The organism is Streptomyces sp. NPDC056480 (assembly GCF_042795405.1).
In the GTDB taxonomy this organism is placed as follows: domain Bacteria; phylum Actinomycetota; class Actinomycetes; order Streptomycetales; family Streptomycetaceae; genus Streptomyces.
Map to the genome: position 1 here is coordinate 1 of NZ_JBHTSA010000066.1, position 47,951 is coordinate 47,951.

Annotated in this window: 48 protein-coding genes and 1 pseudogene; 27 read left to right on the top strand and 22 right to left on the bottom strand. The window is 73.0% G+C overall.

What is annotated here, in order from left to right; genetic code table 11:
- Window positions 1-45: 45 nt before the first annotated feature.
- The gene (locus ACFQ79_RS25705; RefSeq protein WP_383587418.1) at window positions 46-969 is read right to left on the bottom strand and encodes a sirohydrochlorin chelatase; all 924 of its coding nucleotides are present in this window, start codon (window positions 967-969) and stop codon (window positions 46-48) included.
- Between the two features lie 80 nt (window positions 970-1,049).
- Window positions 1,050-2,123, bottom strand: coding sequence for an N-acetylglucosamine kinase (locus ACFQ79_RS25710; RefSeq protein ID WP_383587536.1), 1,074 nt, complete (start codon window positions 2,121-2,123; stop codon window positions 1,050-1,052).
- A 128-nt stretch (window positions 2,124-2,251) separates the two neighbouring features.
- On the opposite strand from ACFQ79_RS25710, the gene ACFQ79_RS25715 reads away from it, so the two are divergent.
- Complete coding sequence (locus tag ACFQ79_RS25715; RefSeq protein WP_383587420.1) at window positions 2,252-2,929, top strand: uracil-DNA glycosylase; 678 nt, start codon at window positions 2,252-2,254, stop codon at window positions 2,927-2,929.
- Window positions 2,930-3,048: 119 nt separating this feature from the next.
- On the opposite strand, the gene ACFQ79_RS25720 is transcribed toward ACFQ79_RS25715, so the two are convergent.
- Together ACFQ79_RS25720 and ACFQ79_RS25725 are read right to left on the bottom strand one after the other, a co-directional pair.
- Window positions 3,049-4,131, bottom strand: coding sequence for a WD40/YVTN/BNR-like repeat-containing protein (locus tag ACFQ79_RS25720; RefSeq protein ID WP_383587423.1), 1,083 nt, complete (start codon window positions 4,129-4,131; stop codon window positions 3,049-3,051).
- A gap of 143 nt (window positions 4,132-4,274) precedes the next feature.
- Window positions 4,275-5,360, bottom strand: a complete 1,086-nt coding sequence (locus ACFQ79_RS25725; protein ID WP_383587426.1) for an NADH:flavin oxidoreductase/NADH oxidase — start codon at window positions 5,358-5,360, stop codon at window positions 4,275-4,277.
- 124 nt (window positions 5,361-5,484) lie between these two features.
- Here ACFQ79_RS25725 and ACFQ79_RS25730 point away from each other — a divergent pair, with 124 nt between their 5' ends.
- Entirely contained in the window at window positions 5,485-5,850 is a 366-nt protein-coding gene (locus ACFQ79_RS25730; RefSeq protein WP_383587428.1) for an ArsR/SmtB family transcription factor, read from the top strand.
- A 168-nt stretch (window positions 5,851-6,018) separates the two neighbouring features.
- Here the strand turns inward: ACFQ79_RS25730 and ACFQ79_RS25735 are convergent, their stop codons facing one another.
- Window positions 6,019-6,669: a DUF305 domain-containing protein gene (locus ACFQ79_RS25735; protein ID WP_383587431.1), complete on the bottom strand. Its 651-nt coding sequence runs from the start codon at window positions 6,667-6,669 to the stop codon at window positions 6,019-6,021.
- A 272-nt stretch (window positions 6,670-6,941) separates the two neighbouring features.
- On the opposite strand from ACFQ79_RS25735, the gene ACFQ79_RS25740 reads away from it, so the two are divergent.
- Window positions 6,942-8,381: an LVIVD repeat-containing protein gene (locus ACFQ79_RS25740; RefSeq protein ID WP_383587539.1), complete on the top strand. Its 1,440-nt coding sequence runs from the start codon at window positions 6,942-6,944 to the stop codon at window positions 8,379-8,381.
- Window positions 8,382-8,408: 27 nt separating this feature from the next.
- Here the strand turns inward: ACFQ79_RS25740 and ACFQ79_RS25745 are convergent, their stop codons facing one another.
- From ACFQ79_RS25745 to ACFQ79_RS25760, 4 genes are all read right to left on the bottom strand, one after another.
- On the bottom strand, window positions 8,409-9,053 hold the full coding sequence (locus ACFQ79_RS25745; protein ID WP_383587434.1) for a TetR/AcrR family transcriptional regulator: 645 nt from the start codon (window positions 9,051-9,053) through the stop codon (window positions 8,409-8,411).
- A gap of 129 nt (window positions 9,054-9,182) precedes the next feature.
- Entirely contained in the window at window positions 9,183-9,866 is a 684-nt protein-coding gene (locus tag ACFQ79_RS25750; RefSeq protein WP_383587437.1) for a phosphatase PAP2 family protein, read from the bottom strand.
- An 89-nt stretch (window positions 9,867-9,955) separates the two neighbouring features.
- Window positions 9,956-10,897 carry a M56 family metallopeptidase gene (locus ACFQ79_RS25755; RefSeq protein ID WP_383587440.1) on the bottom strand — a complete coding sequence of 314 codons (942 nt, stop codon included), beginning with the start codon at window positions 10,895-10,897 and terminating at the stop codon, window positions 9,956-9,958.
- Window positions 10,898-11,016: 119 nt separating this feature from the next.
- On the bottom strand, window positions 11,017-11,604 hold the full coding sequence (locus ACFQ79_RS25760) for a DUF5134 domain-containing protein (RefSeq protein ID WP_383587443.1): 588 nt from the start codon (window positions 11,602-11,604) through the stop codon (window positions 11,017-11,019).
- A gap of 172 nt (window positions 11,605-11,776) precedes the next feature.
- Here ACFQ79_RS25760 and ACFQ79_RS25765 point away from each other — a divergent pair, with 172 nt between their 5' ends.
- The 6 genes from ACFQ79_RS25765 to ACFQ79_RS25790 all read left to right on the top strand — a co-directional run bounded on the left by ACFQ79_RS25765 (window position 11,777) and on the right by ACFQ79_RS25790 (window position 17,174).
- Window positions 11,777-12,328, top strand: coding sequence for a GNAT family N-acetyltransferase (locus ACFQ79_RS25765; protein ID WP_383587446.1), 552 nt, complete (start codon window positions 11,777-11,779; stop codon window positions 12,326-12,328).
- Window positions 12,329-12,485: 157 nt separating this feature from the next.
- A complete protein-coding gene (locus ACFQ79_RS25770; RefSeq protein WP_383587449.1) occupies window positions 12,486-13,901 on the top strand; it encodes a DUF6421 family protein in 1,416 nt (471 codons plus the stop codon).
- 35 nt (window positions 13,902-13,936) lie between these two features.
- On the top strand, window positions 13,937-14,698 hold the full coding sequence (locus ACFQ79_RS25775) for an SDR family NAD(P)-dependent oxidoreductase (RefSeq protein ID WP_383587452.1): 762 nt from the start codon (window positions 13,937-13,939) through the stop codon (window positions 14,696-14,698).
- On the top strand, window positions 14,695-15,774 hold the full coding sequence (locus tag ACFQ79_RS25780) for a threonine aldolase family protein (RefSeq protein ID WP_383587542.1): 1,080 nt from the start codon (window positions 14,695-14,697) through the stop codon (window positions 15,772-15,774). Before ACFQ79_RS25775 ends, ACFQ79_RS25780 begins: the two co-directional genes overlap by 4 nt.
- A 72-nt stretch (window positions 15,775-15,846) precedes the next feature.
- Window positions 15,847-16,455, top strand: a complete 609-nt coding sequence (locus ACFQ79_RS25785) for a transglutaminase family protein (RefSeq protein WP_383587454.1) — start codon at window positions 15,847-15,849, stop codon at window positions 16,453-16,455.
- Between the two features lie 26 nt (window positions 16,456-16,481).
- On the top strand, window positions 16,482-17,174 hold the full coding sequence (locus tag ACFQ79_RS25790) for a B3/4 domain-containing protein (RefSeq protein WP_383587457.1): 693 nt from the start codon (window positions 16,482-16,484) through the stop codon (window positions 17,172-17,174).
- A gap of 36 nt (window positions 17,175-17,210) precedes the next feature.
- Here ACFQ79_RS25790 and ACFQ79_RS25795 read toward each other — a convergent pair whose 3' ends face one another.
- Entirely contained in the window at window positions 17,211-17,933 is a 723-nt protein-coding gene (locus ACFQ79_RS25795) for a lysophospholipid acyltransferase family protein (RefSeq protein WP_383587460.1), read from the bottom strand.
- A gap of 194 nt (window positions 17,934-18,127) precedes the next feature.
- Here ACFQ79_RS25795 and ACFQ79_RS25800 point away from each other — a divergent pair, with 194 nt between their 5' ends.
- The 5 genes from ACFQ79_RS25800 to ACFQ79_RS25820 all read left to right on the top strand — a co-directional run bounded on the left by ACFQ79_RS25800 (window position 18,128) and on the right by ACFQ79_RS25820 (window position 22,665).
- Window positions 18,128-18,484, top strand: a complete 357-nt coding sequence (locus ACFQ79_RS25800; protein WP_383587463.1) for a TlpA family protein disulfide reductase — start codon at window positions 18,128-18,130, stop codon at window positions 18,482-18,484.
- A gap of 197 nt (window positions 18,485-18,681) precedes the next feature.
- A complete protein-coding gene (locus ACFQ79_RS25805; RefSeq protein ID WP_383587466.1) occupies window positions 18,682-19,212 on the top strand; it encodes a flavin reductase family protein in 531 nt (176 codons plus the stop codon).
- 189 nt (window positions 19,213-19,401) lie between these two features.
- Window positions 19,402-20,187, top strand: coding sequence for an electron transfer flavoprotein subunit beta/FixA family protein (locus ACFQ79_RS25810; protein WP_319311862.1), 786 nt, complete (start codon window positions 19,402-19,404; stop codon window positions 20,185-20,187).
- A gap of 54 nt (window positions 20,188-20,241) precedes the next feature.
- On the top strand, window positions 20,242-21,204 hold the full coding sequence (locus ACFQ79_RS25815) for an electron transfer flavoprotein subunit alpha/FixB family protein (RefSeq protein ID WP_383587469.1): 963 nt from the start codon (window positions 20,242-20,244) through the stop codon (window positions 21,202-21,204).
- A gap of 171 nt (window positions 21,205-21,375) precedes the next feature.
- A complete protein-coding gene (locus tag ACFQ79_RS25820) occupies window positions 21,376-22,665 on the top strand; it encodes a DUF6986 family protein (protein ID WP_383587472.1) in 1,290 nt (429 codons plus the stop codon).
- A 115-nt stretch (window positions 22,666-22,780) separates the two neighbouring features.
- Here ACFQ79_RS25820 and ACFQ79_RS25825 read toward each other — a convergent pair whose 3' ends face one another.
- Complete coding sequence (locus ACFQ79_RS25825) at window positions 22,781-23,815, bottom strand: LacI family DNA-binding transcriptional regulator (protein WP_383587475.1); 1,035 nt, start codon at window positions 23,813-23,815, stop codon at window positions 22,781-22,783.
- A 195-nt stretch (window positions 23,816-24,010) separates the two neighbouring features.
- Between ACFQ79_RS25825 and ACFQ79_RS25830 the strand changes: the two genes are divergently transcribed.
- Window positions 24,011-24,973 (top strand): ROK family protein, encoded by a 963-nt coding sequence (locus tag ACFQ79_RS25830; protein ID WP_383587479.1) that lies wholly within the window; start codon window positions 24,011-24,013, stop codon window positions 24,971-24,973.
- A gap of 30 nt (window positions 24,974-25,003) precedes the next feature.
- Here ACFQ79_RS25830 and ACFQ79_RS25835 read toward each other — a convergent pair whose 3' ends face one another.
- Window positions 25,004-25,186, bottom strand: coding sequence for a hypothetical protein (locus ACFQ79_RS25835; RefSeq protein WP_327160675.1), 183 nt, complete (start codon window positions 25,184-25,186; stop codon window positions 25,004-25,006).
- Between the two features lie 156 nt (window positions 25,187-25,342).
- On the opposite strand from ACFQ79_RS25835, the gene ACFQ79_RS25840 reads away from it, so the two are divergent.
- Window positions 25,343-26,377, top strand: coding sequence for an NUDIX domain-containing protein (locus ACFQ79_RS25840; RefSeq protein WP_383587484.1), 1,035 nt, complete (start codon window positions 25,343-25,345; stop codon window positions 26,375-26,377).
- A 98-nt stretch (window positions 26,378-26,475) separates the two neighbouring features.
- Here ACFQ79_RS25840 and ACFQ79_RS25845 read toward each other — a convergent pair whose 3' ends face one another.
- Entirely contained in the window at window positions 26,476-27,177 is a 702-nt protein-coding gene (locus ACFQ79_RS25845; protein WP_383587487.1) for an MBL fold metallo-hydrolase, read from the bottom strand.
- An 84-nt stretch (window positions 27,178-27,261) separates the two neighbouring features.
- Entirely contained in the window at window positions 27,262-28,626 is a 1,365-nt protein-coding gene (locus ACFQ79_RS25850) for a dipeptidase (protein WP_383587490.1), read from the bottom strand.
- A 354-nt stretch (window positions 28,627-28,980) separates the two neighbouring features.
- Here ACFQ79_RS25850 and ACFQ79_RS25855 point away from each other — a divergent pair, with 354 nt between their 5' ends.
- Window positions 28,981-30,378, top strand: coding sequence for a geranylgeranyl reductase family protein (locus ACFQ79_RS25855; protein WP_383587545.1), 1,398 nt, complete (start codon window positions 28,981-28,983; stop codon window positions 30,376-30,378).
- A 70-nt stretch (window positions 30,379-30,448) separates the two neighbouring features.
- Here the strand turns inward: ACFQ79_RS25855 and ACFQ79_RS25860 are convergent, their stop codons facing one another.
- Window positions 30,449-30,943 (bottom strand): nitroreductase family deazaflavin-dependent oxidoreductase, encoded by a 495-nt coding sequence (locus tag ACFQ79_RS25860; RefSeq protein ID WP_383587493.1) that lies wholly within the window; start codon window positions 30,941-30,943, stop codon window positions 30,449-30,451.
- Between the two features lie 164 nt (window positions 30,944-31,107).
- Here ACFQ79_RS25860 and ACFQ79_RS25865 point away from each other — a divergent pair, with 164 nt between their 5' ends.
- The 3 genes from ACFQ79_RS25865 to ACFQ79_RS25875 all read left to right on the top strand — a co-directional run bounded on the left by ACFQ79_RS25865 (window position 31,108) and on the right by ACFQ79_RS25875 (window position 33,977).
- Window positions 31,108-31,803 (top strand): TetR/AcrR family transcriptional regulator, encoded by a 696-nt coding sequence (locus tag ACFQ79_RS25865; RefSeq protein WP_383587496.1) that lies wholly within the window; start codon window positions 31,108-31,110, stop codon window positions 31,801-31,803.
- Window positions 31,804-31,914: 111 nt separating this feature from the next.
- Window positions 31,915-33,315 carry a sensor histidine kinase gene (locus ACFQ79_RS25870; RefSeq protein ID WP_383587499.1) on the top strand — a complete coding sequence of 467 codons (1,401 nt, stop codon included), beginning with the start codon at window positions 31,915-31,917 and terminating at the stop codon, window positions 33,313-33,315.
- Window positions 33,312-33,977 carry a response regulator transcription factor gene (locus ACFQ79_RS25875; RefSeq protein WP_266975174.1) on the top strand — a complete coding sequence of 222 codons (666 nt, stop codon included), beginning with the start codon at window positions 33,312-33,314 and terminating at the stop codon, window positions 33,975-33,977. Before ACFQ79_RS25870 ends, ACFQ79_RS25875 begins: the two co-directional genes overlap by 4 nt.
- Before the next feature lie 162 nt (window positions 33,978-34,139).
- Here ACFQ79_RS25875 and ACFQ79_RS25880 read toward each other — a convergent pair whose 3' ends face one another.
- Window positions 34,140-35,690, bottom strand: a complete 1,551-nt coding sequence (locus ACFQ79_RS25880) for an MFS transporter (RefSeq protein WP_383587502.1) — start codon at window positions 35,688-35,690, stop codon at window positions 34,140-34,142.
- Between the two features lie 87 nt (window positions 35,691-35,777).
- Here ACFQ79_RS25880 and ACFQ79_RS25885 point away from each other — a divergent pair, with 87 nt between their 5' ends.
- A complete protein-coding gene (locus ACFQ79_RS25885; protein ID WP_383587505.1) occupies window positions 35,778-36,176 on the top strand; it encodes a MarR family winged helix-turn-helix transcriptional regulator in 399 nt (132 codons plus the stop codon).
- A 12-nt stretch (window positions 36,177-36,188) separates the two neighbouring features.
- Here the strand turns inward: ACFQ79_RS25885 and ACFQ79_RS25890 are convergent, their stop codons facing one another.
- Entirely contained in the window at window positions 36,189-36,941 is a 753-nt protein-coding gene (locus ACFQ79_RS25890) for a maleylpyruvate isomerase family mycothiol-dependent enzyme (RefSeq protein WP_383587548.1), read from the bottom strand.
- A gap of 59 nt (window positions 36,942-37,000) precedes the next feature.
- Window positions 37,001-38,230 carry an MFS transporter gene (locus tag ACFQ79_RS25895; protein WP_383587508.1) on the bottom strand — a complete coding sequence of 410 codons (1,230 nt, stop codon included), beginning with the start codon at window positions 38,228-38,230 and terminating at the stop codon, window positions 37,001-37,003.
- 315 nt (window positions 38,231-38,545) lie between these two features.
- Between ACFQ79_RS25895 and ACFQ79_RS25900 the strand changes: the two genes are divergently transcribed.
- Together ACFQ79_RS25900 and ACFQ79_RS25905 are read left to right on the top strand one after the other, a co-directional pair.
- The gene (locus tag ACFQ79_RS25900) at window positions 38,546-38,779 is read left to right on the top strand and encodes a hypothetical protein (protein ID WP_383587510.1); all 234 of its coding nucleotides are present in this window, start codon (window positions 38,546-38,548) and stop codon (window positions 38,777-38,779) included.
- 238 nt (window positions 38,780-39,017) lie between these two features.
- On the top strand, window positions 39,018-40,244 hold the full coding sequence (locus ACFQ79_RS25905) for an ROK family protein (RefSeq protein ID WP_383587513.1): 1,227 nt from the start codon (window positions 39,018-39,020) through the stop codon (window positions 40,242-40,244).
- A gap of 64 nt (window positions 40,245-40,308) precedes the next feature.
- Here ACFQ79_RS25905 and ACFQ79_RS25910 read toward each other — a convergent pair whose 3' ends face one another.
- Window positions 40,309-40,782 (bottom strand): SRPBCC family protein, encoded by a 474-nt coding sequence (locus ACFQ79_RS25910; protein ID WP_383587516.1) that lies wholly within the window; start codon window positions 40,780-40,782, stop codon window positions 40,309-40,311.
- A gap of 9 nt (window positions 40,783-40,791) precedes the next feature.
- Entirely contained in the window at window positions 40,792-41,457 is a 666-nt protein-coding gene (locus ACFQ79_RS25915) for a DUF4232 domain-containing protein (RefSeq protein WP_383587519.1), read from the bottom strand.
- A 301-nt stretch (window positions 41,458-41,758) separates the two neighbouring features.
- On the opposite strand from ACFQ79_RS25915, the gene ACFQ79_RS25920 reads away from it, so the two are divergent.
- The gene (locus ACFQ79_RS25920) at window positions 41,759-42,529 is read left to right on the top strand and encodes an SAM-dependent methyltransferase (protein ID WP_383587522.1); all 771 of its coding nucleotides are present in this window, start codon (window positions 41,759-41,761) and stop codon (window positions 42,527-42,529) included.
- 147 nt (window positions 42,530-42,676) lie between these two features.
- Here the strand turns inward: ACFQ79_RS25920 and ACFQ79_RS25925 are convergent, their stop codons facing one another.
- On the bottom strand, window positions 42,677-43,261 hold the full coding sequence (locus tag ACFQ79_RS25925) for a DUF4865 family protein (protein WP_383587525.1): 585 nt from the start codon (window positions 43,259-43,261) through the stop codon (window positions 42,677-42,679).
- A gap of 34 nt (window positions 43,262-43,295) precedes the next feature.
- On the bottom strand, window positions 43,296-43,880 hold the full coding sequence (locus ACFQ79_RS25930; RefSeq protein ID WP_383587527.1) for a TetR/AcrR family transcriptional regulator: 585 nt from the start codon (window positions 43,878-43,880) through the stop codon (window positions 43,296-43,298).
- A gap of 199 nt (window positions 43,881-44,079) precedes the next feature.
- Between ACFQ79_RS25930 and ACFQ79_RS25935 the strand changes: the two genes are divergently transcribed.
- The 3 genes and pseudogenes from ACFQ79_RS25935 (at window position 44,080) to ACFQ79_RS25945 (ending at window position 47,890) form a co-directional block, all read left to right on the top strand.
- A complete protein-coding gene (locus ACFQ79_RS25935) occupies window positions 44,080-44,379 on the top strand; it encodes an SHOCT domain-containing protein (RefSeq protein WP_383587530.1) in 300 nt (99 codons plus the stop codon).
- Window positions 44,376-45,137: pseudogene (locus ACFQ79_RS25940) on the top strand (ABC transporter ATP-binding protein); the annotation flags it as partial. The gene ACFQ79_RS25935 and the pseudogene ACFQ79_RS25940, both read left to right, overlap by 4 nt.
- Window positions 45,138-45,322: 185 nt before the next feature.
- Window positions 45,323-47,890, top strand: a complete 2,568-nt coding sequence (locus tag ACFQ79_RS25945; RefSeq protein WP_383587533.1) for an FtsX-like permease family protein — start codon at window positions 45,323-45,325, stop codon at window positions 47,888-47,890.
- The last annotated feature ends 61 nt before the right edge of the window (window positions 47,891-47,951 follow it).

The following is a 47,951-nucleotide window of genomic DNA, read 5'->3' on the forward strand; positions in this document are numbered from 1 at the left end:
GACATCCGGTGCGGGCCCTTCGGCGTACGGGCGGGGTGGCGGGCCTCAGAGCGAGGGCGCGCCCTGCGGCTGCTGCGGCGGGATGCCGAGCGCCGCCGTGTACTGCGAGAGCACGAGCTTGCCGATCGCCGGGTAGGCGCCCAGCGGCTCGGCGGCGGCGCAGCCGGCCTCCTTCGAGGCCTCGTCGAGCAGGCCGTCGGCCAGCTCCGGGCCGATCAGGTACGGGGCGAGCGCGAGCTGCTCCGAACCGGAACCGCGCAGCTGCTCGGCGACGGAGGCGATCGAACCCTCCTGGTCGAGCGCGGCGGCGATGACGGGCACGGCGAGACGCGCGGCCAGCAGCATGCCGGTGATCCCCGCGGCCTGCACGGCCTCCTCGCCGCCGACCGTGGCGAGGATGATGCCGTCGGCGGCCGTCGCGACCGTGAACAGCCGGGCGCGGTCGGCGCGGGCCAGACCCGCCTCGGAGAGACGCACGTGCAGCGCCTCGGCGAGCAGCGGGTGCGGGCCGAGGACATCGGTGAGTTCGGCGGTGTTGCCGGCGTCCATGACGGCCTGGCGGACCTGGCGCGTCTGGGCGCTGTCCGGACCCGCGAGCAGCGGCACGACGACCGAGGCGGGGCCGGCGGGAGCGCTGACCTCGCGGCCGGCGGCCACGGCCAGCTCGTACCGCTCGGTGCGCAGCGTGGCGGCGACCGTCAGCACGGTCGCGAGCGAGGGGTACTCGCTGTCGTCGCCCTCGACGAAGCCGATCAGGGCGTCGAGGCCCGGCAGCTCGGAACGGGCGATGCTCACGACCTCTTCGGCCAGCGAGCGTATGGCGGCGGACGGCACGCCGGGCACAGCGAGAACCAGTGCGGGAGCGCCCTCGGGCGCCGCCGCGGGTTCGGGGCGACGGTGCCGCCCGGACTGACGGGGTCGAGGCATTCGTACAGGCAGGCCGGAAGCAGGCCCAGTGGGGGAGCTCATGGCGCCGCATGCTACTGGTTTCGCCTGGGGCGGCGTCGGCTGAGGTACGATCATGCGCCTTCTGCCCCCCTATGTCCCCCCTAGGGCGCGTCCGGAATGCGGTTCGCGCTCTCCCCGCGCGTCGACGCACCGCCTCCCACCTGGGCGGATGAGGCGGTGCGTGGGGCGTCCTCCCCGAACAGGCGCAGCAGCGCGGGGTCCTCCGGCAGTCGCAGCGTGCCGGTGGCGAGCGCCGCCGCGAGCGCGACGGCCCCGGCCTGCGGATCCCCCGCGGGGTCGACCGTCCGGGCCTGCGGGACGAGCTCCCCGAGCGCCGCGCGCAGCGGTACGAGCAGGGGGTCCCCCATCTTGAACAGGCCGCCCGTCAGCGCCACCAGCGCTCCCGGCCCGGCCGGGCAGGCCGCCTCGGCGGCCTCGGCGATGTGCCGGGCCGCCCGCGCCAGGATGTCCGCCGCCACCGGGTCCTCGGCGGCGCACAGTCCCACCTCGGGGGCGAAGGAGGCGAGCACCGCGGGCCGGTCGGTACGGGGGTAGAGGGCGCCCGGCAGGCCGGCCGCCGGACCGAACAGCTTCTCCGCCCGGGCCAGGAGCGCCGCCGAGCCGCCCCGCCGCCCGTCGTACGCGCGCATGGCCGCCTCCAGGCCCGCCCGGCCGATCCAGGCGCCGCTGCCGCAGTCGCCGAGGAGATGGCCCCAGCCGTCGGCCCGCCGCCAGGACGTCAGATCCGTGCCGAGCGCGATCATCCCCGTACCGCCGGCGACGACGGCCCCCGGCCGCTGTCCCAGCGCACCGGCGTACGCGGTGACGGCGTCGGCCGCCAGCGCGAGCCGCCGTACCCCCCAGGCCTCGGCGAAGGCACCCGGCAGTTCGGCCCGCAGCTCGTCCCCGAGGGTCGCCATCCCGGCGGCTCCCACGGCCACGGCGACGACGGGCCGTGCGCCGTGAGACTCCGTCAGGGCCCGTACGGCCGGCAGGACCTGGTCGAGGAAGTGCCGGGCGGAGATCCCGCCGGGGCCGGTCCGCACCGGTTCCCGCGACGCGCGGGTGTCGAGCACGGTGCCGCTCGCCGCCTCGGCCAGCGCGATCCGGAGTCCCGAACCCCCGGAGTCGACACCGACGACCAGTGCGCCGGAAGGGTCGTTCACGGAAGCCACGGAGGCGACAGAGGTCACGGTGCACCGTCCTCGCAACGAGTGGGGCGGGGGAGTGGGCGGAGTCTAGGGGGTGGCCCGTCGCGGCGCCCGAACCGGGGTGTCACAGTAGGCCGGTAGAGTGACGGACCGTGACAGCGCGACCTTTGAAGGAACTGGTGGAGCCCGGCTGGGCGGAGGCTCTGAGCCCCGTGGCAGGCCGCGTGGCGGAGATGGGTGACTTCCTGCGGGCGGAGATCGCCGCGGGCCGGACGTATCTGCCGGCCGGGGCGCACGTCCTGCGGGCGTTCCAGCAGCCCTTCGACGACGTGCGGGTTCTGATCGTGGGTCAGGACCCCTATCCGACACCGGGAATGGCCATCGGGCTCAGCTTCGCGGTCGCGCCCGAGGTCCGTCAGCTGCCGGGCAGCCTGGAGAACATCTTCCGGGAGCTGCACACCGACCTCGGGATGCCCCGGCCGTCGAACGGCGATCTGACCCCCTGGACCCGGCAGGGCGTCCTCCTCCTCAACAGGGCGCTGACCACCGCCCCGCGCAAGCCGGCCGCGCACCGCGGGAAGGGCTGGGAAGAGGTGACCGAGCAGGCGATCCGCGCGCTGGCCGCCCGGGGCAAGCCCCTGGTGTCGATCCTGTGGGGCCGCGACGCGCGCAACGCCCGGCCCCTCCTCGGCAATCTGCCGGCGATCGAGTCCGCGCACCCGTCCCCGATGTCGGCGGACCGCGGCTTCTTCGGCTCCCGTCCCTTCAGCCGCGCCAACGAACTCCTCCTGGAGCAGGGCGCCCAGCCGGTGGACTGGCGCCTGCCCTGACCCGCGGTGGCCTCCTCCCCGCGGAGGAGGCCACGGAAGCGCCCGGCCACGGAAGCGCCCGGGCGTCGACCGGAACCGCCCCCGACGCGGAACCGCCCCCGACGCGGAACCGCCCCGCCTCAGATCACGGCCGCCCGCACGCACAGCACGTCCGGCAGGTGTTCGGCGAGGAGTCGCCAGCTGTCGCCGTCGTCGGCGCTCCCGTACACCTCGCCGTTGCGGTTGCCGAAGTACACGCCCGCCGGGTCCGCGTCGTCGGTGCACAGCGCGTCCCGGAGCACCGTGCCGTAGTGGTCGCCCTCGGGCAGCCCCCGGCTCAGCGGCTCCCAGGTGGCTCCGGCGTCGGTCGTACGGTAGACCCGGCACCGGCGGCCGGCCGGGACCCGGTCGGAGTCCGCGGTGATGGGGAAGACATAGGCGGTGTCCGGGCGGTGCGGGTGCGCGGCGACGGCGAAGCCGAAGTCGGACGGCAGGCCGGAGCCGATGTCCGTCCAGCTGGCGCCCGCGTCGTCGCTGCGGAAGACGCCCCAGTGGTTCTGCAGATAGAGCCGGTCGAGATCGCCCGCGTCCTGGGCGATCTTGTGGACGCACTGCCCGAAGACCGGATGCGGATCCGGCAGGAACACCGCCGACACGCCCTTGTTGGAGGGCTCCCAGGCGGCCCCGCCGTCCTGGGAGCGGAACACCCCGGCGGTGGACACGGCGACGGTGACGGCCGCCGGGTCGCGCCGGTCGGTCACCACGGTGTGCACGGCCTCGCCGCCCCCGCCCGGCACCCACTGGGAGCGGGTCGGGTGCTCCCACAGCGGGCGGACGAGCTCGAAGGACTCCCCGCCGTCCCCGGACCGGAAGAGCGCGGCCGGCTCCGTCCCCGCGTACACGACGCCGGGGGAGTGCTCCGGTGCCGGGTGCAGCTGCCAGACGCGCTCCAGGGAGGCGCCGGTGTCCTCGGGGAACCTGACGGCCGGCCGCGCCGGTTCGGTCCAGGTCCGGCCGAGGTCGTCGGAGTGGAAGACCGAAGGCCCCCAGTGGGCGCTGTCCCCGCCCACGAGCAGCCGCGGGGTCGGTCCGCGGGTGTCGATGGCGACCGAGTAGACCGCCTGTGCGGGGAAGGCCGGATCGTCGAACTCCCATCGGCCGTCGTGCCTGCGGCCGATGAAGAGCCCCTTGCGGGTGCCTACGGTGAGGAGTACGTCGGGCATGGCTGCCAACCTCCAGGACGCCGTTGTCGCGGATACGGGCCAGTCTGCACCCGGCCACTGACAACGGCTCCCGGACACTCCAGGAGACGCCCGCGCCACGCCGTACCCGCGTGGTTCAGGGGCCGGCGGTCACCGCGCGGGCCTCAGATCGCCCAGGCGTACTGGGGCGGCGCCGCGTGCGTGGTCGCGCCCAGGTCGCGGGCGGCGCGGCGGGCCCAGGAGGCGTCGCGCAGCAGCTCGCGGCCGAGGAGGACCGCGTCGGCCTCGCCGTTGGCGACGATCTTCTCGGCCTGGTCGCTCTCGGTGATCAGGCCTACGGCGGCCACCGGCAGCCCGGTCTCCGCCTTGACGCGGGCCGCGAAGGGCACCTGGTAGCCGGGGCCGACCGGGATCTCGGCCGGTCCGCCGTTGCCACCGCTGGAGACGTCGAGGAGGTCGACGCCGTGCTCGCGGAGGAGCGCGGCGAACCGTACGGTCTCGTCGACCGTCCAGCCCTGTTCCTCCAGCCAGTCGGTGGCGGAGATGCGGAAGAAGACGGGCAGTTCCTCGGGCCACACGGACCGCACGGCGTCGACGACCTCCAGGGCGAGCCGGGTCCGGTTCTCGAAGGAACCGCCGTACGCGTCGGTGCGGTGGTTGCTGTGCGGGGAGAGGAACTCGCCGATCAGATAGCCGTGGGCGCCGTGCACCTCGATGACCTGGAAGCCGGCGTCGAGCGCCCGGCGGGCGGCGTCCGCGAACTGCCCGGTGATCTCCCGGATCCTGTCGACGGTCAGCTCGGTCGGCACCGGGTAGCCCTCGGCGAACCCGACGGGGCTCGGCGCGACGGGCTGCCAGCGGGGACCGCCTTCGGGGACGGGCCCGCGGCCCTCCCAGGGGCGCTTGGTCGAGGCCTTGCGCCCGGCGTGCCCGATCTGGATGCCGGGGACGGTGCCGTGGTCCTTGAGGAAGCCGGCGATGCGGCGGAGGGCCTCGGTCTGGGTGTCGTTCCAGAGGCCGAGGTCCGCCGGGCTGATCCGGCCCTCGGCGGCGACGGCGGTCGCCTCGACCAGGATCAGCCCCGTGCCGCCGGTGGCCCGGGAGGCGTAGTGGGCGAAGTGCCAGTCCGTGGCGACACCCGCGTTCGGTCCGGTCATCTCCGCCGAGTACTGGCACATGGGCGCCATCCAGACCCGGTTGGGGACGGTCAGGGACCGCAGGGTGTAGGGCTCGAACAGGGCGACGCTCATGACGGACTCCGTTTCGGGATGCCTCGAAGGACGCTAGTACGGTAACCATCGTAGTACGGCGTCTGTCAAACTACGAGGGTTCTCGTACAATGGCCCGTATCCCGGATGAAGTGGAGCCGCCGCCATGACGACCGCCACCAGCCCTCGCGCCCTCGAACACCCCACGCGTGACCAGATCCGACTGGAGGCGGTGCTGCACGCGCTCGCGGACCCGGTGCGGCTCCTGATCGTGCGGGACATGGCGCGCGAGCGCGCCGAACTGAGCTGCTCGCACTTCGACCTCCCGGTGACCAAGTCCACGACGACGCACCACTTCCGGGTGCTGCGCGAGGGCGGAGTCATCCGGCAGACGTACCGCGGTACGGCCAAACTCAACGCCCTGCGCGAGGACGACCTCGAAGCCCTCTTCCCGGGCCTCCTCGCCGCCGTTCTCGCGGCGGCGGGAGCCCAGGCCGTCCGCGAGAACACCCCCGAGCCCCCGGCCGCCTGAGAGGTGCGCCCGGAGCCGGGGCCGTCCGCGACCACGAACTCGGCGCTCGGCCCCCACGGGGAGGAGGGTCCACCACGCCGACAAGGGCGGAGGGTTCACCTCGGTGCTCAGCCCCCACGGGGAGGAGGCGACCGGCATCCGCCCGGACGGACCTGAGCGCACCTCGGGCTACAGGGACCGCATCCTTCCGATCTCCGCCGACTGCTGGGCGATCACGTCGTTCGCCATCTCCTCCACGAGGACGTTGTTGCCCTCGCTCAGCACCTCGGCGGCCATCGTCACCGCCCCCTCGTGGTGCGTGATCATCAGCTTCAGGAACAGCTCGTCGAAGGCCTTGCCCTTCGCGCTCCCGAGCTGCTTCAGCTGCGCCTCGCTCGCCATGCCCGGCATCGAGTGATGGTCGTGGCCCGTCTGTTCGCGCGGGCCACCGTTGTTTTTCAGCCAACCTTCCATCGCGGCGATCTCCGGCTTCTGTGCCGCCGCGATGCGCTCGGCGACCCCCTTCACCTGAGCCGAGGCCGCCCGCTGCGGGGCCAGCGCTGTCATGGTGAGGGCCTGCCGGTGGTGCACGATCATCATCTGCGCGTAGGTGAAGTCCGCGCTGTTCGGGCTCTGGTCCGGAAGCAGCTTCGCGGCCTCCTCGGGAGATATCCGCCTGGCCGCCTCACCGGGCTTGCCCGGCGCGACCACCGTCCCGGCCGATTCCCTCGCCGCCTCGGGCGCACCCTTCTCGGGCCCCGACTCGCAGGCGGTCAGGGCGAGTACGGCGACGGCGGACAGGGCCACGGCGACGACGGCACGCTGACAGCGGATCAACAACGCGACCTCCAGATGTTCTTGCGGGGACAGTGACCGTTCCTAGCACTTTTCTCGGGGCTACCGATCAAAAACCTTCATTACGTCTGTGTTGCCATCTGTTGAGATGTGCACGGCAAGGAAGATACTGCCGGGGTCCAACACCCGTTCAATGCTGAACGGACACCAGGGAGGACGGAGTGACTTCGTTGCGTACCCCGCGTACCACGTCCATCACGCGCGACCCGCGTGCCAGGCTCAGACGCCTTGGCGTGGCATCCGCCGCGGCCGGACTGATGGCCACACTGCTCGTGGCGGGCCCCGCCACCGCGACCCCCGACCCGGGAGACGTGCCCGCCCAGGGCAAGGTCTCCTCGGCACAGGCGGCCGAGGCGCGTGCCGCGATACAGAGCGGTGAGATACCCGGCGTGGACGAGATCGTCCACAGCTCGAACATCGAGCACCTTGCCAACATCCCCAAGGACGCCCTCCCGGGCACCAACTCGGACCTCGCCTTCCAGGGCAAGTACGCCTTCGCCGGCAACTACGACGGCTTCCGGATCTTCGACATCAGCAACCCGAAGTCCCCGAAGACCGTCGCCCAGGTCCTCTGCCCGGGCTCCCAGAACGACATCTCCGTCTCCGGGGACCTCCTGTTCCTCTCGACGGACTCCTCCCGGAGCGACAACTCCTGCGCCAGCACGACGCAGCCCGCCTCGGTCAAGGAATCCTGGGAGGGCATGAAGATCTTCGACATCAGCGACATCCGGAACCCGAGGTACGTCGCCGCCGTCGAGACCGCGTGCGGTTCGCACACCAACACGCTGGTTCCCAAGAAGCGGGACGTCTACATCTACGTCTCCTCGTACTCGCCCAACGCCGCGTTCCCCGACTGCCAGCCCCCGCACGACGGCATCTCGGTCATCAAGGTGCCCCGCAGGGCTCCCGAGAAGGCCGCGCTCGTCGGCTTCCCCGTCCTCTTCCCGGGCGAGGGCCCGGACGGCGGCGGCAACCCCGGTGGCCCGACCAACCCGGGCGTCTCCAAGACCACCGGCTGCCACGACATCACCGTGCTCCCGGAGAAGGACCTCGCGGCCGGCGCCTGCATGGGTGACGGCATCCTCTTCGACATCGAGGACCCCGAGCACCCGCGGGTGATCGACCGTGTCCAGGACAACGTCAACTTCGCGTTCTGGCACTCCGCGACCTTCAACCAGAAGGCGAACAAGGTCGTCTTCACCGACGAGCTCGGCGGCGGCGGCGCGGCCACCTGCAACGCCGAGGTCGGCCCGAACCGCGGTGCCGACGGCATCTACGACATCGTCGGCAAGGGCAAGAAGAGCAAGCTGGTCTTCCGCAGCTACTTCAAGATCCCGCGCCACCAGGCCGACACCGAGAACTGCGTCGCCCACAACGGCTCGCTGATCCCGGTCAAGGGCAAGGACATCATGGTCCAGGCCTGGTACCAGGGCGGCATCTCCGTCTGGGACTTCACCGACTCCCGCAAGCCCAAGGAGATCGCCTACTTCGAGCGCGGCCCGCTGTCCGCCACCACCATCGCCACCGGTGGCTCGTGGTCCGCGTACTACTACAACGGCTACATCTACTCGAACGACATCGCCAAGGGCTTCGACGTGCTGAAGCTCTCCGACCGCCGTACCGACCCCGCGAAGCGGATCCGGATGGACGAGCTCAACGTCCAGACCCAGCCGGACTACTTCGACTTCGACCACTGAGCGGAGCCGTGACCGCCGGCCGTCGGCTCACGACGGCCGGCTGACGGCCTGACCCGCCGGCGCGCCGTCGGGCGGACCCCCGTCCGGCGGCGCGCCCGCCTCCCAGTCCAGGCCGTAGCGGTGGAACAGCTCCGAGCGCAGCCGCGCCAGCGGCATCTGCGCCCCCGGCAGCAGCACCGCCACCACCGCGCCCATCAGCAGGGCGCGCAGCATCGGATAGTCCGTGTCCACGTCCTCGGAGCCGTACCGCGTCACCGTGTCCCGCAGCAGGAACGCGAGGCGCTGCTGCTCCGGGCACTGCACGAAGCCCTCGGCCTGCAGGATCCCCGCCATGTGCGTCCGCATCAGGGTCGGCCGGTCCGCGGCGAGCCCCAGGATCGCGTCGATCGCGCGGGCCATGCGCTCGCGGCCGTCCTCCGTGCGCGGCTCGCGCTCCAGCGCCTCCTCCAGGGTGAGGTGCATCAGCCGGTGCACCGCCGACTGGAGAAGCTGCCGCTTGCCCGGGAAGTAGTACGAGATCAGACCGCGTGCCGAACCGGCCCGTTCCGCGATGTCGCCGAGTGTCGTCGCCTCGTAACCACGCGTGTCGACGAGCTCCACCGTGGCCTGCAGAATGCGCTCCCGGGACCTGCGGCGGAGCTCTTCATTGACCGATGGGCTACGCGGGGACATGCTTGACTCCTGCGTTGACTGGCTGCCGGCCAATATACTCGGCGCATCCCGTCGGGCTGCCCTCGTGACAGACCGCCGGGGATGCCGTCTGTTCTGGGCGACACGGGGGATCGTCCAGAACAGGCGGCTTCATCCTGTTCCTCCCATTCTGCTCCCCTCGCCGTCGCTCCCGCCGGGGGCGACCCGGGGTGTACGACGCTCGCTCCTGCGGTACGTCAGGATCGCGGTGGCCACACAGCACCAGCCGAGCAGCCAGCCCGCGACCACGTCCGAGGGCCAGTGCACGCCCAGATAGACCCGCGTCCAGCCCACCCCGAGCACCGAGACGACCGCCAGGCTCGTGAGGGCGCCCCAGCCGCGCCACTCGCCGCGCCATCGCAGCGCGAGGACCCAGAGCAGCAGCCCGCAGGTGACCATGGCCGTCATCGCGTGCCCGGACGGGAAGGCGGCGAAGCGCGCCGAGTCGACCGGATCGCTCCACTGCGGCCGGTCCCGCCCCACGAGGGTCTTGAGGCCCTGCTGGAGCGCCACGGCCAGCAGGCTCGTCAGGGCCACCCACAGGGCGAGCCGCCGCTCCCGACCCCACCACAGCAGCACCACCGTCGCGGCGGCCAGCGCGCGCATCGTCCACGGGTCCCACACCCAGTCGCTGAGGAAGCGGTGCACCTGGGTGAGTCCCGGTTCGGCCACCGCGTCACGGTGCAGCGCCTCGGTCACCGACCGGTCGAAGGAGAGCAGCGGCGTCCATCCCACGGCGACGAGCACGAGCAGGAGAACGGCCAGGACTCCGGAGATCACGGCGGAGGAGCGCATGCGTCGATCCTGCCCGACGATCGGCCCCGACCGTTCCTCCCCGCCCCCCGCGCGCGCCGCCGCGCGCGACCGGACCGGCGATCCTGCCGTCACCCCTGTCCCAGCGCGCTGAGCGCCGGGACGAAGGCCACGAGCACCGGGACCACCGGCACCAGGGAGGCGGCCGCGGTCAGCCGGAGCCGGCGGCCGGCGGTGAGCCGGGGCGCCGCGGTCAGCAGCCGGTTCACCCGGCGCGGCAGATCGCCGTACGGGGCCTGGCCCGGCCCGAACACGCCCCGGTCCTCGTTCAGTTCGACCAGCGCGAGCGCGATCGTCAGCCGCCCGAACCGGCGCGAGGCCACATCGTCGGCGGCCAGCTCCACCAGCCGGTGCATCTCCTCGCGGAAGGCCGCGAAGACCGGGATCCCCGGGAATCCGGCGGCCAGCGCCGCCGAGGAGTGGAGCAGCCAGTCGTGCCGGGCGCGCGCGTGCCCCTGCTCGTGCGCGAGGACGGCGTCCAGCTGACGCCCCTTCAACCGCCGCAGCGCCGCCGTGGTGATGACCAGCCGGGGTGTGCTCCCCGACAGCCACCAGGCGTTCGCCCGCTCACCCTCCAGGACCACGAGGCGCTCGCTGCCCGGCTCCTCGCCGGGGAGCAGGGGCGCGCGGACGAGCAGATCGCAGCGGCGCTGCCTGCGCCGCGACCTGGCCTGGCTGAACTCGCGGCCCAGCATCGCTCCGGACCACACCCCGCCCGCGGCCAGGGCCACCGCGAGCACCGCGGACCAGGGCCCGGTCGTCCCCAGTTCGTACGCGTCGATCACCGCGCGCGGCGCGGGAGCGAAGATCTGCCCCCGTACGGCCTGCCAGGCGGTCGACGCGCTGAACGTCATGGAGAGCGCGAAGCTCAGCAGTACGGCGCCGACCACGCACTGCCACACCCAGAGGGCCACCACGGGTTCTCGCTCGACCCAGTCCGCCCGCGACAGCAGCCGGGGGGCCGCGAGGGCGGTCAGAACTCCGAGCAGGAACAGCGCGAGGGAGACCCACATGGCGCCAGCCTATGAGCGCGGTACTGGTCGGGGGTATGCCCCGGGACGGCAAGTGACGTACGCCACGGTTTGGTTGAGCCGGGCGGCCCGGCGAAGCCCGGTCGGACGCCGGGCGGAACTCACAGCGCGACCAGCATGGCCGGCATCGCGAGCGCCATCGACAGCCGGCAGGCGAGCGCAAGCTCCGGGCGGGCCGCCCAGGCCTGCCCCGGCCCGCGGCCCGGGACCGGGCCGCCGGCCGTCGCCGTCGCCGGTATCGCGACCGGCACGAGTCTCGTGCCCGCGTGCAGCACGTACACCGTGTAATAGAGGAGCAGCCCGCCCGTGAGGACGGGGACGCCGCCCGCCGTGCCCGCCGTGTGCCCCGCGTGCGCCCCCGCGCCGGGAGCCGCCATCGACACCGCCATGTAGACCATGGCGAGCGAGCCGACGAGGTGGTGCAGATGGTGTCCGCCGTGCCGGACCGCCGTGAGACCGTGCAGCGCCGCGCCGCCGAACACCGCCGCGTACACCGCCCAGCTCCACTCCGGCGGGGTGAGCGCCGCCGTGGGCAGCGCCATCGACGCCATCCCGAAGCCCATCACCGCCTCACCGCCGGCGGCCCGCCGCTCCTCCCCGGCGGACGCGCGCATCCGCAGCAGGCAGTACACGCCCGTCACCGCGCAGAGCACGACCATCAACCACCCGGACAGGGCCGGTCCGTGCACGGCACACCTCCCCCTCGACGCCGTCCCCTCCCCGGAGGATGCCCGCGTCCGGCCGGGCACACGCGGGCGCACGGGTGCGTACGGGCGTACGAGGGGGAGTGAAAGGTGCGGGCGTTAGGCTCGGGACGATCGCGTACGGCGATCGTCAGCACCCGAGGGGAGCCCCGTTCACATGGACACCGCCACGTCGCACGAGACAGGCCGGATCAGCTACCGCGAGGCGGTCCTGGACGACGTCCCGGCCCTCGTCCCGCTCGTCGAGTCGGCCTACCGGGGCGACGCCAGCCGGGGCGGCTGGACCACCGAGGCGGACATCCTCCAGGGGCAGCGCACCGACCCGGAGGGCGTCGCCGCCGTGATCACCACGCCGGACAGCCGGCTCCTGGTCGTCGAGCGCGACGGCGAGATCGTCGCCTGCTGCCAGCTGGAGCACCGCGGCGAGGCCGGCTACTTCGGGATGTTCGCGGTCCGCCCCGAGCTCCAGGGGGCCGGTCTCGGCAAGCAGATCATCGCGGAGGCCGAGCGCCGGGTGCGCGAGCTGTGGGACGTCCGCGAGATGCACATGACCGTGATCTCCGTACGGGAGGAGCTCATCGCCTGGTACGAGCGCCGCGGCTACCGGCGCACCGGACGGATGACTCCCTTCCCGTACGGCGACGAGCGCTTCGGCCTGCCCCAGCGCGACGACCTGGAGTTCGAGCTCCTGGTGAAGCCGCTGAGCTGACAAACGCGGCGGAAGGGTGGCTTCCCCCCTGGCTCGCAGGAAAAACTTCTGTGATCAGGGGGGTGGCACAGGATAATTTCTCTTGCCCCCTCTTGTGGCCGAGAACCGTCCACGGTTACGGTGTCTTAACGCGAGGTTCTCCTGTGGAGGAAGAGGCATGACGGAAATTCTTGTGCAGGACGTGACTGGTGGGGGGATATCCACCGCCGCCCGGGTGATCGACCACCCCGCCTGGCCCGAGCTCAAGAATGCCGTGGAGGAGATCCGCACCTGGCAGAGCGCGGACGGCTCCATCGACTTCGAGCGCGAGGACGCGCCCGCCAAGGACCTGGCCGAGCTGACCCTCGCCCGGGTCACCGCCGCGGTCGAGCAGCTCTCCCCGCTCGTCCCGCACGACGGCGCCTACCACCGCGCCCTCGTCTCGGACCTGCGCAAGTGGGCCGAGAGCGGCTTCGCCGTCCCGGACTTCCTGGACTCGCTGCTCGCCTTCCAGCCGGCCGCCGACCGCGAGGACGGGCTCCAGCACCTGGTGCTGTTCCCGATGTACACGCAGAACGGCAACCCCGACCGCAACCTCGAGGCCGTCGTGCTGCGCATGGTGTGGCCGGAGTGGCTCGCCGAGCTCGAGCGCACCCGCTACGACAACCCGCTGTTCTGCGGGATCACCTTCGAGGACTTCACCGCCGGGTACGACACCAACTCGGCCGTCCTCTTCCCGGAGACCATCGCCGTCCGCGAGGCCCCCGAGCGCTTCACCTGGGGCGGGATCTTCTGCGACCGCGAGGCCGCCCGCTTCCGCAAGGTCACCGAGGCCGCCGTCGACACGCTCGGCATCCGGCTGCCCGCCGACATCGCCGCGATGATCGACGACCAGGAGCGCTGCGAGAAGGCCTTCGTGCTCTGGGACATGGTCCACGACCGCACCCACAGCCACGGCGACCTGCCGTTCGACCCCTTCATGATCAAGCAGCGCCAGCCCTTCTGGATGTACGGCCTCGAGGAGCTCCGCTGCGACCTCACCGCCTTCAAGGAGGCCGTGAAGCTGGAGGCCGAGGGCAACACCCACGGCCGTGACGTGCAGTACGCGGTTCTCTTCGACCGGATGTTCCGCTTCCCGCTCTCCGGCGACCGCAACCGCAACTACGACGGTCTCGGCGGCCAGCTCCTCTTCGCGTACCTCCACAAGAACGACGTGGTGCGCTGGACGGACAACACCCTCAAGATCGACTGGGAGCGGGCCCCCGAGGTCACCAACCAGCTCTGCGCCGACATCGAGAAGCTCTACCGCGACGGCATCGACCGCCCCAAGCTCGTCCACTGGTTCAAGGCGTACGAGCTCGTCTCCACCTACCTCGCCCCGCACCCGGGCTCGAAGTGGGCCAAGGGTCCCGACGCCCTCGACCTCTCCCTCCCGCCCCGCAAGCTCGTCGACGACGTGCTTCCGGACGAGTTTCCGCTCAGCATGTTCTTTGAGGCCCTCGCCAAGAAGCTGAAGGGCGTGATCGCCGACACCAAGGGGATCACCGCCGCCGACGTCTCGCGGACCGAGCGGGCCGAGCGGGCTGCCGCGTGAGCGCTCGTACCGACGACACGGAGGAGGCGTCGCCCATGACCGCCAACGGAAACGGCGGGCCGCTCGACGGCGCCGTCATCGCGGTCGCCGGTGCGGCCGGCCCGGCCGGCCGTGCGGCGCTGCTGCGCCTCGCCGAAGCGGGCGCGACCGTCGTCGGCTCCGACGCCGACCCGGCGCGCCTCGCGGAGGCCGTCGACGCCGCCCGCTACGCCCACGGCGGCGCCAAGGTCGTCGGTGACACCGTCGACCTGCTCGACCTGGACGCCACGCGCGACTGGGCCGCGAAGACCGAGAAGGAGTTCGGCCGGATCGACGGCCTGGTCCACCTCGTCGGCGGCTGGCGCGGCAGCTCCTCCTTCACGGAGACCGACCTCGCGGACTGGGACTTCCTGGAGAAGCTCCTCATCCGCACGGTCCAGAACACCTCGCTCGCCTTCCACGACGGACTGCTGCGGGCCGGCGGCCGCGGCCGCTACGCCCTGATCAGCCAGGTCGGCGCGCACAAGCCGCTCGCCAACAACGCCGCGTACAACGCGGGCAAGGCGGCCGCGGAGGCCTGGACCCTCGCGATGGCCGACTCGTTCCGCAAGCTGGGGGGCGACGAAGGCCCGCAGGCGGCGGCTGCGATCCTGGTGATCAAGGCATTGGTGCACGACGCCATGCGCGCCGAACGCCCCAACGCGAAGTTCGCGGGCTTCACCGACGTCAAGGACCTGGCCGACGAGATCGCCGGGCTCTGGGACAAGCCCGCCCAGGAAGTGAATGGACAGCGTCTGTGGCTGACCCCCAAGCCGTGACCGCGGCCCTCGGCCCCAGGACCGACGCACGTCGTCACCACGACCCGTCGGTCCGGGGCTTCGCCAGCGACAACTACGCCGGCGCCCACCCCGAGGTCCTCGCGGCCCTCGCCCTCGCCAACGACGGCCACCAGGTCGCCTACGGCGAGGACCAGTACACCGAGCACCTCCAGCGGATCATGCACAGCCACTTCGGCCCCATGGCCGAGGCCTTCCCGGTCTTCAACGGGACCGGGGCGAACGTGACCGCCCTCCAGGCGCTCACCGACCGCTGGGGCGCCGTCATCTGCGCCGAGTCCGCGCACATCAACGTGGACGAGGGCGGGGCGCCGGAGCGCATGGGCGGCCTCAAGCTGCTCACCGTGCCGACCCCGGACGGCAAGCTCACCCCCGAGCTGATCGACCGGCAGGCCTGGGGCTGGGAGGACGAGCACCGGGCGATGCCGCAGGTCGTCTCGATCACCCAGAACACGGAGCTCGGCACCGTCTACACGGTGGACGAGATCCGCGCGATCGTCGAGCACTCCCACGCCAAGGGAATGAAGGTGCACCTCGACGGGGCCCGGATAGCCAACGCCGCCGCCTCGCTCGACGTGCCGATGCGCGCCTTCACCAACGCCGTGGGCGTCGACGTCATCTCGTACGGCGGCACGAAGAACGGCATGCTCTTCGGTGAGGCGATCGTCGTCCTCAACCCCGACGCGGTCAGTCACATGAAGCACCTGCGCAAGCTGTCCATGCAGCTCGCGTCGAAGATGCGCTTCGTGTCGGTGCAGCTGGAGGCCCTTCTCGCGAAGGACCTGTGGCTGCGCAACGCCCGCCACTCCAACGCGATGGCCCAGCGCCTCGCCACCGGCGTGCGTGAGCTCGACGGGGTGGAGATCCTCTACCCGGTGCAGGCCAACGCGGTCTTCGCCCGTCTGCCGCACGAGGTCACCCGGCGGCTCCAGGAGCGGTTCCGCTTCTACTTCTGGGACGAGACGGCCGGCGACGTGCGCTGGATGTGCGCCTTCGACACCACGGAGGACGACGTGGACGCCTTCCTCCAGGCCCTGAAGGAAGAGCTGGCACGCTAGTCGCTGTATGAGTATGCGGCCGGACGGAAAGTCATTGACTTCCGTCCGGCCGTTTCCGTACGCTCCACGCGCATGGAACCCAGGGACCTCATCCAGCAGAACCCCGACATCTCGGCCTATCTAGCCACCAGCGAAGCCGTCGACCACGACCATCCGGTGGTCCGGGCCGTCGTGGCGCGCCTCGCGGATGACCACCCCGACGCATACGCATACGCCGAAGCCGCCTATCGATACGTCCGCGACACCGTCCCGCACTCCGCCGACGCCGACGACCCCCGCGTCACCTGGCGCGCCTCCGACGTCCTGGAGCGGCGCACCGGCATCTGCTACGCCAAGTCGATCGCGTACGCCGCACTCCTGCGGGCCCGGGGCATCCCGGCCGCCCTCTGCTACCAGCGGCTCGCCGACGACGACGGCTCGAACCCGGTGATCCACGGTCTCGTCGCCGTGCTGCTGCCCGGGGAGCGGGACTGGGCCCGCCAGGACGTACGCGGGAACAAGCCCGGAGTCGACGCCCGGTTCTCCCTGAAGGGGGAGCGGCTGGCCTGGACCGTCCGGCCGGAGTGCAATGAAGTGGATTATCCAGTGCTCTACACTGAACCGCATGCGGCTGTATTGGACGCGCTGCGCGCCGCGCCCGACCGGCCCCACCTCTGGCGGACGCTCCCCACGGAGCTCTGACCCCGGACACAAGCGAACGGCGGACCATGACCCTCACGCTCACCGTCTCCGACGAGGTGCGCACCCTCGTACCCGGCTTCACCGCCCTGGTGATCGAGGCCCACGGCCTGGTCAACGGGCCCAGCGACGAGGCGAGTTCGGCCCTCCTCGACGACGCCGCACGCCGGCTCGCCGAGCGGCTCGACGGCCGGACCCCGGACCAGGACCCGCACATCGCCGCCTGGCGCGCCGCGTACACCGCGTTCGGCGCCAAGCCCTCCCGCACCCGCAACTCCGCGGAGGCGCTCGCCAGGCGGGCGCTCGCGGACGGCGGGCTGCCCCGCATCAACCGGCTCGTCGACGCCTACAACGCGGTGAGCGTCGCCCACCTCGTCCCCGTCGGCGGCGAGGACCTGGGCAGGATCCGGGGCGCCATGCGCCTGGTCCGCGCCACCGGCGGCGAGCCCTTCGTCACCATGGCGGGCGGCGCGGAGACGGTGGAGCACCCCGAGGCCGGGGAGATCGTCTGGTGCGACGAGGAGGGCGTGACCTGCCGCCGCTGGAACTGGCGCCAGGGCCCCCGTACCCGCATCGACGACGACACCGTCGACGCGTTCTTCCTGCTCGAATCGCTCGCCCCGATGACCCGGGACGAGCTCCTCGCGGCGGGCGCCGAACTGGCGGAGTCCCTGGAGAAGCTCAGCCCGGGAGCCCGGATCACGGTCCGCGACCCGGAGTGACGATTCAGCGGGGTGTCGTCGGACGGCGCCCCGTCGTCAGCCCGCGTCCTTGACCTCGGCCGGCGTCGGAGCCGTACCGCCGAGGTGCGCGGGCACCCACCAGGTGTCGTTCGCGTCCTTGGGGCGCACCGGATAGGCCCGCTGCGCCGCCTCCAGGAGCTCCTGGACCCGCTCGCGCAGCCGCCGTGTGATGGCGCCCGCGTACTGGTCGGCGGGAGCCTCCACGGGCTCGCCGACGCGGATCGTCACCGGGATGTGGCTGCGCTTGAAGTTGCGGGGGCGGCCCTTGGTCCAGACGCGCTGCGTACCCCAGAGCGCCATCGGGATCAGCGGGACACCGGCCTCCTGGGCGAGCCGCGCCGCACCCGTCTTGAAGGCCTTGAGGGTGAACGACTGGGAGATGGTCGCCTCGGGGAAGACGCCGATGATCTCGCCGGCCCGCAGCGACTCCAGCGCGTGCTTGTACGCGTGCTCGCCCGCCGAGCGGTCCACCGGGATGTGCTTCATGCCGCGCATCAGCGGCCCCGAGACCTTGTGCCGGAAGACCGAGTCCTTCGCCATGAAGCGCACGAGACGCTTCTGCGGGAGCGCGGCCAGGCCCGTGAAGATGAAGTCCAGATAGCTGATGTGATTGGAGACGAGCACCGCGCCACCCGTGCGCGGGATGTGCTCCGAACCCTGCGTGTCGATCTTCAGGTCGAGCGCCTTGAACAGGGTCAGAGCGGCGCCGACGACCGGCCGATACACGAGTTCTGCCATCTGAGAGGAACCCTTCTTCTGTGCCTGGGGAGGGTTCTCCCGGCGAAGTTACGCAGCCGTAGGTTTTCGGCTTTGGGCAGATCGTGCCCCATGTGGGCCGCCGTGACCAGTCCAGGCGGCTTCGTACAGGGAGATTCTCGTCACTCGCGGTGGTCGTGGCGGGAATCGAACCCTCGCGTGCGACGCTGCACCAGGTGAGACGGCCGACAGGGAAGGGAGCAGGGGTGACCGAGATACCCGGAACCGACACGCTGGGAGCCGAGGCGCTCGGCGTGCCGCTGGGGGAGCGCGCCACCCTCGTCCAGTTCTCCACCGCTTTCTGTCAGCCGTGCCGGGCCACCCGGCGCACCCTCGCGGAGGTCGCCGCGATGGTCCCGGGCGTCGGGCACGTGGAGATCGACGCCGAGGAACGGCTCGATCTCGTACGCGCCCTCGGCATCGCCAGGACCCCCACCGTCCTCGTCCTCGACCGGACGGGGCGGGTCGTCCGCAGGGCCGCGGGACAGCCCCGCAAGGCGGACGTCATCGCCGCCCTGGGGCGGGCGGTCTGACGCGGTGACACTTCTCCCACATCCCGGTACGCACTTGACTGCACGCGGCAACGATCGCCACTCTGACGGAGTGCCCCAAGAACTCCTTCTCTACGGCCGGACCCACGTGGACCTGGCCCGCAACGCGAGCGCGCGCTGTCCGGGTGTCTGACCACCCCCGGACCCCTCTCATGCCGCCCTCGCAGAAGGACAACTCCATGACGGTCACGCCCGACCTCCGACCCGGCACCGTTCCCACCATCGGCGCACCCCGCCAGGCCTCCCCGGATCTGCTCCGCTCCGTCTTCCGCCGGCACGCGGCCGGCGTCGCGGTCGTCACCGCGCACGGGGATCGTCCCGTCGGCTTCACCGCGACCTCGCTCAACTCCGTCGCCGCCGAACCCCCGCTGATCTCCTTCGGTGTGGGCACGACCTCCTCCAGCTGGCCGGTGCTCGCCGAGGCCGAGCACATCGGCGTCCACATACTCGGCGAACACCAGCAGGAACTGGCCGCCACCTTCGCCCGCAGCGGGGCCGACCGCTTCGGCGAGGGGACCCGCTGGAGCGTGGGACCCGAGGGCGTGCCCGTGCTCGACGGCGTCCTCGCCTGGCTGGTCTGCCGTGTGGTCGCCCGGGTGCCCGCCGGCGACCACCGGATCGTGATCGCGCAGGCCGTCGCCGGGGACCCGGACGGGGCGGGCCGGCCGCTCCTCTACCACCACGGCCGCTTCAACGCGCTGCGCGACTGAGGGTTCCCTTACCTGGGCGTTGGCAAGGTCACACGCCTGAGCGCTTGCTTACTGGTAACGGACTGGGTGTACTGGCGAGTAATATTTCGGTCGGGGCGTCCGGCGCCCCGACCGGAAACCCGCCCTTCAGGCGCCTATGCTGCGAGCAACAAGGCAGCCCAGTTATGACGATGCAGTAGGAGAGCCGGCGTGAGCTTGAGGATCGTTGTCTGTGTGAAGTACGTGCCCGACGCGACCGGAGACCGTAAGTTCGCGGACGACCTGACGGTCGACCGCGACGACGTCGACGGCCTGCTGTCGGAGCTCGACGAGTACGCCGTCGAGCAGGCACTGCAGATCGCCGAAGAGGCGGACGACGCCGAGGTCACCGTGCTGACGGTCGGCCCCGAGGACGCCAAGGACGCGCTCCGCAAGGCGCTCTCCATGGGCGCCGACAAGGCCGTCCACGTCGAGGACGACGACCTGCACGGCACCGACGTCATGGGCACCTCGCTGGTGCTCGCGAAGGCGATCGAGAAGACCGGCTACGACGTCGTCATCGCCGGCATGGCCTCCACCGACGGCACCATGGGTGTCCTCCCGGCGATCCTCGCCGAGCGTCTGGGCGTCCCGCAGGTCACGCTGCTCTCCGAGGTCTCCATCGAGGACGGCGTCGTCAAGGGCCGCCGCGACGGCGACACCGCCTCCGAGCAGCTCGAGGCCTCCCTGCCGGCGGTCGTCTCCGTGACCGACCAGTCGGGCGAGGCGCGCTACCCGTCCTTCAAGGGCATCATGGCCGCGAAGAAGAAGCCGGTCGAGTCCCTGGAGCTGGACGACCTGGACATCGACGCGGACGAGGTCGGCCTCGCCGGCGCCTGGACCGCGGTCGACTCCGCCGCCGAGCGTCCGGCGCGCACCGCCGGCACGATCGTCAAGGACGAGGGCGAGGGCGGCAAGCAGCTCGCCGAGTTCCTCGCGAGCCAGAAGTTCATCTAAGGCTCGCGCGAGCCGCTCAGACCGCCCCTTTCGTTCGCAGGAGATTGAAGTCCCATGGCTGAGATTCTCGTCTACGTCGACCACGTCGACGGAGCCGTCCGCAAGCCCACCCTGGAGCTGCTGACCCTCGCCCGCCGCATCGGCGACCCGGTCGCCGTCGCGCTGGGCAACGGCGCCGCCGACACCGCGGCCGTCCTCGCCGAGCACGGCGCGGTGAAGGTCCTCACGGCCGACGCCCCCGAGTTCACCGAGTACCTGGTCGTCCCGAAGGTCGACGCCCTCCAGGCCGCCTACGAGGCCGTCTCGCCGGCCGCCGTGCTCGTCCCGTCCTCCGCGGAGGGCAAGGAGATCGCGGCCCGCCTCGCGGTCCGCATCGGCTCCGGCATCATCACGGACGCCGTGGACCTGGAGGCCGGTGACGAGGGCCCGGTCGCGACGCAGTCCGCGTTCGCCGCCTCCTTCACCACCAAGTCCCGCGTCTCCAAGGGCACCCCGGTCATCACCGTCAAGCCGAACTCGGCCCCGGTCGAGGCCGCCCCGGCCGCCGGTGCCGTCGAGGCCCTCGCGGTCTCCTTCGGCGCGCTGGCCACCGGTACCAAGGTGACCGCCCGCACCCCGCGCGAGTCGACCGGCCGCCCGGAGCTCACCGAGGCCGCGATCGTGGTCTCCGGTGGCCGCGGAGTCAACGGTGCCGAGAACTTCGGCGTCATCGAGGCCCTCGCCGACTCGCTCGGCGCCGCCGTCGGCGCCTCGCGTGCCGCCGTCGACGCCGGCTGGTACCCGCACTCCAACCAGGTCGGCCAGACCGGCAAGTCGGTCTCGCCGCAGCTGTACATCGCGTCCGGCATCTCCGGCGCGATCCAGCACCGCGCGGGCATGCAGACCTCGAAGACGATCGTCGCGATCAACAAGGACGCCGAGGCGCCGATCTTCGACCTGGTCGACTACGGCGTCGTGGGCGACCTCTTCGATGTCGTCCCGCAGCTGACCGAAGAGGTCAAGTCCCGCAAGGGCTGATCTCGTCGCGCAGGCGTGACCTGCGCATCTGTACGGTCCGGGGGCCGCGTGGTGATGATCGCCGCGCGGCCCCCGGCCGTTTCGGACAACCATTGACTCAGGTCCCGACGGACTACTAACTTCGCTATACGGATTGTTGATTCCGTGAAGCGGAAAATAGGAGGATGTGGGATGGGTCAGCAGGAGAAGGTGTCGACGAGCCTCGCGGGCGCGGTCAGCGAGGGCATCAGCGCCTCCCTCGCAGCGGTGGACGCCGAGCTGGACCGCCGCTACCCGGGAGACCCCGGCACCCGCCAGCCCGTCCACACCGTCTACGTCCCCGGCAACGTCTTCGAGGCCGGCACCATCCGCTCCTGGGGCGACCAGGCCCTCGCCGCCCTCGACGAGCACGCCCCCGACGCCGACTCCTTCGCCGCGGTGCTCGGCCTCTCCGACCACCTCGCCCAGGACGTCTACGACCGCGTGGTCGCCAAGCTGCGCCGCGAGCCCATCGAGGACCTCCGGGTCGACTTCGAGGACGGCTACGCCGGCGCCGACGAGGACCAGGACGCCGCCCGCGCCGCCCGGCTGATCTCGGAGGCCTACGCCCAGGGCGCGGCCGCTCCGTACATGGGCATCCGGATGAAGTGCATGGAGTCCGCGGTCCGCGACCGGGGCATCCGCACCACCGACGTCTTCCTCACCGGCCTCCTGGAGAACGGCGGCCTGCCCGACGGGCTCGTCCTCACCCTCCCCAAGGTCACCTACCCCGAGCAGGTCTCCGCCTTCGTCCGCCTCCTCGAGGCCTTCGAGAAGGCCCACGGCCTCGACGCCGGCCGCCTCGGCTTCGAGATCCAGATCGAGACCAGCCAGTCCATCCTCGCCACCGACGGCACCGCGGCCGTCGCCCGCATGATCGGCGCGGCCGAGGGCCGCGCCACCGGACTGCACTACGGCACCTTCGACTACAGCGCCTGCCTCGGCGTCTCCGCCGCCTACCAGGCCAGCGACCACCCGGCCGCCGACCACGCCAAGGCGATCATGCAGGTCGCCGCGGCGGGCACGGGCGTACGGGTCTCCGACGGCTCCACGAACGTCCTCCCGGTCGGCTCCACCGAGCACGTCCACGAGGCCTGGCGCCTCCACTACGGCCTCACCCGCCGTGCGCTCGCCCGCGCGTACTACCAGGGCTGGGACATGCACCCGGGCCACATCCCCACCCGGTACGCCGCCGTCTTCGCCTTCTACCGCGAGGGCTTCGAGGCCGCCGCCAAGCGCCTCTCCGCATACGCCAACCACGCGGGCGGCGACGTCATGGACGAGCCGGCGACCGCCAAGGCCCTCAGCTCCTACCTGCTGCGCGGCATCGACTGCGGTGCCCTCGACACCGCCGAGGTCGACGCGCTCACGGGCATGAACCGCGCGGCCCTCGACCGCTTCGCGGCCCCGCGCCGCGGCGACCTGACGGCCTCCGCCGAGTAGCGGCGACACGCCCTCGGGGTCGCAGCCGCTGCGGCGACCCCGACGGCGTCATTCCGGCGACCGCCGCCCCGACCGCCGCAGCAGCTCGGACGGCCGCCGCCCCGGTCTTCGTCGCTCAGGGGGCCGACGGCGGGAGCTCGCCCGAACCGCGCGCCAGGAGCGTGGTGCCGAGCACCACCCGCTCCGGCGCGTCGTCGACCCCGTCGAGACGCCGGAACAGCCGCTCCGCCGCCGTCCGGCCGAGCGCGGCCGCGTCCTGGGCGATGACCGTGATGCCGAGCAGGTCGGCCAGCTCCATGTCGTCGAAGCCGACCAGGGCCACCGGCCTCGGGTGCCCCGCGAGGGCGCGGACCACCGTGACCATCACCCGGTTGTTCCCCGCGAACAGCGCCGTCACCGGCTCCGGCGCGTCCAGCATCTCCCGTACCGCCGTCCTCACCCGCTCCGGCTCCGTGGAACCCGGCGAGACCCAGGCGTCGTCGACCGACAGGCCCGCGTCCTCCATCGCCGCGCGGTAGCCGCGCAGCCGCTCGGACGCGGTGTGGATGCCGGGCCGGTCGCCGATGAAACCGATCCGGCGGTGTCCGTGGGCGATCAGATGGGCCACGCCGTCGCGCGCCCCGCCGAAGCTGTCGGACAGCACGGCGTCGGCGTCGATCAGCCCCGCGGGGCGGTCGACGAAGACGGTGGCGACGCCCGCCCTGATCTCCGGCTCCAGATACCGGTGGTCGTCACCGGCGGGGATGACGATCAGACCGTCGACCCGGCGGGCGCAGAGGGCGAGCGCCAGCTCCTGCTCCCGGGCCGGGTCCTCGGCGCTGGAACCGTTGATGAGCAGCGCCCCGTGCGCCCGGGCGACCTCCTCGACCGCCCGGCTGAGCGGCCCGTAGAACGGGTCGGCGAGATCCTCGAGTACGAGGCCGACGGTCGCCGTCCTGCCCTTGCGCAGGACCCGGGCGCTGTCGTTGCGGCGGAAGCCGAGGGCCTCGATCGCCTCCTGGACCCTTCGCTCGGTGTCCGGGGTGACCCCGGGCTCGCCGTTCACGACCCGGGACACCGTCTTCAGGCCGACGCCCGCGCGCGCGGCGACGTCCTTCATCGTGGGCCGGTTGCCGTAGCGGTGCTCGGTGCGGCGGGCGATGTCGGCCACGGTGCGCGGTTCCTCCGTCGAAGGTCGGGGCGTCCGGCCGAAGAGCGGTCCGGCCGGTCGTACAGCGGTGTCTGATCGACTCCCTGGCCGAATCATAGGGCCTGGACAACGTTGTCATAGGAGGGGAGACTGTACGGAACGGGACACCATAGACAGCGTTCCGTCCGCCCGTCGCCGACTGGAGACCCCGCGCCCATGCAGACCGATCCCGCCACGGGCCCCCTCGACGTCACGGGACCCCTCGACGGACTCGTCGTCGCTCTCGACATCGGGGGCACCAAGATCGCCGGTGCCCTGGTCGACGACGAGGGGCGCATCCGCGTCCGCTCCCAGCGGCCCACGCCCGCGCGTGAGGACGGCGAGACGGTGATGGGCGCGGTGGGTGAGGTGCTCGCCGAGCTCGCGGGTTCACCCCTGTGGGAGGCCGCCGGGGCCGTCGGCATCGGCAGCGCGGGCCCGGTCGACGCGTACCGGGGGACCGTCAGCCCGGTCAACGTGCCCGGCTGGCGCGACTTCCCGCTCGTCGAACGGGTCCACAAGGCGACGGGCGGACGGCCCGTCACCCTGGTCGGCGACGGCGTCGCCATGACGGCCGCCGAGCACTGGCTCGGCGCCGCCCGCGGCCACGACAACGCCCTCTGCCTCGTGGTCTCCACGGGCGTCGGAGGCGGCCTCGTCCTCGGTGGCAGGGTCCACCCCGGCCCCACCGGCAACGCCGGTCACATCGGCCACATGGTGGTGGACATGGACGGCGAGCCCTGCGCCTGCGGCGGACGCGGCTGCGTCGAACGCATCGCCAGCGGCCCGCACATCGCCCGCCGCGCCCTGGAGAACGGCTGGCGCCCGGGGCCCGACGGCGACGCCTCCGCGGCCGCCGTCGCCGCCGCCGCGCGCGCGGGGGACCCGGTCGCCGTCGCCTCGTTCGAGCGGGCGGCCCAGGCCCTCGCGGCGGGCATCGCCGCGACGGCGACCCTCGTCGAGATCGACATCGCGGTCGTCGGCGGCGGGGTGGCCGGCGCCGGAGAGGTCCTCTTCGCCCCGCTGCGCCGCGGCCTCGCCACGTACGCCACGCTCGACTTCGTGCGGGACCTGACGGTGGTCCCGGCCCTCACGGGCACCGACGCCGGCCTCCTGGGCGCCGCGGCGGCGGTGTCCTGACGCGTCCGCCCGGCGGGCCGGACCCCCGGCTCACTCCTCCCGTACGCGCTCCGCCGTCCGTTGCTCGACGATCACCAGGAAGGCGTCGGACTCCAGGTCCATGACGACCCGGGCCGGCACCCCCTCGTCCCTTCGCGCCCCGGCGAACTCCTCCGCCGGCCAGCTGCCCCGCGGGCCGCCGGCCGGAAAACGTTCGAGAACCCTACGACTCATCTCTCCGCACCCCCTCGTGCTTGCCGTTCTCAACGACCCCCGCGCGGAAGTGTCACGCTCATGCCCAGGGGGACGTATATGCCAGGACATGCGTTCGTGGTTTTCGTGGCAGGGTGTTGGGGGCAATCCACAGGGGGCCGTCGAAGAGGGGGAATCGTGATCGTCTGGGTCAACGGTACGTTCGGCGCGGGGAAGTCCAGCACCGCGCGCGAGCTGGTCGATCTGATCCCGAACAGCACGCTGTACGACCCCGAGGTCACCGGCGGGGGCCTGCGCGGCCTGCTGCCGGCCAAGCGGCTCGCCGAGGTCGAGGACTACCAGGACCTGCCGATCTGGCGGCGCCTGGTGGTCGACACCGCCGCCGCCCTGCTCGCCGAACTCGGCGGCGTCCTGGTCGTCCCCATGACCCTGCTGCGCCAGGAGTACCGGGACGAGATCTTCGGCGGGCTCGCCGCTCGCCGCATCGACGTCCGCCATGTGCTGCTCGCCCCCGAGGAAACGATCCTGCGGCAGCGGATCGACGGCAGGTCCGAGTACGACGACCCCGCCGTCGACGCCCGCGTCCGGGAGTGGTGTCACGGCCATCTCGCGCCGTACCGCGCCGCGCTCGACTGGCTCGCCGAGGACGCCTACGTGGTCGACACCTCGGCCCTCACCGTGGCCGAGGCCGCCCGGACCGTCGCCGACGCCGTCCAGGCCGGCCACGCCGCCCCCTGCGGCATCGTCCAGACCCCCGAACCGACCGGCGAGACCGTCGCCGCCGGAGTCCTGCTCTTCGACGAGCGGGATCGTTTCCTCCTGGTCGACCCCACCTACAAGCCGGGCTGGGAGTTCCCCGGCGGCGTCGTCGAGACCGGCGAACCCCCGGCCCGCGCCGGAATGCGCGAGGTGGCCGAGGAGATAGGCCTCGAACTCGACGCCGTACCCCGCCTCCTGCTCGTCGACTGGGAACGGCCCACGCCGCCCGCCTACGGCGGACTCCGCCTGCTCTTCGACGGCGGCACGCTCGGCCCCGCCGACACCGAACGCCTCCACCTCCCCGGCGCCGAGCTCCGCGACTGGCGCTTCGTCACCGAGGAGGAGGCCGCCGACCTCCTGCCCCCCGTCCGCTACCGCCGGCTCCGCTGGGCCCTGCGCGCCCGCGAGCGCGGCACGGTGCTCAATCTGGAGGCCGGGGACCCGGTGGGCTGACGACCGCGGTCGGCAGACCCGTCGCCGGGTCGCCGGCCGCGGCCGCGCGGGCCGCGAAGGGGCCGCGGTTCAGGCCACCGCCGTCGCCTCCGCGCGCCTCAGGCCACCGCCGTCGCCGCCGCCGCGGTCAGCCGCGCCGCCGTGTCCGAGGTCACCGGAGCGCCGTGACCGCAGCACAGCACCGACGGGCCCAGCTTCGCGAGCAGCCGCATCGAGTCCACCGCGAGAGCACGGTCGACGTGGAACACGCCGAACATCACGTCCGGCACCGAGGCCACCGTGTCCCCGGTGAACAGCACGCCGTGGCGCGGGAGGTGGATGGCGATCGAGCCGGGGGTGTGGCCGGGTCCGTGCACCACCACCGCGCCGCCGCCGAAGTCGAGCACCTCGCCGTCCCCGACCTCACGGTCGACCCGGGTCGGCGGGGCCTCCGGCGCGGTCACGCCGTGCTCGAAGAGCGGGACCTCCCAGTCCAGGAGGTGCGGTTCCGGCACAGGCGCCTCGCCCCGGATCACCGGCGCGTCGAGCGCGTGCGCGAGGATCTCGGCCCCGTGCCGGTCCGCGAGCTCCTGCGCCGAGCCCACGTGGTCCCGGTGACAGTGGGTCAGCACGATCCGGCGCAGCCGGTCCGGGTCGAGACCGGCGGACCGTATCGCCGCGGCCGTCTCGTCCGCCATGCCGGCCCAGCCGGCGTCGATGAGGGTCAGCTCCTCCTCGTCCTGCCAGAGATAGGCCTGGCCGATGGAGTAGTCGAGGAGGTGCAGACGCGGGGTGATCCTGGTGAGCTCGATGGATGCCATACGGCGAACCTACGCATCTCCGCAGGTCCGCCGCATGCTTCTACGCTCTCGGCGAGCTTCGCCGAGCGCTGAACGCATCCGCCGTCAGTTCTGCTTCTGGCGCGCGTAGTTGAGCAGGAAGTGCGCCTCCGCCACGGACAGCCGCTCCAGCTCGTCCGGCGAGACGGATTCGTTGGGCGCGTGGATCTGCGCCTCCGGCTCGCTCAGACCGATCAGCAGGATCTCCGACTCCGGGTACAGCGAGGCCAGCGTGTTGCACAGCGGGATCGAGCCGCCCATGCCCGCCGTCTGCATCTCCTGACCGGGGTACGCGATCCGCATCGCCTCGGCCATCGACGCGTACGCCGGGCTCGACGTGTCCGCCTGGAACGGCTGGCCCTGACCGACCTGTTCGAGGGAGACCCGGGCGTTCCACGGCGTGTGCTTCTCGATGTGCGCGAAGAGCAGCTTCGTCACCTCGGCCGAGTCCAGGCCCGGCGGCACCCGCAGGCTGAGCTGCGCACGGGCCGACGACGGGATCGACGGGGTCGCCCCGGCCACCGGGTGGCAGTCGATGCCGATGACGGTGACGGCGGGGCGCGCCCAGATCCGGTCGGCGACCGTGCCGGCACCCGGCAGGGCCACGCCCGTGAGGACCTTGGCGTCCTGGCGGAAGTCCTCCTCCGGGTACTGCAGCCCCTCCCACACCTGGTCGCCCGGCAGCCCGTCGATGACGGTCGAGCCGTCCGGGCCGCGCAGCGAGTCCAGGACGCGGATCAGCGCGGCCAGCGCGTCCGGCGCGGCGCCGCCGAACTGGCCGGAGTGCAGATTGCCCTCCAGGGTGTCGATCCCCACCCGGATCATCGTCATGCCGCGCAGGGTCGCGGTCACGGTCGGCAGACCCACCCGGAAGTTGCCCGCGTCACCGATCACGATCGCGTCGGAGACGAGTAGTTCGGGGTGCTGCTCCGCGTACCGCTCCAGACCGCCGGTGCCCTGCTCCTCCGAACCCTCGACGATCGCCTTGACCGTCACGGGGATGCCGCCGTTCGCCTTGAGGGCGCGCAGCGCGAGCAGGTGCAGGATGAAGCCGCCCTTGCAGTCGGCCGTGCCACGCCCGTACCAGCGGCCGTCCCGCTCCGTCAGTTCGAACGGAGGGGTGAGCCAGGCGGACTCGTCCAGCTTCGGCTGTACGTCGTAGTGCGCGTAGAGAAGGACGGTCGGCGCGCCGGCCGGGCCGGGCAGGATGCCGTACACGGCCTGCGAGCCGTCCGGGGTGTCGAGCAGTGCCACGTCCTGGAAGTCCTCGGCGCGCAGCGCCTCCGCGACCCAGTTCGCGGCGCCCTCGCACTCGCTGCGCGGCGCCACGGCCTCGTCCGCCACCGACTCGAAGGCCACCAGCTCCGTGAGCTCGGCCTTGGCGCGGGGCATCAGGGACCGGACGGTCTCGGCGATCGGATTCGAGGTCATGGGCACGCTCCTGATGGGTGCGACGTTTACGACGTGAGGACGGCGTTCGGCGTATGTCGTGGTACGGCGAACGCACCGCCGATCCTACGGCGCGGGCCTCTGGCTACCGCGCCGTAGGATGCGTCAGGAGCAGACCACCGGTCGGATCAGGAGCAGAAGCACATCGTGAGCAGCGAGCAAGCGGAGAACGCCGGTCCGGAGAACACCGCGCCCGGAGGCGCGGCTCCTGAGGGCATCACGGACGGGGTGTCGGACGCGGTGCCGGACGAGGTCACGGACGCCGAGGCGTCCCACGTATCGCACGAATCGCATGACGGGGCGCCCGCGGAGGCGGCCGAGGAGGCCCTGGACGGGGTGGACGGCGAGAACGCCGAGATCTGGGACGTCGTGGTCGTCGGCGCGGGGCCCGGCGGCGCGTCCGCGGCCTACGCGGCGGCGGTGGCCGGGCGACGGGTGCTGCTCCTGGAGAAGTCCGAGCTGCCCCGGTACAAGACCTGCGGCGGCGGCATCATCGGCCCCTCCCGCGACTGTCTGCCGCCCGGCTTCGAACTGCCTCTCCAGGACCGGGTGCACGCCGTCACCTTCTCCCTGGACGGCCGTTTCGCCCGCACCCGCCGCTCGCGGAAGATGCTGTTCGGGCTCATCAACCGCCCGGAGTTCGACGCCCAGCTCGTCGAGCACGCCCAGAAGGCCGGCGCCGAGCTGCGGACCGGCGTCACGGTGACCCGCGTGGAGCAGCACGGCCCGGCGGTGCCGGACCGGCGGACCGTCGCCGTGGTCCTCGCCGACGGCGAGACCGTGCTCGCGCGCGCGGTCGTCGGTGCCGACGGCAGTGCCAGCCGGATAGGTGCGCATGTCGGGGTGAAGCTCGGTCAGGTCGACCTGGGCCTGGAGGCGGAGATCCCCGTGCCGCCGTCCGTGGCGGAGGACTGGAAGGGCCGCGTCCTCATCGACTGGGGTCCGATGCCCGGCAGTTACGGGTGGGTCTTCCCCAAGGGCGACACCCTGACGGTGGGCGTCATCTCGGCGCGCGGCGAGGGCGCCGCCACCAAGCGGTACATGGAGGACTTCGTCGCCCGGCTCGGCCTCTCCGGTTTCGAGCCCACGATCTCCTCCGGTCATCTGACGCGCTGCCGCACCGACGACTCCCCGCTCTCCCGCGGCCGGGTCCTCGTCTGCGGTGACGCGGCGGGGCTCCTGGAGCCGTGGACGCGTGAGGGCATCTCGTACGCGCTCCGCTCGGGCCGGCTCGCCGGCGAGTGGGCGGTGCGGGTCGCCGAGGCCGGCGACGCGGTCGACGCACGGCGTCAGGCCTTGAACTACGCCTTCGCCATCAAGGCCGGGCTGGGTGTCGAGATGGCCGTCGGGCGGCGGATGCTCGCCGTCTTCGAGCGGCGTCCGGGGCTGCTGCACGCGACGCTGACGGGGCTGCGTCCCGCCTGGAACGCGTTCGCCGACATCACCCGGGGTTCGGCGACGCTCGGCGGCATGGTCCGCTCGAACGGCATGGCCCGGCGGGCCCTGGAGATCCTCGACAAGCGCATGGACACCTCGTCGGGCGTCGGCCCCGCGGGCCGGGGCGTCGGCAAGGGAGAGCGCTCGGCACCCGAAGCCGAGGCCGAGGCGAGCACGGACGTGAAGGCGGACGTCAAGGCGGACGTGAAGCCCGAGGCGCAGGCGGAGGCGCAGGCCGGTTCGAAGGGCGACGCCTCCGCGAAGCCGGAGGCTCCCGAGGCTCCGGAAGCGGTCTGAGACCTCGGATCGGCGCACCAGGCGCACATGAAGCGAGCGCAGCGGACGGGCTCCGCCGCTCCGGCCGGTTTCACGCGGCGGGAGTGGTGGGGCCCGTCGGCGTGACACGGAAGACCGGGTGCTTCGGCGCGATGGCGCGCAGCTCCTCGTCGGAGGAGTCCGGGCCGACGCCGCCGAAGAAGACGCCGACCTCGGCCTTCCAGCGCTTGAGGTAGGCGCGCAGCAGTGCGGGCTTGTCGTCGTCCGCGACCTCGACGACGGTGAAGTCCTGCACGTGCTTGCCGAGGATCAGCTGCCCGCCGCCGGCGGCCCGCATGTTGTGGGTCCACTGGACGTGGCCGCGGGGGGCCACGAGGTAGCGGACGCCGTCCACCGTCAGGAGGTTGACGGGGGTGCGGCGCCACTCGCCGCTCTTGCGGCCGCGGACGGCGAGCACGCGGGAGCCCCAGACGCTGAAGCCGCGGCGGGTCGCCCAGGCGACGCTGCGGTTGAAGACGTTCACGGTGAACCAGCCGGGCTTCATGACGTGGGCGGCGGGGTCGGAGCCGGTGGGCCGTGCGGACATGGGTTCCTCCTGGGGGATCGGTTCGGTGCCGTGCGGGAGCGGTCGCGAGGAGCAAAGTGTGAGCACTGCTCTCGCTTGATTCGAGTGTGCAGGAATCGCCGCTCACAATCAAGAGCACCGCTCTCATTTCGTATCGGCGCTCTGAAAGTGGCACACTGCTCTCCATGACCACCGTTCGAGGAGCCCGCGCCCGCGCCCGTATCGAGATCACCGCCGCCATCAAGGACGAGGCCCGCACCCAGCTCGCCGCCGAGGGCGCCGCCAAGCTGTCCCTGCGGGCCGTCGCCCGTGAGCTGGGCATGGTCTCCTCCGCGCTCTACCGCTACTTCCCGAGCCGCGACGACCTGCTCACCGCACTGATCGTCGACGCGTACGACGCGATCGGCGCGGCGGCGGAGAAGGCCGCCACCGATGCGGCGGACCAGCGCCCGCTGGACAGGTGGACCGCCGTCTGCCGGGCCGTCCGCGCCTGGGCCGTCGCCCACCCGCACGAGTACGCCCTGATCTACGGTTCCCCCGTCCCGGGCTACAGCGCGCCCCAGGACACGATCGTCCCCGCCTCCCGCGTCGGCCTGGTCCTCATCGAGACCGCGCGCAGCGCCCACACCGGCGAGGGCGTCGCCCTGCCACGGCTCCCGGAGGGGCTCCGCCCCGAGGCCGCGCGGCTGGCCGCCGACATCGCCCCGGACCTTCCGCCGGCCCTCGCGGTCACGCTCGTGGCCGCCTGGTCGCAGCTCTTCGGGCTGATCTCCTTCGAGGTGTTCGGCCACTTCCACAACATCGTCGAGGACCGGGACGCCTTCTTCGCGGCGGCGGCCCGCCGCCTCGGCCAGGACGTGGGCCTGCTGCCGCGCGGCTGAGGTCACTCGGCACACCTCCGGGACGGGACGCCGTCTACTCCGCCGGGAGTACGGGCGACCACCCCGCCGGGCTGACGTTTCCACGGGGCCCGCACGGTTAGCGTGGCGGACATGGATCAGGAGCGGAGGCGCGGGCACGAGCGCGGACAGGGGCGCGGGCGCGCCGACGCGAGGCCGGCGCGCGGACGGGGGGAGCGGAAGGCCCCCGAGCACCGGCCGCATGAGCACCGGCCGCCTGAGCACCCGTCGCATGAGCACCGGCCGCACGCACGCCGGTCGCACGAGCGCCGGCCGCACGAGCACCCGGGCCGGGCGGCCGCCCGCGCGTGGGGCCGGTGGCAGCGCGGGGACGGCGGTGGTGGCCTGCCCTGGCGGTCCACGCTCCTGATCGCCGTGGTCGTCATGGCGGGGACCGGGTTCGCCGCGCGGAACCAGCCCGACCGGGAGGCGCTCGAAGCGCTCGGACGGGCCCTGCTGCTCCTCGGAGCGGCGCCCCTGCTGTTCCGCCACCGGTGGCCGGTGCCGGTGGTGTTCGGCGTCGCGGCCGTCACCCTCGGCTATCTCGCGGCCGGTTACCCGTACGGCCCGGTGTTCGTCATGGTCGCCGTAGCCTGCTTCGCGGCCGTCGTGCACGGACACAGGACCGCCGCGGCCTGGGCCCTCGGCCTGCTGTGGGCGGGCCATCTGCTGCTCTCGCACTGGCTCTACCACTGGCTGCCCCCGGCGGGCGACGGGCCCGCCCCCTGGGGGCAGGAGCTGCCCGCGGCCGCGTTCGCCGTCGCCGTGCTCGCCGCCTCCGAGACGGTCCGCGTACGGCGCGAGCAGCGGGCGCAGCTGCGGGCCGACCGGGCCGCCGCCGAGCAGCGGCGCGCCGACGAGGAACGGCTCCGCATCGCCCGGGAACTCCACGACGTGCTCGCCCACTCGATCTCCGTGATCAACGTGCAGGCCGGGGTCGGCCTCGCCCTCCTGGACTCCGACCCCGAGCAGGCCCGCACCGCGCTCACCACGATCAAGGCGGCCAGCAAGGAGGCGCTCGGCGAGGTGCGCCAGGTCCTCGACACCCTCCGGGCCCGCGGCGACGCGCCCCGCGCGCCCGCCCCCGGACTCGGCCGGCTCCCCGAACTCGTCGAACAGGCCGGCGCCGCGGGCCTCACCGTCACCGTCGCGACGAGCGGACCGCGTACCGACCTGCCGCCCGGCGCCGACCTCGCCGCCTTCCGGATCGTGCAGGAGGCGCTCACCAACGTGGTGCGCCACTCCGGTTCGCGTACGGCCCGGGTGCGCGTCGGGTACGGCTCGGGTCACCTGGACCTGACGGTCGACGACGACGGCCCGGCCACCGGCACCGAGGCGGGTGGCAGCGGCAACGGACTCGCCGGCATGCGGGAGCGGGCCGCGGCCCTCGGTGGCACCATCGAGGCGGGCGCGCGCCCGGACGGCGGCTTCCGCGTCCACGCCGTACTCCCGTTCCATCAGGAAGACCCCCCGTCACCGCAGGAGACCCCGTGATCCGAGTGCTGCTCGCCGACGACCAGTCGCTGGTCCGGGCCGGGTTCCGCGCGCTGCTCGACGCCCAGCCGGACATCGAGGTCGCGGGGGAGGCCTCCGACGGCGACGAGGCGGTGGAGCGGGTGCGTGCCCTGCGCCCCGACGTCGTCCTCATGGACATCCGGATGCCGCGGCTCGACGGCCTCGAGGCCACCCGCCGCATCACGGACGACCCGGACCTCGCCGAGGTCCGGGTCGTCATGCTGACCACCTTCGAGCTCGACGAGTACGTCTTCGAGGCGATCCGCGCGGGTGCCTCCGGCTTCCTGGTCAAGGACACCGAGCCGGAGGAACTGCTGCGGGCCGTACGCGCCGTCGTCCACGGGGACGCCCTGCTCTCCCCGGGCGTGACGCGCCGTCTGATCGAGGAGTTCGCGGCCCGCTCCAAGGCCCCGGGGGCGACGGCGGCCCTCGGGGCCCTGACCGAGCGGGAGCGGGAGGTGATGGCCCTGGTGGGCATCGGCCTGTCGAACGAGGAGATCGCCCGCAGGCTGGTCGTCAGCCCCCTCACCGCCAAGACGCACGTCAGCCGCGCCATGGTGAAGCTCGGCGCCCGGGACCGCGCCCAACTCGTGGTACTGGCCTACGAGTCGGGTCTCGTCCGCCCCGGCTGGCTCGGCTGAGTCCCGAGGGGGCCGGATCCCGCGTCCGCCCGGCCGGCCGAGCCGGGACCGGCACGCGCGGATCCCGCCGGGCGGCACGTGCCCGGCGGGATCCGGAAGCGGCTCCGTAGGGGTGTCCGGCGGATCATGGCCGGGGCCGCGGACCGATCCGCCGGACAGCCCCTAGTCGCGCACGGCGACCTTCGCCGGGGTGTTCTCGGCGGCCGTTCCGCTCCCGGCCGCCGTGGCGTCCGCGTCCGACGGCGTGGAGCGGGCGACGACGACCGACGGTTCGCCGTCCTGGCTCCGCTTCGTCCGGAGGCCCGGCAGCGTGATGAGCAGCCCGGCCAGGGCGATGACCGTGACCACGGCGAGGCCCGGGCGGAAGTGGTCCAGGACCGCCTGCGGCGAGGTGGTGCCCTCGCCGCCGTCCGCGGTGATCACGGCGGTGACGACGGCGAGGAACAGCGCGCCGCCGACCTGGATCGAGGTGTTGAGGAGTCCCGACACCATGCCCTGCTCGTGGTCGTCGACCCCGTTGGTCGCCTGGATGTTGAGCGAGGGGAACACCAGGGCGCAGGCCGCGCCGAGCAGCAGCATCGACGGCAGGATGACGGCGGCGTACTGCGGGGTGAGGGAGATCCGCAGGAACAGGGCGTACGCGACGACGAGCAGCGTGAAGCCGGCGGCGATCACCCGTGGGGTGCCGAAGCGGTCCACGATGCCGCCGATCTTGGTGGAGGAGAGCGCCACGAGCACTCCGGCCGGCAGGAAGGCGAGGGCCGTCTGGAGCGCCGACCAGTGGAGCAGTGACTGCATGTACTGGGTGACGATGAACTGGAAGGCGACGTACGAGCCGAAGAACGCCGCCGCGCCGAGCTGGGCCCGTACCTGTGAGCCGGAGCGCAGGACTCCGAGCCGTACGAGGGGACTCGCGCTGCGGCGTTCGATCAGGACGAAGGAGACGAGCAGGGCGGCGGCCACGGCGAAGGACAGCAGGGTGCGCACGGAGGTCCAGCCCGTCTCGGGGGCCTGGACGACGGTGAAGACGAGCAGCAGCATCGCGGCCGTGCCGGTGACGGCGCCCGGCAGGTCGTAGCCGCCGGAGGAGTTCTCCCGGGCGCTGTGTGGGATGAGGCGGAGTGCGAAGACCAGCGCGATGAGGGCGACGGGGGCGGGGAGCAGCATCGTCCAGCGCCAGCTCAGCTCGGTGAGGAGCCCGGACAGGACCAGGCCCATCGAGAAGCCGGTGGCGGCGCAGGTGGTGTAGATGGACAGGGCCCGGTTGCGCTGCGGGCCCTCCTTGAAGGTCGTCGTGATGATCGACAGGCCGGCGGGGGCGGTGAACGCGGCGCTCAGCCCCTTGATGAAGCGGCTCGCGATCAGGAGGGGACCGGAGTCGACGAGCCCGCCGAGCAGGGAGGCGAGCGCGAAGACGGCCAGTGCGATGAGGAAGACCCGGCGGCGGCCGAGCAGATCGGCGGCGCGGCCGCCGAGGAGGAGCAGGCCGCCGTAGCCGAGGATGTAGCCGCTCACGATCCACTGGAGGGTGGCGGTGGAGAGGCCGAGATCGGTGGCGATCGAGGGCAGGGCCACGCCGACCATGGAGACGTCGAGGGCGTCGAGGAACATCGCGGCGCAGAGCACGAGCAGAGTGCCCCAGAGGCGCGGACTCCAGCGTTCCCGGGGGGAGTCGGACACGCCGGAGGGCGCGTCGGTGAGCGGAGAGGTCATGGGCAGGACAGTACATGCACATGCATTCAATGCAAGTGCATTTAATTCCCATGCAACAAAACAGGTCGCTTCTGCTACCGTGCGGCCATGGCAGCGAACAAGTCCGAACGCGCGCTCGTGGACGAGTGGCGTGACGTCCTCGCCCTGCACGCCCGTACGACCTGTGAGCTCGACCGGGCGCTCCATCCGTACGGCCTCGGCGCCAGCGACTTCGAGGTCCTCGACGTGCTCGCGGAGGGCGCTGCGGAGGACGGCCCGGCCTCCTGGCGCGTCCAGGAGCTGGCCGGCCGGGTCCATCTCAGCCAGAGCGCGCTGTCCCGGCTGATCGCGCGTCTGGAGAAGGACGGCCTCGTCGTACGGGGGATGTGCGCCGAGGACCGGCGCGGCGTCCAGGTGAAGCTGACCGAGAAGGGCCTCGGCCGCCATGCCGAGGTCCGGCCCCTCCAGCGCGATGTGCTGACCCGGATGCTGGAAGGGACGGCCTGAGCGGTCCCGGGCTCAGGACCAGCCGACCCCGGAGGTCTCGCGCCACACCCGCGCGAGGTCCTCGTCGCCGATGAGCGTCACGGCGTCGACGGGCAGCCGGTTCCACAGGACGAGGTACAGCCGGTCGGCTGCCCCGACGAGCTCGGTGTCCACCGGCCCCGACGCCCCGCCGTCCCGCTCGGTCCGGGGCGGCTCGGTCGCCGAGAGCCGCACGGTCCACACGTCACCCGTGTCGGTCGCCCGCACCCGCAGGGTCCTGGGCCCGGCCGTCCGCACCCGGCTGCGGGCGCGGCCGTGGAACCGGATCAGCAGCTCGTCGATGCCGTCGGCCGCGACCAGCGGCTCCACCGGCCGCGGTCCGGCCGGGAGCGCGGACTCGGCGTCCGCGCGGTGGACGGTGGTCTCGTGCGCCTGACGCCGGGCCCAGAAGGCGAGCGGCGAGGGCGCGGGCAGGAAGGTCCAGCACTCCAGGGACTCCGGCGCCGCCCGCAGGGCGGCGACCAGACCCGCGTGCCCCTCGCGGAAATGGGCCGACAGCTCTTCGCCGTCGAGCGAGGTCTCCCCGCTGTCCGGCTGATACGTGGTGCGTGCGTGGACCACGAGATCCGTGGCCCAGCGGTGCACCATCGAGGTGTGCCGGAGGAGGTCCCTGACCCGCCACCCGGGACAGGTCGGCACCTCCGCGTCCGGCCCGGCCTCGTCCGCCGCCACCGCGAGGGCCCGGCCGGCGGTCTCCAGGGCGTCGACGTAGTCGACGACCTCCAACGTTTCCCCCTGAGGCGCGTCCATGGGCGAATTCTCGCAGCCGGGGGCGCGCCGGGGGCTCAACTCGTCCGAGAGGCTCCGGCGTTCCGCGCCCAGTAGCCCATGGCGGCGGCACCGGCCGCGAGCACGGCGACGGTCGTGAGCGCCACCGGCAGGGAGAACCAGTCGGCGAGGAACCCGATGGACGGCGGGCCGAGCAGCATGCCCCCGTAGCCGAGCGTGGACGCGGTCGCCACCCCGCCGGGGCCGGCGACGGCGCCGGCGCGTGCCACGGCGACGGGGAAGATGTTGGCGAGCCCGAGACCGGTGACGGCGAAGCCGAGCAGGGTGGCCCAGATGCTCGGCGCGAGCGCGCCGAGCAGCATGCCGGCGGCGGCCGTGGCACCACCGAGGACCAGGGTCCGGGTCTGGCCGAGGCGCTCGAGCAGGGCCGTGCCGGAGAGGCGCCCCGCGGTCATGGTCAGCGCGAACACGGAGTACCCGGCGGCGGCCACCCCCGGGTGTGCGCCGAGGTCCTGCTCCAGGTGGAGGGCGCCCCAGTCGGCGAGTGCGCCTTCGCCGTACGCCGTGCAGAGGGCGATCACGCCGAAGACCAGGACGACGCGTCGCGACCCGGCTGACCGCCCGTCCTTCGCGCCGGCTGCGGGCGCCAGGGATTCGGGCGCCGGGGCGGGGGAGGGGTGACGCAGGAGTACGGGCCCGGCGACGGCGGTGAGCGCGAGACCGACCACGGTGAGACCCAGCAGATGGGCGGTCGGGGACAGGCCCCCGGCGAGCAGTCCGCCGAGCCCCGCGCCGATCATGCCGCCGAGGCTGAACGCGGCGTGGAAGCTGGGCATCACCGGGCGCCGGAGCGCGGTCACGAGATCCACGGCGGCGCTGTTCATGGCGACGTTGATCCCGCCGTACGCGGCGCCGAACACGAGCAGGACGAGACCGAGGGCCAGCGGCGACCGGGTGAGCGCCGGCAGGGCGACGGACAGCGACAGGAGTACGGCGGTGGCGACGGTGACGGCGTGGGAGCCGTAGCGACGGCAGAGCCGCCCGGTCAGCGTCATGGTGATGACGGCGCCTGCGGACACCCCGAGCAGGGCGAGGCCGAGGTCGCCGGCCGAGGCGCCGGTCTGCTGCTTGACGGCGGGAATGCGGACGACCCAGCCGGCGAACAGGAATCCGTCGAGGGCGAAGAAGAGGGTCAGGGCGACGCGGAGGCGGGACAGGGAGTGGGTGGCGGTGTCTCCGCCGGAGCCCCCCGGAACGGCCGTCCGTACTTTGTTTAGTAGCGGCACAAACTCAGGATAGGGGGATGCCCCGGCCGCAATCAAGCGAGCGGCGGACGAACCCGGGGACGGCCCTTGATCATCGGCAGGGGCGGTGATGGCCACCGGCCTCCGGTATGACGCTGTCCGGGTGACAAAGCGCAGGTCATCGCGGTGGGGGCAGTCCCCAACGGGCCACTGGAGAGCATCGTTTCTGCGCTCGCCTGCCCCCGGATCCGGCCGCCCGGCATTGGAGTGAGACGCCGTGACCCGCCCTTTCCGGAGGCGTTTGACCGGCAGACGAGCACCTTCTGGCCCGTCATTCCGAGATCTCGAGGAGTAGTCATGCGTTCTCTCGCCGCGTCTGTCCTGGCCGTGGGCATCCTGCTGGGCGGCGCCGGTTCCGCGCTCGCCAACGACGGATTCGGGGCGGGGTACTTCTCCGCCGGTGGCGCGGGCTTCAGCTCGCACTGCTCGGTGGCCGGCGTCCCGGCCGTCTACGGAACGATCTTCACCGGCTCGTGTCACGAGACGGGCTGGGAGAAGGGCCCGGAGGGCGCGTTCCTCGGCGCCCACTGACCTGACGGGTCCCGGGCGAGGACGCAGCCCTCGCCCGGGACCCGGCCGCACGGAGAGTCGGCCCTCGCCCGAGACCCGGCCGCACGGAGAGTCGGCCCCGAACGCGGTCCCGGAGCGTCCGCCACGTCCGCACCGCCGGAGGGACCCGCCCGACCACCCGGCGGACAGACCCCCACCGCCCACCCCCGCACCGGCCCAGGGGGACACCCCACCCTCCGATCATGGGAGACTCGCCCCCATGAACGGCAAGGCGACGACGACCCGGACACGGCTGGACAGGGGGCGCAACGCGCTCGGCCCCGCGCTGGAGCTGGTGCACACCGGCAGGGCGCCCACCAGGGCCGTCCTCACCGCCGAGCTCGGTGTCACCCGTGCCACCGCCGGCGCGGTCGCAGCGGAACTGGAGGCCCTCGGCCTCATCCGGGTGGACTCCAACCCCGGCGCCGCCGCGGGTTCCCAGGGCCGCCCCAGCCACCGTCTCGCCGTCGACGAGAAGGGCCCCGTCGCCCTGGCCGCCCAGGTCCACGCCGACGGCTTCCGCGCCGCACTCGTCGGCCTCGGCGGCGGCATCGTGGCCACCGTCCCCGGCTGCGTCACCGTCTCCGCCGACCCGGCCCAGGTCCTCGGCGAGGTCGTCGAGGCCGGAGTCGCCCTGCTCAGGGAGAGCGGCCGCCGCTGCGTCGGCGCCGGGCTCGCCGCCCCCTCGGCTGTGGCGGAGCCCGAGGGCACCGCGCTGAACCCCTTGCACCTCGCCTGGCCCGCCGGGGCGCAGGTCCGGGAGATCTTCGCCGAGCGGGTCCGGGCCGCCGGCATCGACGGCCCCGCCTTCACCGGCAACGACGTGAACCTCGCCGCCCTGGCCGAGCACCGCCACGGCGCGGGCCGAGGCGCCCGCGACCTGCTCTGCGTGGCCACCGGCCACCGGGGCGTCGGCGGCGCGCTCGTCCTGGACGGACGCCTGCACACCGGCAGCGCGGGCCTCGCCCTGGAGGTCGGCCACCTCACGGTGAACCCGGAGGGCCGCGCCTGCCACTGCGGCAGCCGCGGCTGCCTGGACGTGGAGACCGACCCGCTCGCCTTCCTCACGGCCGCGGGCCGCGCCCCCGGCCCCGAGGTGTCCCTGCTCCAGCAGGCCCGCGACCTGCTGCGCACGAGCCCCGACGACCCGGGCGTACGGGTCGCGGTGGGGGAGCTGATCGACCGTCTGGGCCTCGGTCTCGCGGGCCTGGTGAACATCCTCAACCCGGACCGGATCATCCTCGGCGGCCTCCACCGCGAGCTGCTCGACGCGGACCCGGAGCGCCTCCGGGCCGTCGTCGCCGACCGGAGTCTCTGGGGCCGGAGCGGCGGCGTGCCGATCCTCCCCTGCACCCTCGACCACAACAGCCTCGTCGGCGCCGCCGAGCTGGCGTGGCAGCCGGTCCTGGACGACCCGCTGGCGGCGCTGACCCGCGAGCGGGTCTGACCGCTCGCGCTGCCCGAGCCGGTCTGACGGCCTGCCCCGCCCCGGCCTGCCCCGCCCCGGGGCGTCACGCCTCCGGGTCGGGCCGCCCCTCGGCCAGCGCGGCCAAGCGCTCCAGGGCCATCCGCGTACCGGCCTCGTTGTCGGCGGCGGGCACGCCGTCCGGCACTCCTTCGTGGACGAGGACCACGTCCGTGCCGCCCTCCAGGGCGATCAGGGTCGTGGTGAGGGTCATGGGGCCCTGAAGCGCGGGGTCGGAGGTCTCGAACTCGGTGATCTCGACGACGCGTTCGTCGGGGAGCAGCTCCACGAAGCGCCCGTGGTACGTGTCCGTGTGTGCCCCCGACTTGCCGGTGCCGTCCGCGGTGTCGTAGGTGAGGGAGACCCGGAAGGCTCCCCCCTCGCGCGCGTCGAACTCGTGGACCTCGCAGGTCATGCCGTACGGCACGCGCCACCGTGCGACCGCCTCCGGGGCGAGCAGGGCCCGGTAGACGGCCGAGGGCGGGGCGTCGACATGGCGGGACACGCGCGTGGTGTACACATCTCCAGGCTAGAGGCTGAGGGCGTCCTCCGCGTTCGTCATCCACGCGGTCACCGAGTTCTTGGCCGGCGACACGTACAGCCCCGGGGTCGAGGCCTTGAGCGGCTTCTGCTCCAGGTCGGAGTCCGTGCTCATCGTCATCGCGATGGAGTGGACGGTCGTACCCTTGCCGTCCTTGAGGCCGCCCATGAGTCCTGCGTACGCCGACTGTCCCGGCGCGAGCCGGATCGCGTCCTCGATGCCGGGGGCCGGACCCCGCTCGACGGCATGCCCGTCGAGGTCGCCGAAGGTGACGACCGGGTGTCCCAGCGCCCGGCAGGGCTTGCCGCCCTTGTTGGTGATCTTCAGCAGGTAGCTGCCGGTCGTGGGCTCCGCCAGGGTCGCGGTGAAGGTCACGTCGAAGGTGCTGCACGGGAACACGTCGTAGTCGGGGTCGACCGAGGGCGTCACGGGCTTCGAGGGGGCCGGGGCCTTCGTGGGTGCGGTGGTCGGCGCGGCGGTCGGGGGCTCCGAGGGGGCCTCCGTCGGCGCGTCCGTCGGCGTCACGGGCGTGGACGGAGTCGCCGACGGCGCTGCGGGACCACCCGCCGCCCCGTCCTCGCCGGGCCCGCAGGCGGTCAGCGTGACGGCGGCGAGGGCGACGAGAACGACGGCGGATCTGCGGACGGTGCTCATGATGGTGTCCCCCGATGAGAAGCGCGCAGGGCGCGGTGACGAACGTACTGGCCAGATCTGATCCGACCGGTCCAACCGATCGACCCGATCGACTCGGTCCGACCGGTCCGACCGGACCAACCGGTCCGACCCGGTCCGAGCTCGGTCGGTCCGAACTCCCAGGGTCCCGAAGAAACTTCACGGCTTGGTGACGACGGCTTGCCGAAATCACCACGACGTCGGCGGGACGAACTCCGCCGCGCACCCTCATGGGCCGGAAACCCCTGGCCAGAGCCGGTGGGACGACGTACCGTTCCGCCTCATGACCATTTCTGATCATGATCTTCCTCCGCGTCTCGGCAGTCTCACCTTCCACAGCCCGCTCTCGGAGGCCCGCGCGACCCGCATGGTCGAGCGGCTCGCCGCCATCGAGCCCGCCGATGTGCTCGACATCGGTTGCGGCTGGGGCGAGTTGCTCCTGCGTATCGTCGAGGCCGCGCCGGCGGCCAAGGGCGCGGGGATCGACATCAACGGCGAGGACCTGGCCCGTGGCCGGGCCCTCGCCGAGGCCCGTGGCCTCGCCGACCGTGTCGAGTTCGTCGAGGAGTCGGCGTTCGGCACCGACCGGGGACCCGTCGACGTGGTCCTCTGTCACGGATCGAGCCAGGCTCTCTGCGACCCCGACCAGCCGCACGACCTCGCTGCGGCGCTGAGTGAACTCCGCCGTCTCGTCAGGCCCGGAGGGCATGTCGTGCTCGGGGAGTGCTTCTGGGACCGCACGCCGACGGACGAGGAACTGGCCGGGATGTGGCCGGGCGCGAACGAGGGCGACCACACGTCCCTCGGCACCCTGGTCGACCTCGCGATCGAGGCGGGGTTCCGGCCCGCGTGGATCGAGACGGCGACCGCCGAGGAGTGGGAGGAGTTCGAGTCGGGCTACCGGTACGACACCGAGCTCTGGCTCGCGGCCCACCCCGAGCACCCGCTCGCCGCCGAGACGCGGGAGCGCGTCGACCGGCAGCGCTCGACGTGGGTGAACGGCTACCGCCGCGTCCTCGGCATGGCCTACCTGACGCTGGTCGCCGTGGCCTGACCCTCGGGCAGGGGGCCTGCGGGCATCGGCCGATCAAACACGGGGGCCACCGGGCTCATGCCGACCGGGCAGTGCTCACCGGGCTCATGCCGACCAGGCAGGGGCCACCGTGCCCAGACCGAGGATGCCGGGGCCGTGCGATCCGGTTCACCACTGCCGCCCCGCCCCCAGCCGCCCCCTCCCCGGGGCGGACAGATGCAGCACACGGAAGCGCTCGCCCTCGCCGGCGGGCGCTTCCGCGTCGGCCCACAAGGTGAACGCGAGCAGCTCCCAGTGGCGCGGATCGACCGCCAGCGCGGAGGCCACCACCCCGTCCCGCCGCGCCTCGCGCGCGTGCCGGGCCACCGCGTCCGCCACGGCCTCGCCGGGCGGGACCCCCTCCCTGAGCGGGGTCCTGCGACGCGTCGCGGCGCCCGGCACCGCACCGGAGGCGGGCCCCTCCTCGTACGACAGGCCGGTCCAGTGCTGCACCACGGGGCGGCCGAAGTCGTTCACGATGCCCTGGAAACCCGGGCCCCAGAGGAAGGAGTTCATGCCCTCGGGGTCGGCCCACAGATAGAACGGCGCGTACTGGTTGACCGGCGACGCGTCCCCGCGCTCCCGTACCAGGTACGCCTTCAGGCCGAGCCCGGGGAAGTCGTCGAGCAGATGGCCCCTCGTCGCCACCCGCTCGCGGATGATCCCCATGTCGTAGTCGGCGGGCAGGGTGATCTCGTACTGCATGGCATGCACAGCAGGCTCCCATCGCCTGTCGGGGAAGACATGTTCAGCCGACGGCGGTACGCGGGGCGAGCAGGCCCAGCAAGCCCCGAACGGCGCTGTCGAAGGGCTCCCGCGCCCCGGTCGCGCGGGCCAGGACGTACCCGCCCTGCACGGTCGCCAGGACCGTCGCCGCGATGTCCTCCGCGTCGAGCGAGGCGCTCAACTCGCCGTTGTCCAGGCCCTCCTGGGCGACCTCGGCGAGCCGGGCCCGCAGCCGCCCGAGCACCTCGTCGACCGGTGCGCGCAACACGGGATCGGCGACGACCTCGGGATCCATCGTCAGCCGGCCCACCGGGCAGCCCCGCAGGACGTCCCGCTCGCGCAGCAGATAGGCCTCGATGCGGGCGTACGCGGTGCCGTCGCCGCTCAGGACGGCCTCGGCGGCGGCGCCCAGCTCCTCGGCCGTCCGCCGGATCGCGGCGAGCGCCAGATCGGGCTTGCCCGCGAAGTGGTGGTACATGCTGCCCTGACCCGCCCCGGCCGCCTGCTGCACGGCCTTGGGGCTGGTCCCCACGTACCCCCGCTCCCACAGGAGGTCGCGGGTCGCCTCGATCAGTCGCTCGGAGGTGCTCATGACCGCACTGTACATACCAGTAGGTACAGAAGGGGAGGAGGGCCGGCGCCGCCCTGTACTCCCGACGTCGTACACGCGATGCCGCTGCCCGTACGACGCGCCCGACCCCTGCCCGGAGGGAGTCTCGAACCACGGAAAAGACCACCACGGCGCACCGGTCACGGCGCACCCGTCACAGGGCACCGGCCGATGCGCACCGAGGAGCTGAACCCTCATGAACACACTCGCCCACGCGGGCCCCGGCCCGTGGGTCCTTCTCTTCCCTCTCGTCTGGGCGGTGGTGATCGTCGGCGTCGTCACGATCGCCCGCCGCGCCGGATGGCGCCGCGGCCGCGGCCCGTGGCGCGACGTCGGCCCCGGCCGCGCCGAGGGGCCGGACGACAGCTCGCCCATCGCCCTCCTCGGCCACCGGTTCGCCGCCGGGGAGATCGACGAGGACGAGTACTGGCGTCGGCTGACCGTCCTCGAAGAGCAGTTCGGCCGCCGTACCGACTCCAAGGGGCACCGGGCATGACCACCACAGACAAGCGCCTCCGGGCCGTGCCCGCCGCCGGCCCCGCCGCCGTCCGAGTCGTCGACGCCGTCAAGGTCTACGGGCGCGGCGACACGGAGGTCAGGGCCCTGGACGGAGTGAGCGTCGACTTCCCCGTCGGTCGCTTCACCGCCGTCATGGGCCCTTCGGGCTCCGGCAAGTCCACCCTGATGCACTGCGCCGCCGGGCTCGACACCCTCACCTCCGGCGCCGCCCTCCTCGGCGACACCGACCTCGCCACGCTCGACGACCGCCGTCTGACGCTGCTGCGCCGCGACCGGATCGGCTTCGTCTTCCAGGCCTTCAATCTGCTGCCGACCCTCACCGTCGCCGAGAACATCACCCTTCCGTCGGCCCTCGCCGGCCACACCGTGGACCGGGAGCGCTTCGACCGGATCGTCGACACGGTCGGGCTCCGCGACCGCCTCCACCACCGGCCGAGCGAGCTCTCCGGCGGGCAGCAGCAGCGGGTGGCCGTCGCCCGCGCGTTCGCCGGCGACCCGGACGTCGTCTTCGCCGACGAACCGACCGGAAACCTCGACTCGCGCTCCGGCGAGGAGGTGCTGCGTCTGCTGGGCCGTACCGTGCGCGAGACCGGCCGTACGGTCGTCATGGTCACCCACGACCCGGTCGCCGCCGCCCACGCCGACGAGGTGATCTTCCTCGCGGACGGCCGGCTCGTCGACCGGATGACGGCCCCCACGGCCGACCGCGTCCTCGACCGCATGAAGGCGTTCGAGACGACGGCCGGGACCGGGGCCCGCACGACCGACGGCCACCCGACCGTCTCCGACCCGACCGACAGCCACAGCCGCAGCCGCAGCAACAGCCAGGCGACCGGCCCGGACCCGGCCGGCCCGAACCCGACTGGCCCGGACCCGACCGACGGGCACCCGAACGCCCTCACCTCCGGGGGCGTGTCCCCATGAGAACTCCCTCCGCGCCCGCCTCGCTCCGCCTCGCCCGTTCCTCCCTCGGCGCCCACCGGCGCCGGTTCGTCGGCACCTTCGTCGCCGTCCTCCTCGGCGTCGCCTTCCTCACCGGCACGCTCGTCATGGGCGACACCCTGCGCGCGAGTTTCGACTCGATGTTCACCGGCGCGAGCCGCGGCACCGACGCCGTCGTCCGCAGCGCCGTCATGGTGACGGCCTCGGGCGACGCCCAGGGCACCCGCGGCCCCGTCGACGCGGACCTCGCCGAACGCCTCGCGCGCGTGCCCGGGGTCGCCGCCGCCGCGCCCCGGATCGAGGGCGCCGGCCAGCTCCTCGCGGCCGACGGCACCCCCGTCGGCGGCAAGGGCCCGCCCACCCTCGCCGGGAACTGGATCGACGACCCGGCCCTCAACCCGTACAAGCTCGCGGAAGGCCGTGCCCCGAGCGCCCCCGGCGAGGCCGTCGTCAACCGGGGCGCGGCGAAGGCCGCGGGTCTCGGCCTGGGCGACACGACGGTCCTGCGCACCCCCGACCCGGTGCGCGTCACCGTCGTCGGTCTCGCGACCTTCGGCGGCGCGGACGGCATGGGCCAGGTCACCTGGGCCGGGCTGACCCGCGCCGACGCCGAGCGGTATCTGACGGCGCGCCCCGGCGAGGCGACGAGCATCGCCGTACGGGCCGGTCCCGGCGTCTCCCAGGAGGAACTGGTCGCCGCCCTCGCCCCCGCCCTCCCCGAGGACGTCGAGGCGATCACCGGGCAGCGCGCCGCCGAGGAGAACACCGAGACGGTCTCCGGTCGCTTCCTCAGCCTCTTCACGGCCTTCCTGCTGGTGTTCAGCGGGGTCGCGGTGCTCGTCTCCGTCTTCAGCATCCACAACACGTTCGCCGTGCTCGTCGCCCAGCGGACCCGCGAGAACGCCCTGCTCCGTGCGATCGGCGCCGCCCGACGGCAGGTCGTCGCCGGCACCCTCGCCGAGGCGCTCACCGTCGGTCTGCTCGCCTCCCTGGCCGGACTGCTGGGCGGGATCGGCGTGGCGGCCGGCCTCCAGGCCCTCTTCCCCGCCGTCGGCTTCCCGTTCCCCGAGGGCGACCTGGTCGTGACCGGCACGTCCCTCGTGCTGCCGCTCGCCGTCGGCCTCGCGGTCTGCGCGGGCTCGGCGCTGCTGCCCGCGGTACGGGCCGGGCGCACGGCCCCGCTCGCCGCGCTCCGCGAGACGCAGGTGGACGCGTCGGGCACGTCACGCGTGCGCGTGGTGACCGGTGGAGCGCTGCTCGCCGTCGCGGTCGGCACGGTCCTCCTCGGTGTGCTCGGCACCCCCTCGCTGTGGTTCGCCGCGACCGGAGCGGCGCTCGCCGTCGCCGCCTTCGTGGTCCTCGGCCCGGTGGCCGCGTCGGTCGCCGTACGGGTCCTCGGCCGCCCCCTGCGCGGCGCCAACCGCGGCCTCGCGCGCCGCAACGCCCTGCGCAGTCCGGGGCGTACGGCAGCGACCGCGACGGCCCTGATGATCGGCGTCGCGGTGGTCACCCTCTTCACGGTCTTCGGCGCCTCCCTCAAGGCGACCATGGACCGCACGGTCGACCGTTCCTTCGCGGGCGACGTGGCCATCAGCGGCGCCACGTTCGGCGCCGGAGGCGCGGGGCTCAGCCCGCGCCTCGCACCCGCCGTCGGCGCGCTGCCCGAGGTCGACACCGCCGTGGGCCTGGGGCGGGGCGTGGCGGAGGTGAACGGCAAGGGCCGTGCCCTGACCGTCACCGACCCGGCCGCGCTCTCCCGGACCCTCGACCTGGGAGAGGTGCGGGGCTCCCTCGCCGGCCTCGGTACGGACGGGCTCGCCGTCGCCGCCGACGAGGCGGCCTCCGCGGGCCTGGCGCCGGGGCGGACGGCCGAGCTCACGTTCACGGACGGCACCCGGCACAGCTTCACCGTCCGGGCGGTCTACGAACGCTCCGACCTGGCCGGCGACTACCTCGTCACCCGCGAGGCCTGGGCCCCGCACCACACCCAGGACTCCGACACCCTGGTCGCCGTCTCGTTCGCGGACGGGATCGGCACGGAGGAGGGCAAGGCGGCCGTGACCGAGGTCGCCGACCGCTACGGGCAGCCCGAGGTGCAGACGCGGGAGGAGTACGCGGAGTCCTCGGCGGGAGGCATCGACATGATGCTCACCCTCGTGTACGCCCTCCTCGCCCTCGCCGTCCTGATCGCGCTGCTCGGCATCACCAACACGCTGACCCTGTCCGTGCACGAACGGACGCGTGAGCTCGGCCTGTTGCGGGCCGTCGGCCAGACGCGGGCCCAGCTGCGGGCCATGGTCCGCTGGGAGTCGGTCCTGGTGGCGGCGTTCGGCACGCTCGGCGGACTCGTCCTCGGCGGCTTCCTCGGCTGGGTGCTGGTCCGCGCCTCGGAGGGTTCGGGCGACAGCGCGTTCGCCTTCGCCGTACCGGCGGCGCAGCTGGCGACGGTGGCCGTGGTGGGTCTGGTCGCCGGGGCCGTGGCGGCCCTGCGCCCGGCGCGCCGGGCGGCCCGTCTGGAGATCCTCCGGGCGATCGCCACGGAGTGAGGGAGGGCGGGGCAGGCCCCCTGGGCGGCCCCGTCAGCCCGTGCGGCCCGCCGGGTGCCGG

What these genes read in the sequence shown, in the direction of transcription:
- ACFQ79_RS25775 (WP_383587452.1), top strand. Translation starts at nt 13,937, where the DNA reads ATGACCGCCAACGGAAACGGCGGGCCGCTCGACGGCGCCGTCATCGCG.
- ACFQ79_RS25740 (WP_383587539.1), top strand. Translation starts at nt 6,942, where the DNA reads ATGGCCACACTGCTCGTGGCGGGCCCCGCCACCGCGACCCCCGACCCG.
- ACFQ79_RS25865 (WP_383587496.1), top strand. Translation starts at nt 31,108, where the DNA reads ATGACCACCGTTCGAGGAGCCCGCGCCCGCGCCCGTATCGAGATCACC.
- ACFQ79_RS25900 (WP_383587510.1), top strand. Translation starts at nt 38,546, where the DNA reads ATGCGTTCTCTCGCCGCGTCTGTCCTGGCCGTGGGCATCCTGCTGGGC.
- ACFQ79_RS25755 (WP_383587440.1), bottom strand. Translation starts at nt 10,897, where the DNA reads ATGTGGGTCTCCCTCGCGCTGTTCCTGCTCGGAGTTCTGACCGCCCTC.
- ACFQ79_RS25745 (WP_383587434.1), bottom strand. Translation starts at nt 9,053, where the DNA reads ATGTCCCCGCGTAGCCCATCGGTCAATGAAGAGCTCCGCCGCAGGTCC.
- ACFQ79_RS25945 (WP_383587533.1), top strand. Translation starts at nt 45,323, where the DNA reads ATGAGAACTCCCTCCGCGCCCGCCTCGCTCCGCCTCGCCCGTTCCTCC.
- ACFQ79_RS25725 (WP_383587426.1), bottom strand. Translation starts at nt 5,360, where the DNA reads ATGAGCGTCGCCCTGTTCGAGCCCTACACCCTGCGGTCCCTGACCGTC.
- ACFQ79_RS25835 (WP_327160675.1), bottom strand. Translation starts at nt 25,186, where the DNA reads ATGAGTCGTAGGGTTCTCGAACGTTTTCCGGCCGGCGGCCCGCGGGGC.
- ACFQ79_RS25765 (WP_383587446.1), top strand. Translation starts at nt 11,777, where the DNA reads ATGGACACCGCCACGTCGCACGAGACAGGCCGGATCAGCTACCGCGAG.
- ACFQ79_RS25730 (WP_383587428.1), top strand. Translation starts at nt 5,485, where the DNA reads ATGACGACCGCCACCAGCCCTCGCGCCCTCGAACACCCCACGCGTGAC.
- ACFQ79_RS25915 (WP_383587519.1), bottom strand. Translation starts at nt 41,457, where the DNA reads ATGAGCACCGTCCGCAGATCCGCCGTCGTTCTCGTCGCCCTCGCCGCC.
- ACFQ79_RS25795 (WP_383587460.1), bottom strand. Translation starts at nt 17,933, where the DNA reads ATGGCAGAACTCGTGTATCGGCCGGTCGTCGGCGCCGCTCTGACCCTG.
- ACFQ79_RS25860 (WP_383587493.1), bottom strand. Translation starts at nt 30,943, where the DNA reads ATGTCCGCACGGCCCACCGGCTCCGACCCCGCCGCCCACGTCATGAAG.
- ACFQ79_RS25885 (WP_383587505.1), top strand. Translation starts at nt 35,778, where the DNA reads ATGGCAGCGAACAAGTCCGAACGCGCGCTCGTGGACGAGTGGCGTGAC.
- ACFQ79_RS25935 (WP_383587530.1), top strand. Translation starts at nt 44,080, where the DNA reads ATGAACACACTCGCCCACGCGGGCCCCGGCCCGTGGGTCCTTCTCTTC.
- ACFQ79_RS25850 (WP_383587490.1), bottom strand. Translation starts at nt 28,626, where the DNA reads ATGACCTCGAATCCGATCGCCGAGACCGTCCGGTCCCTGATGCCCCGC.
- ACFQ79_RS25720 (WP_383587423.1), bottom strand. Translation starts at nt 4,131, where the DNA reads ATGCCCGACGTACTCCTCACCGTAGGCACCCGCAAGGGGCTCTTCATC.
- ACFQ79_RS25880 (WP_383587502.1), bottom strand. Translation starts at nt 35,690, where the DNA reads ATGACCTCTCCGCTCACCGACGCGCCCTCCGGCGTGTCCGACTCCCCC.
- ACFQ79_RS25905 (WP_383587513.1), top strand. Translation starts at nt 39,018, where the DNA reads ATGAACGGCAAGGCGACGACGACCCGGACACGGCTGGACAGGGGGCGC.
- ACFQ79_RS25820 (WP_383587472.1), top strand. Translation starts at nt 21,376, where the DNA reads ATGGGTCAGCAGGAGAAGGTGTCGACGAGCCTCGCGGGCGCGGTCAGC.
- ACFQ79_RS25845 (WP_383587487.1), bottom strand. Translation starts at nt 27,177, where the DNA reads ATGGCATCCATCGAGCTCACCAGGATCACCCCGCGTCTGCACCTCCTC.
- ACFQ79_RS25830 (WP_383587479.1), top strand. Translation starts at nt 24,011, where the DNA reads ATGCAGACCGATCCCGCCACGGGCCCCCTCGACGTCACGGGACCCCTC.
- ACFQ79_RS25705 (WP_383587418.1), bottom strand. Translation starts at nt 969, where the DNA reads ATGAGCTCCCCCACTGGGCCTGCTTCCGGCCTGCCTGTACGAATGCCT.
- ACFQ79_RS25770 (WP_383587449.1), top strand. Translation starts at nt 12,486, where the DNA reads ATGACGGAAATTCTTGTGCAGGACGTGACTGGTGGGGGGATATCCACC.
- ACFQ79_RS25785 (WP_383587454.1), top strand. Translation starts at nt 15,847, where the DNA reads ATGGAACCCAGGGACCTCATCCAGCAGAACCCCGACATCTCGGCCTAT.
- ACFQ79_RS25750 (WP_383587437.1), bottom strand. Translation starts at nt 9,866, where the DNA reads ATGCGCTCCTCCGCCGTGATCTCCGGAGTCCTGGCCGTTCTCCTGCTC.
- ACFQ79_RS25790 (WP_383587457.1), top strand. Translation starts at nt 16,482, where the DNA reads ATGACCCTCACGCTCACCGTCTCCGACGAGGTGCGCACCCTCGTACCC.
- ACFQ79_RS25920 (WP_383587522.1), top strand. Translation starts at nt 41,759, where the DNA reads ATGACCATTTCTGATCATGATCTTCCTCCGCGTCTCGGCAGTCTCACC.
- ACFQ79_RS25805 (WP_383587466.1), top strand. Translation starts at nt 18,682, where the DNA reads ATGACGGTCACGCCCGACCTCCGACCCGGCACCGTTCCCACCATCGGC.
- ACFQ79_RS25870 (WP_383587499.1), top strand. Translation starts at nt 31,915, where the DNA reads ATGGATCAGGAGCGGAGGCGCGGGCACGAGCGCGGACAGGGGCGCGGG.
- ACFQ79_RS25930 (WP_383587527.1), bottom strand. Translation starts at nt 43,880, where the DNA reads ATGTACAGTGCGGTCATGAGCACCTCCGAGCGACTGATCGAGGCGACC.
- ACFQ79_RS25815 (WP_383587469.1), top strand. Translation starts at nt 20,242, where the DNA reads ATGGCTGAGATTCTCGTCTACGTCGACCACGTCGACGGAGCCGTCCGC.